The 57671-nt window shown below is 41.7% G+C and carries 60 protein-coding genes, 1 riboswitch and 1 other annotated feature (1 of these 62 running past the window's edge); of the genes, 48 read left to right on the plus strand and 12 right to left on the minus strand.

The window, feature by feature from the left end:
* Window positions 1-659: 659 nt before the first annotated feature.
* The 7 genes from spoIIID to C509_RS23690 all read left to right on the plus strand — a co-directional run bounded on the left by spoIIID (window position 660) and on the right by C509_RS23690 (window position 5417).
* On the plus strand, window positions 660-920 hold the full coding sequence (gene spoIIID, locus C509_RS0108745; RefSeq protein ID WP_018706548.1) for a sporulation transcriptional regulator SpoIIID: 261 nt from the start codon (window positions 660-662) through the stop codon (window positions 918-920).
* 230 nt (window positions 921-1150) lie between these two features.
* The gene (gene mreB, locus C509_RS0108750; RefSeq protein WP_018706549.1) at window positions 1151-2152 is read left to right on the plus strand and encodes a rod shape-determining protein; all 1002 of its coding nucleotides are present in this window, start codon (window positions 1151-1153) and stop codon (window positions 2150-2152) included.
* A 205-nt stretch (window positions 2153-2357) separates the two neighbouring features.
* Window positions 2358-3134, plus strand: a complete 777-nt coding sequence (locus C509_RS0108755; RefSeq protein WP_018706550.1) for a flagellar hook-basal body protein — start codon at window positions 2358-2360, stop codon at window positions 3132-3134.
* Window positions 3135-3148: 14 nt separating this feature from the next.
* Entirely contained in the window at window positions 3149-3979 is an 831-nt protein-coding gene (locus C509_RS0108760; RefSeq protein ID WP_018706551.1) for a flagellar hook-basal body protein, read from the plus strand.
* 49 nt (window positions 3980-4028) lie between these two features.
* Window positions 4029-4307 carry a DNA-directed RNA polymerase subunit beta gene (locus tag C509_RS0108765; RefSeq protein WP_018706552.1) on the plus strand — a complete coding sequence of 93 codons (279 nt, stop codon included), beginning with the start codon at window positions 4029-4031 and terminating at the stop codon, window positions 4305-4307.
* 224 nt (window positions 4308-4531) lie between these two features.
* The gene (fabZ, locus tag C509_RS0108770) at window positions 4532-4957 is read left to right on the plus strand and encodes a 3-hydroxyacyl-ACP dehydratase FabZ (RefSeq protein WP_026319779.1); all 426 of its coding nucleotides are present in this window, start codon (window positions 4532-4534) and stop codon (window positions 4955-4957) included.
* 175 nt (window positions 4958-5132) lie between these two features.
* Window positions 5133-5417, plus strand: a complete 285-nt coding sequence (locus tag C509_RS23690; protein WP_033369933.1) for a hypothetical protein — start codon at window positions 5133-5135, stop codon at window positions 5415-5417.
* A gap of 23 nt (window positions 5418-5440) precedes the next feature.
* Here the strand turns inward: C509_RS23690 and C509_RS0108780 are convergent, their stop codons facing one another.
* Entirely contained in the window at window positions 5441-5869 is a 429-nt protein-coding gene (locus C509_RS0108780; RefSeq protein ID WP_018706555.1) for a YwpF-like family protein, read from the minus strand.
* 286 nt (window positions 5870-6155) lie between these two features.
* On the opposite strand from C509_RS0108780, the gene C509_RS0108785 reads away from it, so the two are divergent.
* Both C509_RS0108785 and C509_RS26070 read left to right on the plus strand, forming a co-directional pair.
* On the plus strand, window positions 6156-6536 hold the full coding sequence (locus tag C509_RS0108785) for a single-stranded DNA-binding protein (protein WP_018706556.1): 381 nt from the start codon (window positions 6156-6158) through the stop codon (window positions 6534-6536).
* The gene (locus C509_RS26070) at window positions 6533-6709 is read left to right on the plus strand and encodes a hypothetical protein (protein WP_018706557.1); all 177 of its coding nucleotides are present in this window, start codon (window positions 6533-6535) and stop codon (window positions 6707-6709) included. The genes C509_RS0108785 and C509_RS26070 overlap by 4 nt, the downstream gene beginning before the upstream one ends.
* 279 nt (window positions 6710-6988) lie before the next feature.
* On the opposite strand, the gene C509_RS0108795 is transcribed toward C509_RS26070, so the two are convergent.
* Both C509_RS0108795 and C509_RS0108800 read right to left on the minus strand, forming a co-directional pair.
* Window positions 6989-8530, minus strand: a complete 1542-nt coding sequence (locus C509_RS0108795) for an alkaline phosphatase (RefSeq protein ID WP_018706558.1) — start codon at window positions 8528-8530, stop codon at window positions 6989-6991.
* Between the two features lie 122 nt (window positions 8531-8652).
* Window positions 8653-9732: a C40 family peptidase gene (locus C509_RS0108800; protein WP_018706559.1), complete on the minus strand. Its 1080-nt coding sequence runs from the start codon at window positions 9730-9732 to the stop codon at window positions 8653-8655.
* A gap of 194 nt (window positions 9733-9926) precedes the next feature.
* On the opposite strand from C509_RS0108800, the gene megL reads away from it, so the two are divergent.
* Together megL and nagB are read left to right on the plus strand one after the other, a co-directional pair.
* The gene (gene megL, locus C509_RS0108805; RefSeq protein WP_018706560.1) at window positions 9927-11111 is read left to right on the plus strand and encodes a methionine gamma-lyase; all 1185 of its coding nucleotides are present in this window, start codon (window positions 9927-9929) and stop codon (window positions 11109-11111) included.
* A 351-nt stretch (window positions 11112-11462) separates the two neighbouring features.
* Complete coding sequence (gene nagB / locus C509_RS0108815; RefSeq protein WP_018706562.1) at window positions 11463-12173, plus strand: glucosamine-6-phosphate deaminase; 711 nt, start codon at window positions 11463-11465, stop codon at window positions 12171-12173.
* Window positions 12174-12220: 47 nt separating this feature from the next.
* Here the strand turns inward: nagB and C509_RS0108820 are convergent, their stop codons facing one another.
* Window positions 12221-13489, minus strand: coding sequence for an efflux RND transporter periplasmic adaptor subunit (locus C509_RS0108820; RefSeq protein ID WP_018706563.1), 1269 nt, complete (start codon window positions 13487-13489; stop codon window positions 12221-12223).
* An 18-nt stretch (window positions 13490-13507) separates the two neighbouring features.
* A complete protein-coding gene (locus tag C509_RS0108825; RefSeq protein WP_154654379.1) occupies window positions 13508-14200 on the minus strand; it encodes a hypothetical protein in 693 nt (230 codons plus the stop codon).
* Window positions 14201-14517: 317 nt separating this feature from the next.
* Here C509_RS0108825 and ilvE point away from each other — a divergent pair, with 317 nt between their 5' ends.
* The 25 genes from ilvE (at window position 14518) to C509_RS23695 (ending at window position 39816) form a co-directional block, all read left to right on the plus strand.
* Complete coding sequence (ilvE, locus tag C509_RS0108830; protein WP_018706565.1) at window positions 14518-15417, plus strand: branched-chain-amino-acid transaminase; 900 nt, start codon at window positions 14518-14520, stop codon at window positions 15415-15417.
* An 18-nt stretch (window positions 15418-15435) separates the two neighbouring features.
* Window positions 15436-17100, plus strand: coding sequence for a dihydroxy-acid dehydratase (ilvD, locus tag C509_RS0108835; RefSeq protein WP_018706566.1), 1665 nt, complete (start codon window positions 15436-15438; stop codon window positions 17098-17100).
* A 2-nt stretch (window positions 17101-17102) separates the two neighbouring features.
* Window positions 17103-17350, plus strand: a binding site (T-box leader).
* Between the two features lie 112 nt (window positions 17351-17462).
* Window positions 17463-19202, plus strand: a complete 1740-nt coding sequence (gene ilvB, locus C509_RS0108845) for an acetolactate synthase large subunit (protein WP_018706567.1) — start codon at window positions 17463-17465, stop codon at window positions 19200-19202.
* A complete protein-coding gene (gene ilvN / locus C509_RS0108850; RefSeq protein ID WP_018706568.1) occupies window positions 19199-19714 on the plus strand; it encodes an acetolactate synthase small subunit in 516 nt (171 codons plus the stop codon). The genes ilvB and ilvN overlap by 4 nt, the downstream gene beginning before the upstream one ends.
* 19 nt (window positions 19715-19733) lie before the next feature.
* Window positions 19734-20768, plus strand: coding sequence for a ketol-acid reductoisomerase (gene ilvC, locus C509_RS0108855; RefSeq protein WP_018706569.1), 1035 nt, complete (start codon window positions 19734-19736; stop codon window positions 20766-20768).
* On the plus strand, window positions 20755-22299 hold the full coding sequence (locus C509_RS0108860) for a 2-isopropylmalate synthase (RefSeq protein WP_018706570.1): 1545 nt from the start codon (window positions 20755-20757) through the stop codon (window positions 22297-22299). Before ilvC ends, C509_RS0108860 begins: the two co-directional genes overlap by 14 nt.
* 344 nt (window positions 22300-22643) lie before the next feature.
* Entirely contained in the window at window positions 22644-23744 is a 1101-nt protein-coding gene (leuB, locus tag C509_RS0108865; RefSeq protein ID WP_018706571.1) for a 3-isopropylmalate dehydrogenase, read from the plus strand.
* A gap of 10 nt (window positions 23745-23754) precedes the next feature.
* A complete protein-coding gene (gene leuC, locus C509_RS0108870; protein WP_018706572.1) occupies window positions 23755-25170 on the plus strand; it encodes a 3-isopropylmalate dehydratase large subunit in 1416 nt (471 codons plus the stop codon).
* Window positions 25167-25754, plus strand: coding sequence for a 3-isopropylmalate dehydratase small subunit (gene leuD, locus C509_RS0108875; RefSeq protein WP_018706573.1), 588 nt, complete (start codon window positions 25167-25169; stop codon window positions 25752-25754). Before leuC ends, leuD begins: the two co-directional genes overlap by 4 nt.
* Window positions 25755-26142: 388 nt before the next feature.
* Window positions 26143-26583: a MarR family winged helix-turn-helix transcriptional regulator gene (locus tag C509_RS0108880; protein ID WP_018706574.1), complete on the plus strand. Its 441-nt coding sequence runs from the start codon at window positions 26143-26145 to the stop codon at window positions 26581-26583.
* A 17-nt stretch (window positions 26584-26600) separates the two neighbouring features.
* Window positions 26601-27767, plus strand: a complete 1167-nt coding sequence (locus C509_RS0108885) for a bis-aminopropyl spermidine synthase family protein (protein ID WP_018706575.1) — start codon at window positions 26601-26603, stop codon at window positions 27765-27767.
* A 48-nt stretch (window positions 27768-27815) separates the two neighbouring features.
* Window positions 27816-28238 (plus strand): adenosylmethionine decarboxylase, encoded by a 423-nt coding sequence (gene speD, locus C509_RS0108890; RefSeq protein ID WP_018706576.1) that lies wholly within the window; start codon window positions 27816-27818, stop codon window positions 28236-28238.
* Window positions 28239-28573: 335 nt separating this feature from the next.
* Window positions 28574-29269 carry a hypothetical protein gene (locus C509_RS0108895; protein WP_018706577.1) on the plus strand — a complete coding sequence of 232 codons (696 nt, stop codon included), beginning with the start codon at window positions 28574-28576 and terminating at the stop codon, window positions 29267-29269.
* 285 nt (window positions 29270-29554) lie between these two features.
* Window positions 29555-31153, plus strand: coding sequence for a BCCT family transporter (locus tag C509_RS0108900; protein WP_018706578.1), 1599 nt, complete (start codon window positions 29555-29557; stop codon window positions 31151-31153).
* A gap of 128 nt (window positions 31154-31281) precedes the next feature.
* The gene (locus C509_RS0108905; protein ID WP_154654380.1) at window positions 31282-31950 is read left to right on the plus strand and encodes a GntR family transcriptional regulator; all 669 of its coding nucleotides are present in this window, start codon (window positions 31282-31284) and stop codon (window positions 31948-31950) included.
* A gap of 18 nt (window positions 31951-31968) precedes the next feature.
* On the plus strand, window positions 31969-33132 hold the full coding sequence (locus C509_RS0108910) for an LLM class flavin-dependent oxidoreductase (RefSeq protein WP_018706580.1): 1164 nt from the start codon (window positions 31969-31971) through the stop codon (window positions 33130-33132).
* On the plus strand, window positions 33116-33694 hold the full coding sequence (locus C509_RS0108915; protein ID WP_018706581.1) for an amino acid synthesis family protein: 579 nt from the start codon (window positions 33116-33118) through the stop codon (window positions 33692-33694). The genes C509_RS0108910 and C509_RS0108915 overlap by 17 nt, the downstream gene beginning before the upstream one ends.
* On the plus strand, window positions 33694-34494 hold the full coding sequence (locus tag C509_RS0108920; protein ID WP_018706582.1) for an alpha/beta fold hydrolase: 801 nt from the start codon (window positions 33694-33696) through the stop codon (window positions 34492-34494). Before C509_RS0108915 ends, C509_RS0108920 begins: the two co-directional genes overlap by 1 nt.
* 18 nt (window positions 34495-34512) lie before the next feature.
* Window positions 34513-35997: an aldehyde dehydrogenase gene (locus C509_RS0108925; RefSeq protein ID WP_018706583.1), complete on the plus strand. Its 1485-nt coding sequence runs from the start codon at window positions 34513-34515 to the stop codon at window positions 35995-35997.
* Between the two features lie 29 nt (window positions 35998-36026).
* Window positions 36027-36593 carry an NADPH-dependent FMN reductase gene (locus tag C509_RS0108930; RefSeq protein WP_018706584.1) on the plus strand — a complete coding sequence of 189 codons (567 nt, stop codon included), beginning with the start codon at window positions 36027-36029 and terminating at the stop codon, window positions 36591-36593.
* Between the two features lie 52 nt (window positions 36594-36645).
* A complete protein-coding gene (locus C509_RS0108935; RefSeq protein WP_018706585.1) occupies window positions 36646-36924 on the plus strand; it encodes a hypothetical protein in 279 nt (92 codons plus the stop codon).
* Window positions 36925-36948: 24 nt separating this feature from the next.
* Window positions 36949-37221 (plus strand): YciI family protein, encoded by a 273-nt coding sequence (locus C509_RS0108940; protein WP_018706586.1) that lies wholly within the window; start codon window positions 36949-36951, stop codon window positions 37219-37221.
* Between the two features lie 50 nt (window positions 37222-37271).
* The gene (locus C509_RS0108945; protein ID WP_018706587.1) at window positions 37272-37781 is read left to right on the plus strand and encodes a flavin reductase family protein; all 510 of its coding nucleotides are present in this window, start codon (window positions 37272-37274) and stop codon (window positions 37779-37781) included.
* Between the two features lie 161 nt (window positions 37782-37942).
* Window positions 37943-38506: a TetR/AcrR family transcriptional regulator gene (locus C509_RS0108950; protein ID WP_018706588.1), complete on the plus strand. Its 564-nt coding sequence runs from the start codon at window positions 37943-37945 to the stop codon at window positions 38504-38506.
* 83 nt (window positions 38507-38589) lie between these two features.
* Window positions 38590-39816, plus strand: a complete 1227-nt coding sequence (locus C509_RS23695) for an MFS transporter (protein WP_018706589.1) — start codon at window positions 38590-38592, stop codon at window positions 39814-39816.
* Between the two features lie 47 nt (window positions 39817-39863).
* Here C509_RS23695 and C509_RS0108960 read toward each other — a convergent pair whose 3' ends face one another.
* The 3 genes from C509_RS0108960 to C509_RS0108970 are packed head-to-tail and all read right to left on the minus strand — an operon-like array spanning window position 39864 to window position 41811.
* Window positions 39864-40550: a hypothetical protein gene (locus C509_RS0108960; protein ID WP_018706590.1), complete on the minus strand. Its 687-nt coding sequence runs from the start codon at window positions 40548-40550 to the stop codon at window positions 39864-39866.
* Window positions 40547-41443, minus strand: a complete 897-nt coding sequence (locus C509_RS0108965) for an ABC transporter ATP-binding protein (protein ID WP_018706591.1) — start codon at window positions 41441-41443, stop codon at window positions 40547-40549. Before C509_RS0108965 ends, C509_RS0108960 begins: the two co-directional genes overlap by 4 nt.
* Window positions 41443-41811, minus strand: coding sequence for a GntR family transcriptional regulator (locus tag C509_RS0108970; protein ID WP_018706592.1), 369 nt, complete (start codon window positions 41809-41811; stop codon window positions 41443-41445). Before C509_RS0108970 ends, C509_RS0108965 begins: the two co-directional genes overlap by 1 nt.
* A gap of 170 nt (window positions 41812-41981) precedes the next feature.
* On the opposite strand from C509_RS0108970, the gene C509_RS23700 reads away from it, so the two are divergent.
* Window positions 41982-42764 carry a cytochrome c oxidase assembly protein gene (locus C509_RS23700; RefSeq protein WP_018706593.1) on the plus strand — a complete coding sequence of 261 codons (783 nt, stop codon included), beginning with the start codon at window positions 41982-41984 and terminating at the stop codon, window positions 42762-42764.
* A gap of 15 nt (window positions 42765-42779) precedes the next feature.
* Here C509_RS23700 and C509_RS0108980 read toward each other — a convergent pair whose 3' ends face one another.
* A complete protein-coding gene (locus C509_RS0108980; protein WP_018706594.1) occupies window positions 42780-44912 on the minus strand; it encodes an MMPL family transporter in 2133 nt (710 codons plus the stop codon).
* On the minus strand, window positions 44912-45313 hold the full coding sequence (locus tag C509_RS0108985) for a hypothetical protein (protein ID WP_018706595.1): 402 nt from the start codon (window positions 45311-45313) through the stop codon (window positions 44912-44914). The genes C509_RS0108980 and C509_RS0108985 overlap by 1 nt, the downstream gene beginning before the upstream one ends.
* 237 nt (window positions 45314-45550) lie before the next feature.
* Between C509_RS0108985 and C509_RS27475 the strand changes: the two genes are divergently transcribed.
* Both C509_RS27475 and C509_RS27340 read left to right on the plus strand, forming a co-directional pair.
* Complete coding sequence (locus tag C509_RS27475) at window positions 45551-45652, plus strand: VOC family protein (RefSeq protein WP_018706596.1); 102 nt, start codon at window positions 45551-45553, stop codon at window positions 45650-45652.
* A 159-nt stretch (window positions 45653-45811) separates the two neighbouring features.
* Window positions 45812-45949, plus strand: a complete 138-nt coding sequence (locus C509_RS27340; RefSeq protein WP_342664517.1) for a hypothetical protein — start codon at window positions 45812-45814, stop codon at window positions 45947-45949.
* A 3-nt stretch (window positions 45950-45952) separates the two neighbouring features.
* Here C509_RS27340 and C509_RS0109000 read toward each other — a convergent pair whose 3' ends face one another.
* Both C509_RS0109000 and C509_RS0109005 read right to left on the minus strand, forming a co-directional pair.
* The gene (locus C509_RS0109000) at window positions 45953-47332 is read right to left on the minus strand and encodes a sensor histidine kinase (protein ID WP_018706598.1); all 1380 of its coding nucleotides are present in this window, start codon (window positions 47330-47332) and stop codon (window positions 45953-45955) included.
* Complete coding sequence (locus tag C509_RS0109005; protein ID WP_018706599.1) at window positions 47329-48003, minus strand: response regulator transcription factor; 675 nt, start codon at window positions 48001-48003, stop codon at window positions 47329-47331. The genes C509_RS0109000 and C509_RS0109005 overlap by 4 nt, the downstream gene beginning before the upstream one ends.
* A gap of 146 nt (window positions 48004-48149) precedes the next feature.
* Here C509_RS0109005 and C509_RS0109010 point away from each other — a divergent pair, with 146 nt between their 5' ends.
* From C509_RS0109010 to C509_RS0109055, 9 genes are all read left to right on the plus strand, one after another.
* Window positions 48150-49715, plus strand: a complete 1566-nt coding sequence (locus C509_RS0109010) for a long-chain-fatty-acid--CoA ligase (RefSeq protein ID WP_018706600.1) — start codon at window positions 48150-48152, stop codon at window positions 49713-49715.
* A gap of 74 nt (window positions 49716-49789) precedes the next feature.
* Window positions 49790-50602 carry a hypothetical protein gene (locus tag C509_RS0109015; RefSeq protein WP_018706601.1) on the plus strand — a complete coding sequence of 271 codons (813 nt, stop codon included), beginning with the start codon at window positions 49790-49792 and terminating at the stop codon, window positions 50600-50602.
* A 360-nt stretch (window positions 50603-50962) separates the two neighbouring features.
* Window positions 50963-51072, plus strand: a riboswitch (SAM riboswitch).
* 329 nt (window positions 51073-51401) lie between these two features.
* Complete coding sequence (locus C509_RS0109025; protein ID WP_018706603.1) at window positions 51402-53168, plus strand: SLC13 family permease; 1767 nt, start codon at window positions 51402-51404, stop codon at window positions 53166-53168.
* 13 nt (window positions 53169-53181) lie between these two features.
* Window positions 53182-53781 carry an adenylyl-sulfate kinase gene (gene cysC / locus C509_RS0109030; protein WP_018706604.1) on the plus strand — a complete coding sequence of 200 codons (600 nt, stop codon included), beginning with the start codon at window positions 53182-53184 and terminating at the stop codon, window positions 53779-53781.
* 85 nt (window positions 53782-53866) lie between these two features.
* Window positions 53867-54589 (plus strand): phosphoadenylyl-sulfate reductase, encoded by a 723-nt coding sequence (locus tag C509_RS0109035; protein ID WP_018706605.1) that lies wholly within the window; start codon window positions 53867-53869, stop codon window positions 54587-54589.
* A 19-nt stretch (window positions 54590-54608) separates the two neighbouring features.
* A complete protein-coding gene (sat, locus tag C509_RS0109040; RefSeq protein WP_018706606.1) occupies window positions 54609-55754 on the plus strand; it encodes a sulfate adenylyltransferase in 1146 nt (381 codons plus the stop codon).
* Window positions 55755-55777: 23 nt separating this feature from the next.
* Window positions 55778-56548, plus strand: a complete 771-nt coding sequence (gene cobA, locus C509_RS0109045; protein ID WP_018706607.1) for a uroporphyrinogen-III C-methyltransferase — start codon at window positions 55778-55780, stop codon at window positions 56546-56548.
* Between the two features lie 14 nt (window positions 56549-56562).
* Complete coding sequence (locus C509_RS0109050) at window positions 56563-57309, plus strand: sirohydrochlorin chelatase (protein WP_018706608.1); 747 nt, start codon at window positions 56563-56565, stop codon at window positions 57307-57309.
* A gap of 3 nt (window positions 57310-57312) precedes the next feature.
* Window positions 57313-57671, plus strand: partial view of an NAD(P)-binding protein gene (locus tag C509_RS0109055; RefSeq protein ID WP_018706609.1) — the 5' portion only. Its footprint extends 268 nt past the window's final position; only the first 359 of its 627 coding nucleotides appear in the window; its start codon is at window positions 57313-57315; its stop codon lies beyond the right edge, outside the window.

A 57671-nucleotide genomic window follows, 5' to 3' on the forward strand; every position in this document is an offset into this window, starting at 1 on the left:
AGCCCGTTTCACGCAGAAAACCGGCGAAAGCTTCGTCCGGAATTCTTTCCACCACATCGTTGACGGCATAGGCAATATCATTCTCCTGAAGTTTTATTTCCAAGTCCAACGGCAAAACGATCTGATTCATGTTATAATGTTTAAACATAAGGATACCTCCGATTAATTTATTGTTGTGGTGACTTTAATTTTATCAGAAGGTATCCTTTTTTACTTTCTAAAACAAATAAAAAGTGGCATCTGCACCAACTTATGTTGGTGGATGCCACTCTTTTTTTTACTGGGTTTTGTCCCAGCCTCTTTTTTTGAATTAAAAAAGACTGCATTTCCAATACCAGCTTTTACTGAAAATATTTTGTCCACCGCCTTGTCCTTATTGCCTTTTTCGAGCATATATCTTCAACTGGACAAATAAGATGATAGCAACACGATAAAAACAGAGAGTGCTTGAGGTGAGCAATCGTTTAAATAGAGCCTACATTCAATTCGATATTTGTTTAATTCCTGTAAAATAGCTTGATTTGTAAAAGATGATTTCCTATCCGTACAGTATGCTGTGGAACAGAAGGAAAGTTCCAAAAAAGCAGATCCAGCATGTATATACAAAAGACGAGTCTCATTTCACACTCCTCACATCCAATTCAGGGAGGGCGAGTGGTGTGCACGATTACATCAAAGAGCGAACGATCAAGATTGGAAAGTATATCGTGGAGACGAGAAAAACGGTTCGCATGATTGCGAAGGAGTTTGGCGTATCCAAAAGTACTGTCCACAAAGATTTGACTGAAAGACTTCCGGAACTTAATCCGGAGCTTGCAAACCAGGTGAAAGGCATTTTGGAATATCATAAATCAATCAGACATCTCAGGGGAGGAGAAGCGACCAAGCAGAAATATAAGAAAGCCGAGCTTCAAAAATAATTCTCGAGAGGAAGGCAGGAAGTTGTAGGCCTTCTTCTTTTACTTTTTAACTTTAAAAAGGCATCGCTAAAAGTCACACTTTGCTTTCCTCTATGTCAAAAAACCTATAATTTTGTCAATCCTTCATTCCTTTTTAGGGCTAGGGTATGATAAAATATATAATTAGGGATATGTGTGTTCATCGGAAATGTACATAATGAAGTTTGAATATATGAAGGTAGGGATAAAAAATGTTTGCAAAAGATATCGGCATTGACTTGGGAACGGCTAATGTTCTGATTCATGTAAAGGGGCAGGGAATCGTCTTGAATGAGCCATCGGTTGTGGCTATAGATAAGAATACGAGTAAAGTCCTTGCGGTTGGCGAAGAGGCCAGACGCATGGTTGGACGGACGCCGGGAAATATTGTAGCCATTCGTCCTTTAAGGGATGGGGTCATTGCCGATTTTGATGTTACGGAATCAATGTTGAAGCATTTTATCAATAAATTGAATGTGAAGGGATTTTTATCAAAGCCCCGCATTCTTATTTGTTGCCCGACAAATATTACAAGCGTTGAACAGAAAGCGATCAAAGAAGCGGCGGAAAAAAGCGGCGGGAAGAAAATCTACCTTGAGGAAGAACCTAAAGTTGCAGCAATCGGTGCGGGAATGGATATTTTTCAGCCGAGTGGAAACATGGTCATCGATATCGGTGGAGGCACTACGGATGTGGCTGTGCTTTCGATGGGCGACATTGTGACGTCCGCTTCTATAAAGATGGCAGGCGACAACTTTGACAACGATATCTTAAATTACGTTAAAAAAGAGTACAAGCTGCTGATCGGAGAAAGGACAGCTGAAAATATCAAAATCAATATTGGTACAGTTTTCCCAGGTGCTCGTGATGAGGAAATGGAAATACGCGGCCGTGATTTGGTAAATGGTCTTCCGCGGACTATCACTGTTACTTCTAAAGAAATAGAAGGCGCTTTAAGAGAGTCGGTCGATGTCATCGTTCAGGCTGCAAAAAATGTATTGGAAAAAACACCGCCGGAGCTTTCTGCAGATATTATTGACAGAGGTGTCATATTAACAGGCGGCGGAGCGCTCCTCCATGGAATTGACCAATTGCTTGCAGAGGAGTTGCGAGTTCCGGTTTTAGTGGCAGATGAGCCGATGGACGCCGTTGCGATTGGTACGGGAATCATGCTTGAAAATATCGATCGGATTGCCAGGCGCAGTATTGTTTAACTTCATTCAGCAAAAATCTCCCACTTCTATAAGTGGTGAGATGAATGCATAATGGTATTCCATTCAGCGGGGGTTCAAACCCCGGCTGAATAAAATTAAAGCCTCCGGCGGATGCCACAGATTTTCAGAGGAAATTTATCGAGTGAAGATCGATAAAATCTGGGCGCAAATAAGCCAAGGCGCATTTGATAAGGGGGCATGATCAATGCTAAGAGGCCTTTTTACAGCAGCATCAGGAATGTATGCTTCTCAGCGAAAAACGGAAATGTTGACGAACAATATGGCTAACGCCCAGACACCGGGATTCAAAGCGGACCATTCTAATGTACGTGCTTTTCCGGAAATGCTTATTGAACGTTTCAATGCAGGCAAAAGCCGGTCAGAACGGGTAGGAACACTGCATACCGGCGTATATGTCCAGGAGATGCTTCCACGTTTTGTGCAGGGGGATAGCATTCAGACGGAGCGGCCCACCGACTTCGCTCTATTTGATAGGGCAGAGGGAACCGCCTTTTTTTCAGTGGAACAAGACGGTCAGGTAAAATATACCCGAAATGGCAGATTTACAGTTGATCCATCGGGCACAATAACGACAGAAAACGGTTGGCCTGTTCTCGATATGAACGGAAATCAAATTCGGGTGACCAGCGATCGGTTTGAGGTAGATGAATCCGGATGGATTACAGAAAACGGGATACAAATCGCCCGTTTTGGAATTGTACGAGCGGATAACCCCGAAAATCTGGCAAAAGAGGGAGACGGACTATTCCGGACGGAAAATAACGCTGCTCTTCCAATTGCCGAAAATGTCGATTTTACAATTTCTCAGGGGTTTGTTGAAAAATCGAATGTCGATATGTCACGCTCAATGACTGACATGATCACTGCTTACAGGACTTTTGAAGCAAACCAGAAAGTGGTGCAGGCATATGACCGGAGCCTGGATAAAGCAGTCAATGAAGTTGGGCGGGTAAACGGATAAGAAGGTGAAGAAGAATGAATAGAACAATGGTAGCCGCAGTTAATACACTTGGACAATTACACAAACAAGTGGATTTGATCGGTCATAACATAGCAAATGCTGAAACTGCAGGGTATAAGAAAAGGGAAGCTTCTTTTGCGGATTTGATGGCTCAGCAAATCAACAACTATTCTTCTGCCGGTTCCGAGATTGGCAGACAATCCCCATTGGGTATTCGCCAAAGTCCCGGAATGATGATTTCACAGACAGCTATGCTTTCAAAGCAGGGATCATTGAAAACAACCGGACGTTCTCTCGATGTGGCTTTTACTAAAGAGAATCAATATTTAAAAGTAAGAGTCCAAGAAGGCGGAGTCCCACAAATCCGTTTTACCCGTAATGGTGAACTGGATATTGTTAACGCGGGAGACCAGTGGATGCTTGCGACGAAAGATGGTCATCCGGTTTTAGATGAAAACAACCAAGTCATCACCTTTTCCGGGAAAGTTGATGACGTTAAGATGATTCAGCCCGGAACCCTGGAAGCAACATTGGGCAATGGAGAGATTCTTACATATCAATTGGGAGTCATCGCTTTAAACAAACCCCAGTTCATGGAGCAAAAGGGAGAAACACTTATAGGGCTGCCGGACGGAACGAATAATAATCAAAATCTGATTTATGTTGATTTGACTGGAGCAGGAAGACAGGAGATTTCACTTCAGCAGGGTGTATTGGAAGCGTCAAATGTTGATATTGGACAGGAAATGACTGACTTGATGGCAGCACAACGGTCTATCCAGTTCCAATCCAGATCCATTACATTTGCCGATCAAATGATGGGTCTAATTAATGGAATACGTTAATTTTTTTCGTTCATTCATGTAACCGAACGGCCAAAAGGAGTTTTTTTCTATGTCGGCTAAATTTATCAGTAAAGATCAATCTAAGACACGTGAGAAAATCGATAAAAAGCGAAACAAAGAAAAAAATACGGGAGAGTCTTTAACAAAAATCAAAGTTCGGCTCATCCCCATTTGGCTGAGAGTGTTGATTGTCATTTTCTTAACCGTCATCAGTTTGATTGCCGGTATCATAACAGGGTATGCTGTGCTGGGTGATGGAAAACCGCAGGATGCTTTGAAAAAAGAAACATGGACCCACATTGTCGATTTAGTGAATAAGAAAAAGTGAAGGCTGTCAGCTATTTTAAAAGGAATGAAAGTATAAATTTAGCCTTATTTTCTTTTATTGAACTAGTATCTGTTATGTCTAGTTCCAGGGACCATCAGCGCAAGGGTCAAGTCGTTCCCTGTGGTGAAACGAGGGAACTTCTTCACAAGATTCGCCTTGTTCTTGTCACCCAAGGATGCGAGCCTTGCGCTTTTCTATACTTTTAATTTTGGGAGGAATGAATGATAATGGATATTCAGGAAATAAAAGAAATAATCCCACACCGATACCCATTTTTACTTGTTGACCGGATTCTCGAAATTGAGGAAGGCAAACGTGCTGTCGGAATAAAAAACGTCACAGCAAATGAGGAGTATTTCAATGGGCATTTTCCGGACTATCCAGTCATGCCTGGGGTTTTGATTGTGGAGGCACTTGCACAGGTGGGGGCAGTAGCCATGCTCAAAAGAGAGGAAAATCGCGGAAAGCTTGCGTTTTTCACTGGAATTGATAAATGCCGTTTTAAGCGTCAAGTGAAACCGGGCGACCAGCTTCATTTGGAAGTGGAAATCATTCGGGTAAAAGGACCAATCGGCAAAGGAAAAGGCGTCGCCCGTGTGGGTGAAGAGATTGTTTGCGAAACAGAAATTATGTTTGCCCTTGGGGAATAGTGGTAAAGAGACATTTAGGGTATTGATGGAAAAGTATTCGAAAAAAGATTGAAGAAATTTGGGGAATTTGGGAAAGCTAAAATCAGACCAATCAGGTCCTATAACAAACGGAAATTGGCATAAGCCAATCCACCCACTTGAAGTGGGCCTAAAAAATCTGAAAGGAGCTTACCAAATGAATCCAAAGTTTGGAAAAATCATGGGGGCAGTAGCCCTGTCATCATTGCTTTTTGCGGGATGTGCAAATAATGACCAAGAGCCACCCCCGCCAAATGACAATAATGGAGTCCAGAACAACAATGACGTCAATGATAACAATGGTGTCAATGATAACAATGGCGTCAACGACAATAATGACATGAATAACGGCGACAACCTGGACAATAATGACGGTCTTGATACAGACAATAATGATTTGGACAACAATAACAATCGTATGGATGAAGACGATAACAAATAAAAAGCGGGGCTACCCGCTTTTTTTTATTCCTTGGAAACAGGCTGCTTTATTCTTATTCTTGCTCTGAACTCTTTTAGCAATTCTTCTCCGCTCAATCCTTCTTTTATCAAATCGGCCAGTAGTAATTCCAAGTATTCGTTTCTGCGCTTGCTCAGACGCCCTATAAACAAAACACTGATATGGTCTTTCACCTGTTTGATGGAATGAATCGAGACAGTGAAAGGGGCTGGATCGTTAGCAGCATGGGTGATGATCACCCGAATTTCAAAAGGCTCTCCCTTTTCATGAATAGACTCGAAATAAGATTGAAACCGGTTGTCGACATAAGCCTCAATTATCCAGCTTCCTTCCTCATTCTCTTTGTTGATGATCAATCCATCTGTAAGTGGAATATTTTTGGTTTCAAGGTGATCATCGACTATTTGCAGGGCTACGATTTTAAAAGTTTTCAAATCGAGTCTCCTCCATATGTTCTTTTTTAAAGTATATCATTTTCCCATTTCCCCTTCATACCTATAAGAGACCTCTTTATTCGACATGGTCCTTCAAAGTTTGATGTTTTTTAAAAACATCCAATATTCTTATATAGGTACAGAAAAACGAATGAAACTCTAAATTTGATTATAGGGAACAGTTTATTTTGAGATGAATTCTTTGAGGAAAAGTGATTTTTGGGGATTTTACATTATAAAGGTTCGCTTATAAAATATGGGTACTAAAACATAAAGGAGTGATCAATTGATCAATCAGGTTACATTGGTCGGAAGGCTGACAAAAGATCCAGAGCTTCGGTATACGGTGGAAGGGAAAGCTGTTTTAAATATCACGCTGGCGCTTAACCGCCATTACCGAAATTCCCAAGGTGAAATTGATGCAGATTTTGTCCTTTGCACGCTCTGGAGCAAGATTGCTGAAAATACTGCCAAGTATTGCAGTAAGGGTTCCATAGTCGGAGTCATTGGGAAAATACAAACGAGAAATTACGAGAACCCTGATGGAAGAAAAATTTATGTTACAGAGGTCGTTGCAGATTCAGTAAAGTTCATGGGAGAAAGAACACCAGTAGAGAGGCCTGCTGTATCAAGCCAGTCTAATGACTTAAAGGAGGTGAACATTTGAGAAGAGCCGGTCAAGGTGATTCCCTGGAACTCCTTATTAGTGACCTCATTTTCAAGCTTGGAAAAGCCAACCAGCAAATCCATTCTTTATCCCAACGGATCCATCACCTTGAACTTCTATTAAAACAACGTACACCCGAACACTTCTCTTCAACAAACCGTAAAACCTCCTAGAGAGAGATCCATCGATTTTCATCCCCGATAGTCCGATTCAAATGTATCCTCGTTTGACCACCCCAAAATGGAAGACCAGCGGAAATGGCTGGTCTTTTTTAAAGAATAAAATATAAATAAAGTACATGTGTGTATGCTTAGTCCAACTGAAACAAAAAGGCTGTCCTTGGGCAAGAGGTATAGCCTAGCCCCACGTGTATCACTATTCTCCTGCAAACTCTTTCCTCGTGAATCCAATTATTTGCCCGCTATGGGCTAGGGCCCTTGTACTTGTCTTTATCACTGTATCGGTATCCAAAAATCTTTCCCATTATATACGGAAATCCCATTGAGAGTCTCTTTTCTGCCATTTACTATCCTGATATTTTGGTTGGCAGGATATTGGATGAATGTGCCGCTTTTTTTCGCTATAAAGATGGCTTGTTTGTTTTCCTTCACTTTTATTTCTGTCTTAAATCCCATATTGATGTAATGCTCTTTTGCAGGGACGAATCTTTTTTTTGTAAGCTCGGAAAGTGGGGGAAGTGCGAGATGCTTGATGACATATCCAGGCAGCTCCGTATTATTAATGAGACCCTGCGGCTTATGCAAGACGCCTTTACCCCCATAGGTGTAGAGAAAGACATCCTCACCTGAATGCCCGCGGGTGGTGAAACCTAAATGGGCACGTTGGGTCATCATTTGAACCATCGCTTTTTCTATATCTTTTTCTTTTTTTAACCGCTTAATTTCAGTTTTTGTAAGATTATCCAGGCCATAGCTTTTTAGGACATCTTCAATATTAGACTTGTTTTGCTTTAATTGGGATATAGCACCTGCCACAGTAAGGGAAGCTTTCTTTAAAGGTTCTGTAAACTCTTCTGATGGTGTTTCTGGATACGTTTGATCCGTTTGTCTGTTTCCCATTGTCAATCCGCTGTTTCCATGGTCTGCGACAGCGATTAGAAGGGTGTTTTGGTCTTCTTTGGCAAATTGCAGAGCTACTTTAACAGCTTCATCAAATGCCAGGACCTCGCTGATCATTCCAACAGGGTCGTTTTTGTGTCCGGCAAAATCAACCTTGCTCCCCTCTATAAAGAGAAGAAAACCACTAGGGTTTCGATCAAGTGTTTGAAGGGCTTTTTTAGTCATCTCAGCAAGGGAAGGCTGTTTCGGATGCAGCTTTTTCCTGTCAAAATCATAGGCCATGTCTTCTTCGGAAAAATAACCAATGAGCTGCCGGCTGTTAGAATCCATCAACTCATTCTTAGTGGAAACATGATCTAGCATCCCTTCCATTTTGGCAAATGAATATTTTTTTCCGCCGCCAAGCATGACATCGAAATTCTGATGGGCTTGCTGAATACCGATCTCTTTCATTTGATGGCGGCTGTTAGAGTGCGCTGAAAAAGCAGCAGGTGTGGCATGTTGAACAGGAGCTGTGGCAACGATGCCTGTTGCCAGCCCTTTTTCTTTTGCAGCTTCTAAAACGTTTGCCACTGGCCGTCCTCTGAACGTTCCGTCTTTTTCTTCAACGGGAACCATTCCAATAAAATCCACGATCGTTTTCTGACCAGTGGCCATGGCGGTTGCAGCAGCTGCTGAGTCGGTAATGGCCGATCGCAAAGAATAGGTACGGACTCCTCCTGACAGTATTTCATCCAATGCAAGTGCTTTGCCCTTATAATGCCTGGCCAATGTAATGACGTCCGAATTTGTTCCGTCCATCACCATGAAGATGACATTTTTTCGGCTATCCACGTTCAAAGAGGCATCGACGTTATGGGGGACAGCATAAGAAATAGAATATAAAAGAACTGCAATGACCATTTTCTTAAACATCATTTACCTCCAGTCTATGCTAGTGAATGGTCTTATTATTGGAAGCAAAAATGAAATTATTCGATATTAAAAGCAAGTTAAAATAAAAAACCGTAACGCTTTTCCGCGTTACGGTTTTCGTATTAATAAAACTTCTTGAATCCGTCGAATTTGCTTTTCCAATAGGAATTATTCAAGCTGGATACCTCAACTCCATTGTTTCCCGCATGGATAAATTGGTTGCTTCCCAGGTAGATTCCCATATGTGAAATACCACTTCGATATGTATTTTTAAAGAAGACCAGGTCACCGGCCTGTGGGCTTTTTACATAATACGAGCGATTGTAGTATCCGTCTGTTCCCATTCTGCTGATGTTGTGGCCAGCTTGTTTAAATGCATAGTAAATGAATCCGCTGCAGTCAAATCCGGAAGGAGATGTTCCACCCCAAGCATATTTAGTTCCAATATGCTGTTTGGCCACTTGGACTACATTACCGACTTTTGATGGGGCTGGTTTCGAAGGAGCAGCCGGTTGTTTGACATTGTTCCCGGTAGGAGCTTGGCCGCTCAGACGCAGGACTTGTCCAACATAAATCAAGTCAGATCTTAATCCGTTTGCCTGTTTCAACTTTGCAACAGTTGTACCGTATTTTGCTGCTATGCGACCGAGTGTATCGCCAGCGACAACCTTATATGTAGTTGCATTTGCAGTGTTGTTGTTGCTACTGTTTGCTGCCGGCCTTGAATTTGAAGGAGATCCAGCGGTCGGTGCAGATGAACTGCTGCCGCCTCTCTTTGATACTTTTAAAACCTGTCCTGGTCTGATAAGATCAGATGTCAGTCCGTTCCATTGCTTTAATTGGGAAAGGGAAATGCCGTGAGAATTCGCAATCTTAATCAGATAGTCTCCTGATTTAACAACGTATGTATCTTTCGAGTTAGAGGCAGTGGCCGAACTGTTTGTTGAGGTTTTGGCAGTCGGAGCAGTTGACGTACTGCCTGTTTTTTTGTTTCCATCTATTTTGAGTACTTGCCTTGGGTAGATGATATCACTGTTTAATTTATTCAAATTTTTTATATTAGTGACAGTGGTTTTGTATTGGTTTGCTATCTTCCAAAGAGTGTCCCCAGGCTTTACTTCGTGGCTTGCAGCAGAAGCTTCTCCAGAAAAAGTTGCTACTAATGCTACTGTAGCCACGCCGCCCACTAACTTTTTCTTCACTATTTATTCCCCCTAAATATGTAGCTTTTAAGCAAGTCTAGCATAAAAATTTCACAATTCATGTTAATAATACAAAATGTTACATTTTTTTAATAATGTAACCATATTTTTCCAATCAAGATAAATGATTTTCTTTTCATCTGTGGGTCAATATCATAGAATATGAATAATAAGTATTTCAGGAGGTTATTGACTTGGAAAAAATAAATAGATTTGAAACGGATGTCATACATGCCGGGTATAAACCATCCGATCACCATGGAAGCCTCGTCCCGCCCATTTTTCAAACTTCGACATATACATTTCCTTCCGCCGAAGAAGGGGAGAGACGATTTGCGGGGGAATCTGAAGGGCACATTTATTCAAGGCTGGGAAACCCAACTGTAAAAGCTCTTGAGGAGAGAATGACAGTACTTGAACAGGGGGAGGCGGCTCTTGCATTTGCTTCAGGAATGGCGGCTGTAAGTGCAACACTTTTCCATTTGACGAATACAGGCGACCATATTCTATGCTCTGATGGTATTTATGGATGTACATTCGGCCTTTTACAATTGATGGAGAAGAAATATAAGATCAATCACAATTTGATTAGTATGGATAGTGAGGAAACGGTCAGGTCAGCTATTCGTGAGAACACGAAAGTGATTTATGTTGAGACCCCAATCAATCCGACAATGAAGCTGGTCGACCTTGAAATGATTGTAAGCATAGCAAAGGAACACGATATACGTGTTGTCGTTGATAATACATTTTGTTCACCGTATTTGCAAAGGCCGCTTGCCTTGGGATGCGACTATGTTGTACACAGCGCCACCAAATATATTGGGGGTCATGGTGATGTAGTTGCGGGTCTTGTAGTTGGTGCAGATAAAGATGAGATAGCTGAAATGGGCGTCACTATGAGAAAAGATATCGGTGGAATTATGTCTCCTTTTGATGCCTGGCTGCTGTTGCGCGGGTTGAAGACACTAGCAGTACGACTTGACCGCCACTGCGAAAATGCCGAAAAAATTGCCGGCAATTTAAAAGCGCATCCGAAGGTTGGGCGAATGTTCTACCCTGGGGATTCCGAGTTCCCGCAATATGACCTTGCCAAGCGGCAGATGAAACTGCCGGGAGGGATGATCAGCTTTGAAGTAAAGGGAAGCAAAGAGGATGCACAAGCAATTTTAAACCGAGTAAAGCTCATTCGCCTTGCGGTAAGTCTGGGTGACACCGAAACATTGATTCAGCATCCGGCTACGATGACCCATGCTGTCGTACCTGAGGAAGAACGGAAAAAAATGGGAATAACTGATACATTAATCAGAATGTCTGTTGGTCTTGAAGCATGGGAAGATATTTGGGAGGACCTGAAACAGGCTCTGGATGGAATCTGATAGAGAAAAAACCTTGCCATTTTCATTGAAAATAAGGCAAGGTTTTTTGGGTCGGGATGTAGTGAAATCGAAATTTAACATATACATGAAGAAGCTTGAGTCCATAATCAAAAGGTCTTGAACTGGTGCTAAAAAAATTTTGGGTATCGGCTTTTTTTTATTGTAACCGAAAAAAATGACATTTATAATTAATAGATGTTCGATGTATGGTTAAGAATGCCCCATTGAAGTATAGAACAGGGTGTATTTTATACTGATTAAGGGTTGCTGTATGAATAGCAGTGACCGGCCAATGAGAAAACAGATAAAAGAATAATTGTTTTGCGCCGATACTTGTTAGGAGGAAAAAGTATGAATGTGTTAATATTCGAAAGCCCCGAAGAAGCCACACAAGCAGCTTTTGAGATTGTAATGAAACGCCTTGAAAGTGGGTTGAGAACAATCGGCCTTGCTACAGGAAGCACCCCTTTGAAGCTTTATGAAAAACTCCGTAATACGAATACTGATGTATCTCATGTGACAACTGTTAATTTGGATGAGTATGTTGGGTTGGAACCGACTGATCCCCAAAGCTACAATTATTATATGAACGAAGAATTATTCAAATATATGAATTTCGCTGCAACTTATGTCCCTAATGGTGTGGCTGAGGATCCTGAACAAGAGTGTGAACGCTATGAGGGAATTCTCAAAAAACATCCCGTTGACCTACAAATATTAGGTATGGGGCCAAACGGCCATATCGGCTTCAATGAACCGGGCACCTCCTTTGATTCAGTAACGCATATTGCCGAGTTGACTCCATCCACGAGAGAGGCCAATAAACGATTTTTTGAAAAAGAGGAAGACGTTCCGACGAAAGCTATTACAATGGGGATTTCTTCCATTATGTCTGCAAAAGAGGTTTTGATGCTGGCATTTGGGGAAGGTAAAGCGGAAGCGGTAAGAAGTATGATTGAGGGGGCTGTTACGGTGGATTGCCCCGCCTCTGTACTGCAAAAACATTCAAATGCTATCATCATCCTAGATACAGAGGCAGCAAGTAAATTAAAGTCTGAGTAAACACAAATAAGGCCGGAGCATCAAGTTATGGTGCCCGGCATTTATTTTTAATGCTGCAATATCCCCATAAGAATATATTTGATGACTTGCTTTCGTGTAATGTCTTTTAATGCAGTTCTGTTTAATTGATAAACGTCCAACGGGGTTATGAATGGAGCCTGCTTCACTGCGTCACGCTGATCCGTAACGTACAATTCCCCCTCCTGTGCTCCTTTTGTAATTGAATAAAGGTTTCCCACATTCAATCCCGTGGCAATTTCCCTCTCTTCAGTCAATCCTTTTTCGTTTAAAATCCAAATATAAGACTTTTCATCTTCATCCCTAATGCTTTTTCCGAAAATGGCCGGAACGTTGTTTGCCTCTTCTAAAATGATATCCGCAGTAACATGGTAACCGATGTGTACATCCTTGTTTTCTTTTTCAAAGGTAACCATAAAGGGATAAAGACTTTTGTTTTTATGATCGGGATTGTCCGACGGCAGTTTGACGATTTGACTAATTTCCCCGGTTAAGCGACCTTCGAACAAGTGAGAAAGGACTTTCACTTTCATCCCTTCATTTACTTTGCCCAACTGCTCCTCGTTTAGTTCCCCTTTCAGCACTGTCTCATTGGAAGCGATTGTCATGATTTTGTTTGAGTCTGGATTAATTTCTTTGATAATCCCTGCGATGGGACTTGTAATTGACAGCTTTTCCTTGTCAATTAGAAACGTGTCTCTTTGTTTCTCCAGTTTCTTAATATCCGCTTCAATCTTTTCCATCTCCAATGTTTTTTCACCGATTTCTTTATCAATGGTCTGCTGCCATTCAGCCTGATTAAAATCCTGATAAGTTTCAGGAAGAGGCTGTGGATCGTTGTAATCAGTATCGGAATCGATATTGTAATATGAATCTGTGTAAGTTGGTCTCGATGAAACGGGAGGAGGCATGGACTTTAAGTTGTTGATAAGAATCTGGATACTGTTTTTCTTTGAATGCAGGCTTTCTATCTCCGCATTCAGTTGAGCGGCAAGGTTGTCAATTTTTTCACCCTGGTAAGCGAACAGAGGGGTTCCCGCTTCAACAGAATCGCCTTCATTGACATAGAATTCCTTTATGGTTTCATCCTTATCGGCCATTACATAGTGTCTCTCGGCTTCTGTAATCACTCCATCGACGGGCATTGAATGAACAATGTCCGTTTTCCGTATCAGGGACCAGTCTGTAATATGATTAACCCGGCTGACTTTGCTGTTCTCCCTGCCGATTAGCACAATGTTTGCTGTTAGAAAAACTGTTATTCCTATTACAACTAGTAAGCGAAGCCACTTATTCATTGCCACAGCACACTTTCATTATAAGATCTTATTAAAATCAAGTAGAGCCAGAATTGCGGTACCGAGCCAAAAAATGACATGCATACCAAGAGTGATAAAAAATGATGTCACTGGGCTCCGGCTGCTTAAGATACGCAGGCCATAAAGCTGGATCGAAATAGCCCAAATTTTAAATAAAGAGATACATCCAAGAAAATAAATCAAAAATGGTTTTTCAGTCATGTGCTGAGCAGCCGGACCCATAGAAAATGGGGAAGAGAACCAGGGCAAATTCATTTGCGCGGCAAGCACAATATTTACTACCTGCTCAAATAGAAAAATGGGAAATACAAAAGCCTGTAATGCAACAAGTTTGGTATAGGGGACGTCGGTAAGTGTCCAGAACCAAAGTGCTTGGAAGAAAATAATTAAGGCTGCATAGAGAAATCCAAGAATCAACCGTCCCGAAACAAAGTAGATTTTCAGCCATTCAAACTCTTCATTGGGAACTTCCGTTAATTTTGAGGAAAATACATGAGACCCTATGCCTACAAAACCCGATATGCCAAAAACAAGAGCGCTTATTAAAAAGAGCAGCCATATTTTCGGGTGTAGACCATAAACGGTTTCTGCTTTTTCCAGTTGGAAAAAACTTCTTTTAGGGTAAATCAAGCCTTTTAATATCCTAAACTGATAAATCAACTTCAGATCACCTGTCTCTGAAACCTTCAATTTCCTTCATTTTACCTTATATTTTATATTTTTGTAATCTTCAATATAAAAATAAGATATTATTCGAATTATTTACTGAAAAACCACGTTAATATAGCCCTGAAAACAATATAACTCTTTTCTAACAAAGCTTTCAAAAAAAGTTTAAAATAGGAAAGGTTGATATAATCAATATGTAAACGGATACAGGTTTTGCAGCTGCTTATGAGCAGCTATAAGATTCTGAAAAATGGTTGACGAAACATGTAATCAGCGTTATGATTAGGAACAATATAATACATCCACAAACGACAAATGTGCGAGAGGGGCGAACAAAGGTGAGTGAGCAGTGGATATTCCTCAACGGCAGCTATGTGAAAAAGGAAGAAGCCGTTATTTCGGTATATGACCATGGATTTTTGTATGGGGATGGTGTTTTTGAAGGAATCCGTTCATACGGCGGCAATATATTCCGCCTGAATGAGCATCTCATACGCCTGTATGAATCCGCCAAATCCATTATGATTGATATACCGTATACACAGGAGGAAATGACACAAATTCTTGTGGAAACTCTCCGAAGAAATAATCTGAAAGATGGGTATATTCGCCTGGTCGTTTCTCGTGGAGTCGGAGATCTTGGGCTTGACCCGGCAAACTGCAGGAAGCCTTCTGTGATAGTGATTGCCGAGCCTCTTCGAATTTTCCCTGAAGAGCTGTATGATTCAGGAATCGAGATTGCTACAGTAGCCAGCCGGCGCAACCGTTCGGATGTACTCGATCCGATGATCAAATCATTAAACTATTTAAATAATATTCTTGTAAAAATAGAAGCAAACCTTGCTGGCGTACAAGAAGCGTTAATGCTGAACGACCAAGGATATGTTGCTGAAGGTTCTGCTGATAATATATTTATTGTGAAAGGTAACAAACTGTTGACTCCTCCGGGGCATGTAGGAGCGCTCGTGGGAGTTACGAGAAATACCATCATCGAAATTGCAAGAGAGAAAGGCTATGAAGTTGAAGAAGCCATGTTCACCAGACATGAGGTTTATACAGCTGACGAGGTATTCCTGACAGGAACTGCAGCGGAAGTCATTGCTGTTGTAAAAGTGGACGGACGTGTCATCGGTGAAGGCAAGCCAGGTCCTGTAACAAATGATCTGCTTTCAAGCTTCAGAGAGATAACCTTGACAGATGGAGTAAAAGTTTACAGCGAATCATTACATGTCAGCTAAGATTAGAGGGGGATGACGATGCGCAGTGATATGATAAAAAAGGGGATCGATCGTGCCCCTCACCGAAGTTTGCTTTATGCTACCGGTATTAAAACAAAGGATCTGGACAAACCATTTATTGGTGTCTGTAATTCATATATCGATATTATTCCCGGACATAAACATTTGAATGTATTTGCGGAAGTTGTCAAAGAAGCGATTTGGGAAGCGGGCGGAGTACCGTTTGAATTTAACACAATCGGAGTAGACGATGGAATTGCGATGGGACACATCGGAATGCGCTATTCACTCCCAAGCCGCGAATTGATTGCTGATGCCGCAGAAACAGTCATCAACGCACACTGGTTTGATGGAGTATTCTATATTCCGAATTGCGATAAAATCACTCCCGGCATGCTGATGGCTGCATTCAGAACGAATGTCCCTTCCATATTTGTATCAGGTGGACCGATGGAAGGCGGTACGTCATCCGAAGGAGAACCACTAACATTGACATCGGTCTTTGAAGGTGTCGGTGCGTACCATGCCGGAAAAATGACTGCCGAAAAACTTCTAGACATTGAACAAAATGCATGTCCGACATGCGGTTCCTGTTCCGGAATGTTTACAGCCAACTCCATGAACTCCTTGATGGAAATGCTTGGTATGACAATTCCAGGAAACGGGACAATCGTTGCCACTTCTGATGAGCGGCACCGTTTGATCAAAGAGGCGGCCCGCCATTTGATCCGAATGGTAAAAGAGGACATAAAACCTAGAGACCTTGTGACTGAACGAACCATTGACGATGCATTTGCGCTTGATATGGCAATGGGCGGATCAACAAATACAGTTTTGCACACATTGGCTATTGCACATGAGGCTGAAATAGATTACGATTTATCTAGAATCAATAAAGTGGCTGAAAGAGTCCCATATTTGGCGAAAATCGCTCCGGCTTCAGACTACACGATGCAAGATATCCATGATGCCGGCGGAATCAGTGCCATCATCCGCGAACTATGTGAGATGGGCGCGGTTGAAGCAGATCGCCTGACAGTCACAGGCAAAACAGTTTACGAAAATGTAAAAGACAGCGTAATTAAAAATTCTGAAGTCATAAGACCAAGGGAAAATGCATATAGTCCAGTTGGAGGGTTATCTATCCTTTACGGGAATATCGCTCCAAACGGCGGGGTCATCAAAGTGGGAGCAGTCGATCCATCCATTAAAACTTTCCGTGGAAAAGCGATTGTTTTCGATTCCCAGGAAGATGCCCAAAAAGGCATCAATGACGGGACTGTCCAGGCGGGCCATGTAGTGGTTATCCGGTACGAAGGACCGAAAGGCGGACCAGGAATGCCGGAAATGCTCGCTCCTACATCGGCTATTGCTGGGAGAGGCCTTGGCAAAGAGGTTGCTTTAATTACTGATGGACGCTTCTCCGGAGCTTCCCGCGGAATTTCAATTGGCCACATTTCACCAGAGGCTGCTGAAGGCGGACCGATTGCATTGGTTGAAAACGGCGATGAAATTTTCATAGATTTAGTGAACCGTACAATTCAATTGCTTGTAGATGATGAGATACTAGCCGAACGTAAAGATCAATTAAAACCATTTGAGCCGAAAATCAAAAAAGGCTATTTGGCAAGATATTCGAAATTGGTTACATCCGCAAGTACAGGCGGAGTCATGAAAATATAAAATTGAAGGCAATGATGAGGAAAAAGTGGATGAATCCCTGCATTCACAGAGAGCCGGTAATGCTGGAAGCCGGCAATGCAGTCATTCGCGACATCGCCTTGGAGCCGGAATCCTGAAAGCGGAAGTGATTAGGGATTCACGGGGATACTTAGGAGTTCCCGTTATCAATGAACAGCTGTGTAGTTGTTCTTAAGTCAGTGATTGACACTGTAAAGTAGGGTGGTACCATGAAAGTTTTTTCATCCCTGCATAAAAGGTTCTCCTTTTGTGTGGGCTGAAAAAACTTTTTTATTTGCAATAAAAACAGTCCTCATACCGTCAGTACAAGCAAAAAAATAAAAATTGAAAGGAAGGCGCTAGTGGTGAGTATAGGTTTCCCGATAAAAGCAGGCAGCCAACAGTCAGACACGGCCGCGAAGGAACAAGTGAAGACAGGGGCAGACTTGTTTATTGAAGCATTACAAAAAGAGAACGTAGAATTAATATTCGGCTACCCGGGAGGCGCCGTACTTCCGATTTACGATGCATTATATAAAAACCCCATCAAACATATTCTGACAAGACATGAACAGGGGGCCATCCATGCAGCGGAAGGATATGCACGGGTAACCGGTAAACCTGGTGTTGTAATAGCAACTTCAGGACCGGGTGCCACAAACCTTGTTACAGGTATTGCAGATGCGATGATGGATTCTATTCCGCTTGTTATATTCACAGGTCAGGTAGCGAGCGCAGTCCTTGGAACAGATGCTTTCCAGGAATCCGATATCATCGGAATTACAATGCCGATCACAAAACATAATTATCAAGTGAAGAACCTTGAAGATCTCGGCCGAATCATCAAAGAGGCGTTCTACATCGCCAACAGTGGAAGACCGGGGCCTGTATTGATTGACATTCCTAAAAACATCGCGACTGAAACGGCCGGAGAATACCCGGATAATCCGCTTCATTTGCCGGGCTACCAGCCAACTACAAAGCCTAACTATTTACAACTTCAAAAGCTTGCCAATGTCATGTCGACAGCTAAAAAGCCGCTTATTTTGGCCGGTGCGGGCGTCATCTTTTCAAAAGGAGCTGACGAGTTAAAGGCATTCGTTGAAAAGACAGGATTTCCGATTACAAATACTCTCTTGGGGCTTGGAAGCATTCCCGGAGACCATCACCAGTTTTTGGGAATGGCTGGTATGCACGGAACTTATGCATCCAACATGGCTATCACGGAATGCGACTTGCTAATCAACTTTGGAGCGCGTTTCGATGACCGGTTAACTGGGAATTTGAAATATTTTGCACCGAATGCAACAGTTGCCCACATCGATATCGATCCGGCAGAAATCGGTAAAAATGTCCCTACTGAAATCCCGATTGTTGCGGATGCAAAGACGGTTTTGAAAGAACTTGTTGAGATGGACTTTGAATTGTCTGATATCTCTGCCTGGACAGAGCATATCCAAGAGTATAAGGAAAAATATCCATTTAAAAAACCGGTGTCCAACGGTAACAAGCTTTCCTCACCGCATGTTGTCAAAATGATCCATGAGATAACCGGCGGCGATGCCATTGTTACAACGGACGTAGGGCAACACCAAATGTGGACCGCCCAATATTACGAATTCAGCAGGCCGAACCATTGGGTTACATCTGGGGGACTTGGCACCATGGGCTTTGGTTTCCCATCGGCGATCGGCGCTCAGTTAGCTGATCTCGACAAAACTGTCGTATCCATTTCGGGAGATGGAGGATTCCAAATGTGTCTGCAAGAATTATCTGTTGTCAGAGAATTTAATCTTCCAATCAAGATTGTCATCTTAAATAACAAGGCCCTAGGAATGGTACGCCAATGGCAAGAGAGTTTTTACGATGAAAGATATTCCCAGTCCCTCATTCCTGATCAGCCTGACTTCATTAAATTGGCTGAAGCATATGGAATCAAAGGATACAAAGTCGAGAATGAGCAAGAGGCCAAAGATGTATTTGAAAAAACGCTGAACAGCAAAGAGCCGGTTTTAATCGACTGCCGCGTCGTACAGGAAGAGAATGTATATCCAATGGTTGCACCAGGCACAGGACTACATGAAATGATCGGGGTGGGAGAATGAAACGCGTTGTAACATTAACAGTCAACAATAATAGCGGCGTGTTAAACAGAATTACCGGACTAATCTCAAAAAGACAGTTCAATATTGAGAGCATCACAGTCGGCCCTACAGAAAACCCGGGCATTTCCAAAATGACTCTGATTGTTCCAATTGATGATCCAGCCAAAATGGAACAGCTCTCAAAACAATTGCAAAAGCAGATTGATGTGCTTAAGGTGACGGATATCACCGATAAGGCGGTGACCCGTGAGCTGGCACTTATCAAGGTATCTTGCCCACCGTCGGCTCGAAGCGAAGTATACAGCATCATCGAACCGTTCAGGGCAACAGTCATTGACATTGGCAAAAATATCATCACAGTCCAAGTCACTGGCGAACCTTCAAAAGTCGAAGCATTTATCGAACTATTGAAGCCTTATGGCATCAAAGATATTTCAAGGACAGGGTCAACCGCCTTCGTCCGGGAGCAGCAAAAGCAAGATACACCACAACTATCAATATTACAATTATAAAAAGGGAGATGTATTACAAATGGCAAAAGTTTACTACAATAACGAAATCAATGAGGCAGCAATCCAAGGAAAGAAAATCGCAATCATGGGTTACGGTTCCCAAGGACATGCACATGCAAGCAACTTGAAAGAAAGCGGATTTGACGTAATCGTCGGTATCAGACCAGGAAAATCTGCTGAGGCGGCTAAAGAAGACGGACATGAAGTTTACACTGTTAGAGAAGCAGCATCCCAAGCGGACATCATCATGATCCTTCTTCCGGACGAAAGGCAAACAGCAGTATATGAAAATGAAATCAAACCAGAATTGACTGAAGGAAAAGCATTGGCATTTGCTCACGGATTCAACGTACACTTCAGCCAAATCGTTCCTCCGTCCAACGTTGACGTATTCTTGGCTGCACCTAAAGGACCTGGTCACTTAGTAAGACGTACATTCCAGGAAGGTGCTGGCGTACCGGCTCTATTCGCTATCTACCAAGACGCTACAGGCAACGCTAGAGACATCGCTTTAGCATATGCAAAAGGAATCGGAAGTGCCCGCGCCGGCGTATTGGAAACAACTTTCCAAGAAGAAACAGAAACAGACCTATTCGGAGAGCAAGCAGTACTTTGCGGAGGAACTACAGCTCTTGTAAAAGCTGGGTTCGAAACACTTGTAGAAGCTGGATATCAGCCAGAAGTTGCATACTTCGAGTGCTTGCATGAATTGAAATTGATCGTTGACCTTATGTATGAAGACGGATTGGCTGGTATGCGCTACTCCATCTCCGATACAGCACAATGGGGAGATTTCGTATCTGGTCCACGTGTAGTTAATGCTGATACAAAAGAGCGCATGAAAGACATCTTGGATGACATCCAGACTGGAAAATTCGCTAAAGGCTGGTTGCTTGAGAACCAATTGAACAGACCTGAATTTAACGCAATCAACCAGCGTGAAAGCGAGCACTTAATCGAAAAAGTCGGTCAAGAACTTCGCGAAATGATGCCGTTTGTCAAAGCCGGCAAAAAGAAAGCCGGCAAGGAAGTGGTAACTAGTGAGAAAAATTGACATCTTTGATACGACACTTCGTGACGGAGAGCAGTCGGCAGGAGTTAACTTAAACACAGCCGAAAAGCTTGAAATAGCGAAGCAGTTGGAGCGCTTTGGAGTGGATGTAATGGAGGCGGGTTTCCCCGCCGCCTCTCCTGGCGATTTGGATGCAGTAAGACAAATTGCTTCCACAATTAGAAATTCTTCTGTCACCGGATTGGCTCGCTCCGTCAAATCAGACATCGATGCAGCTTGGGAAGCCCTTAAAGTGGCTGAATGCCCAAGACTTCATGTATTCATAGCAACATCACCCATTCACATGACTTATAAATTGAAACAGACACCGGAACAAGTCGTGGAAACAGCAGTTGAGTCAATTAAATATGCTAAACAGTTTTTCCCGATTGTCCAATGGTCTGCTGAAGATGCATTCCGTTCCGACCCCGCATTCCTTGCGCATATCGTGGAACAAGCGATAAAAGCAGGTGCTTCTGTCATCAACCTTCCTGATACAGTCGGATATGCAACACCTCATGAATATGGGGCAATGTTCAAATACATGAAAGACAATGTACCGAACGTCGATCAAGTGAAATTGTCTTCCCATTGTCATAATGACTTGGGAATGGCTGTAGCCAATACACTTGCAGCTATTGAAAATGGCGCGGATCAAGTGGAAGGAACAATCAACGGGTTGGGCGAAAGAGCCGGAAATGCCGCACTTGAAGAAGTAGGCGTTGCTCTATATACAAGAAAAGACGCTTACAAGGTCCAAACCAATTTAACATTGAATGAAATTAAACGTACAAGTCAGCTTGTCAGCCAGTTGACTGGTATGGCAATCCAGGCGAACAAAGCTATTGTCGGTAAAAATGCGTTTGCACATGAATCGGGAATTCACCAGGACGGCGTATTGAAAGAGCCGACAACATACGAAATCATTACCCCAGAGTTGATCGGGGAAGAATCGAACAATTTGGTTCTTGGCAAACATTCAGGCCGCCATGCCTTTAATGACCGAGCAAAGTCCATGGGGTTCCAGCTTGACAAGGAAGCACTCAACCAGGCATTTAAGGAATTCAAGCAATTGGCTGATCGTAAAAAAGAAATCACATCTGAAGATTTATGGACCATATTGACACAACAGCAGTTGAAGGATGAAGATGCTGTTGTCTACGAACTTGAATCCGTTCAAGTCCATTATGGAACAGAGGACAGCCCAATGGCCACAGCCCGTGTCAAAGTGCCTGATGGAACAATTCAGGAAGATGCCTGCAACGGGGCTGGAAGCGTCGAAGCGATCTTCAATACACTTGAACGTATTATTGACGGAAAAGTCCATGTATTGGACTACAGGGTTTCTTCCATCGGAAAAGGCCGGGATGCTTTAGGTGAAGCAGTCATCAACCTTACTTTCAATGGTGATGAATTTACAGGGCGAGGGGCAGCACAGGACGTATTGGAAGCATCTGCAAAAGCATATTTGAATGCAATTAACAGAAGCTTGCTTCAATCAAGGATGAAACAGCTTATTTCCACAACAGTTTAAACAGAAGAAGCGTAAGGCGCGCAGCCTTAGGCGACAAACACAAGACGAATTCTGATGAGGGAGCTCTTCGGCCACCACAGCAAAGCTGCTGATTCTAAACACGCCATGAGAAACATCTCTGAATTTATTTCATGCAGCTTTGCGACGAGGGAAACATACGCTTCCTCGAATTCGCTATGCCGCAGGAGCATATTCTTCCTGAATATGCTTCCTCGCTGCTTGTGACCTCGAGCCAATGGCGCTGAAGGCAGGCTCAGTCAGCGACGTCCTGTCGCTTCGCCTGCACTAGCACATCCTATGCGTCACTGGACATAGAATAATATTACAATTGGGAGGAAAACGGGATGAAGAAACGGGTAGCTGTACTCGCTGGAGACGGTATTGGCAAAGAAGTAACGAATGCGGCAACGGCTGTTTTGGATACAATCGGCCGCCGCTTCCATCACGAATTTGAGTGGGTGCATGGCTTACTCGGCGGGGATGCTCTTGATCAGGCCGGTCACCCGATTCCTGAAGAGACCATCAGGAAATGCGAAGAAAGTGATGCCATATTACTCGGAGCGATCGGAGGGCCGAAGTGGGATCATTATCCAAAGGAACTACGGCCGGAAAAAGGGCTTCTTCAGCTTCGCAAGCACTTTGAATTAAGTGTGAATTTAAGACCCGTGCAAGCATACAAAACGTTGCTTTCCTCCTCTCCTTTAAAGGAGGAAGTTGCAGAAGGCGTCGACTTGGTGTTCGTCAGGGAGTTGACAGGCGGTCTTTATTTCGGAGAACCGAGTTATCACACGGATGAAGAAGCAGTGGACACATTAATATACAAACGTGAGGAAATTGAGCGAGTTGTCAGATTTGCTTTTGAATTGGCTAAACAGCGTAATAAGAAAGTATCATCAGTAGATAAAGCCAATGTGTTGGAGTCAAGCAGGCTGTGGCGCAAAATTGTGGAAGAAATTGCGGCTGACTATCCTGACGTAGAGTATGAGCATATGCTTGTAGATTCCACATCCATGAAGTTGATTACTTCTCCAGCTTCTTTCGACGTGATTGTAACTGAAAATATGTTCGGTGATATTTTAAGCGACGAAGCTTCCGTTATTTGCGGATCCCTTGGAATGTTGCCTTCAGCAAGTCTTCGTGCGGACGGATTCGGTCTGTATGAACCGGTACATGGTTCTGCACCAGATATTGCAGGGCAGAACAAAGCGAATCCGCTGGGAGCCATTTTATCGGGTGCCATGATGCTTAGAACAGCATTTGGAATGAATCAGGAAGCAAATGCTATCGAAGAAGCGGTCAAAAAAGTATTGGAAGCCGGGTTTAGCACGGGAGAATTTAAAACCCACGGTGGAAAAGTATTGACTACTACGGAAATGACAGAAAAAGTCATTAACGAAATTGAAAGTGAATTAGTTTCTGACCATATTTTAGCAGCGTATAAGTGAGGTGTGGAAAATGGGCAAAACAATCATTGAAAAAATATGGGATAAACATGTTGTTCATAGTGAAGATTCAAAGCCGGATCTCATCTATATCGATCTGCACCTTGTCCATGAAGTAACTTCACCGCAGGCGTTTGAGGGATTGCGCTTAAACGGCCGTAAAGTGAGAAGGCCTGATCTTACATTTGCCACAATGGACCATAACATTCCAACAAGAACGAATGAAGAGGTAAAAGATCCAATTGCGAAGAAACAGATGACTACGTTGGAGAAAAACTGTGCTGAATTTGGAGTTCCTTTAGCAGGAATGGGTCATCCTGATCAAGGGATTGTCCATGTTATCGGACCAGAACTTGGATTGACGCAGCCAGGTAAAACGATCGTTTGCGGAGACAGCCACACCTCCACACATGGTGCTTTTGGTGCCCTTGCTTTCGGAATTGGAACAAGTGAAGTGGAGCATGTACTTTCCACACAGACATTATGGCAGCAAAAGCCGAAAACGATGAAAGTTCAGGTGAACGGAGAGCTCGGAGCCGGAGTTACTGCCAAAGACTTGATTTTGGCGATCATTGCCAAGTATGGGGTAGACGTTGGAACAGGTCATGTCATTGAATACACGGGTGAAGCCATCCGCAAATTGACGATGGAAGAACGGATGACTGTTTGCAATATGTCCATCGAGGCTGGAGCAAGAGCAGGTCTCATCAGCCCTGATGAGACAACTTTTGAATACTTGAAAGGGCGCGAACATGTTCCATCCGGAGATGAGTTTGATAAGTTAGTAGAAGAGTGGAAGCAGCTTGCATCCGATCCGGATGCTGAATATGATTCAGTCATCGAGATAGATGCTCCTGAAATTGAGCCATTCGTAACATGGGGAACAAATCCTTCTATGGGTGTCAGGATTTCAGAAAGCATACCTAAACCTGAAAATGCGGCAAGTGAATCCGAAAAAGAATCCATCGAGCAGGCTCTGCACTATATGGGCTTGGAAGGCGGCATGAAAATGACCGATGTGGATATTCAATATGTGTTCATCGGTTCATGCACAAATTCTCGTATCGAAGACTTGAGAGCGGCGGCTAAAGTACTGAAAGGAAGAAAAGTGAGTGAAGGGGTAACAGCCATCGTTGTTCCCGGTTCCCGTACTGTAAAGGCACAAGCCGAAGAAGAGGGCTTGGACCAGATTTTCCGTGAATCAGGCTTTGAATGGCGGGAGACAGGGTGCAGCATGTGTCTTGCGATGAATGCTGATCAGGTTCCCGCAGGCAAACGATGTGCTTCTACATCCAACCGGAACTTCGAGGGGCGCCAAGGTAACGGATCCCGTACACATCTTGTAAGCCCGGCAATGGCTGCAGCTGCAGCTGTAGAAGGCCGCTTTGTGGATGTAAGGAACATGATGAAGGAGGAGGTTCACGCATGAAGCCGATAAAAGAAGTAACAAGTGTCATCACACCATTGGACCGCGTGAACGTCGATACTGACCAAATCATTCCAAAGCAATTTTTAAAAAGAATTGAACGGACCGGGTTCGGAAAATTTTTATTTTATCATTGGCGTTTCAATGACGATGGCTCTGAAAAAGCCGGTTTTGTCCTAAACAAACCGGAATATAAAGGCAGCGAAATCCTTGTTTCCCGCGAAAACTTCGGGTGCGGCTCTTCACGTGAGCATGCTCCTTGGGCTTTGGGCGACTATGGTTTCCGTGTTGTTATTGCTACGAGTTTTGCTGATATTTTCCATAGCAACTGCTTTAAAAATGGCATTCTGCCAATACAATTGAAAGAATCAGAGATCGAAGAACTTCTTCAGGCAGGGAAAGAGAATCCTCTGAAGATTACCGTCAATCTCGAAACCGAAACAATTGTGGCGGAGAACGGAAAAACGTATTCCTTCTCCATTGATCCTTACCGCCGTCAAATGCTTTTGAACGGTTGGGATGAAATTGCATTAACGCTGCAATTGGAGGATGAAATTACTGCATATGAAAATTCTATAGCCAGATAAAGAAATGTCCACAGGCATCGTGCCTGCGGACATATTTTTTTTGCAAAGCTTGTAATAATGATTTATTGTTATTCGATATAGGAAGATGGTCAAAATGTTTTAAAATGTGTTACTACTTCAGAACGGAACTGAAAAAGAAAACAGTTTTATCGGGAAGGTAGTCTGCAAAGGAAAGACTTTAGAGAACAAAGTGGTTTTACTTAGCTCCCGCAATCCTCAAGTGAACTGAACGAAATTCGATGTTTATATATAGAAAATCTAACCGCCCTTTATAAAAAACAGTCGTCTTTTCGAAGTTTTCCCCAACATCATGTGTTGACTTATCATTAAAAGACTATATAATTAAGCTTACTAAATAATTAATCTTTATAACTGGAGTTTTGGCAAAATGTTGACTGAATATATCAAACACGTTAAAGAGCTTCATCAAGCAGAAGAGAATTGTAACATGCTAATCGTTGATGAATATAAACCGTTAATGAAATACGATTTAACATCAAAGCAGGAATTTCTATTGAAAATTGTTAGGAAATATAATGACTTAACAGTTAAGGAACTCGCTGAGAATATGAAAGTAACTTCCAGTGCCGTCAGCCAAATTGCTTCGAAGCTTGAAAAAGAAAAGTATATTAAAAGATCAATCAACCCTGCTAACAGAAGAGAGATCATCGTGTCTCTTGATGAGAAAGGGAAAGATTATTTTAGAGAGATGGATAATATCGAACTCAAGATCATTAAAGAATATTATTCAAAGCTTAGTTTAGAAGAGATCATAACACTGAAAAACATCACCGTTAAACTTGAGAAGGTGATGACCGGTAATTTATAAAGATGGTGGGTCATTCGATGAACTATGTTGATATTGCATGTAGAAACGTTCAATTAGAAGAAGGCAGGCAAGTAGTGGAACAATTGCTGATTGAGTCCTATTTAAAACCAGGTATTTCAACAAAAGAACTTTCCCGCTCCTTGAAAATACCTGTCCCTATCACGGTTGCAATTAGGAATGAACTGGCAAAAGCGGGTGCCCTGATATCTAGTCGGGGCACAAGATGTACTTTACATGGCAAAAGATTTGTAGAGTTTGAACTGGGGTATCAAAGTTTTAAAAAAGAGTTGTGGAATGAAATAAAGAACAGTGGGCACTCTTTCAAACTGGAGGAGCTGTTGGAAAGATATCAAGATATTTATAATCTAAGGCCCCAAATAAACGCTGCCATTGATCAGTCAAAGTGTACCTCTCAAACCAGCTTTAAACGTGCCATCCATGCCCTCCAATCCAATTTTGTTATCGGTAAAAAAATACTCTGCTTAGGAGATGATGATTTAGTCAGTGTTTCACTTGCAATCATTCTAAAAGAGCTATTACCGAACAGGAATGTTCATACAAAGATACAGGTAATAGATATGGATAATAATGTCTTGGAATATATTGGGGACATCTCTCAACAATACAACTTGGGGATTGACTGCTTGCAGGGGGATTTGAGAGAACCGCTGCCAACAGAAATGATGGGGAAATTTGACTGTATTTTTACAGATCCGCCATATACACTGACTGGTCTTTCACTGTTTCTTTCTAGGGGGATTGAAGCACTGAAAAACGAAATTGGATTGAAAATATATTTATCCTATTCGCATAAACATCCTAATTTCATGTTAAATATTCAAGAAGAACTTACCAACTTGGGTTTGTCCGCAACTGAAATTATTCCAAATTTTAATGAATACGAAGGAGCACAAATACTGGGTGGGAGCGGGCAACTTATCACGTTGTCTACAACAAATAAAACAACTTCGTTGCACACCGATAAATTTGAAGTACCGTTGTATACAGGTGAGATAAAACAGACGCTGCGCAAGTATATTTGTAAGAGATGCAGTAGAATTTATCATGTCGGTTTGGAACAAAACTTTACAACAATCGAACAATTGAAAGAGGAAGGGTGTAGTGCCTGTCAACATAATACCTTCAACTTAATAAAAAGACAGGTAAAAAAATTTGAAAAATAGTTTAGATAAATTAATAATTAAGTTAATTAAAGGATGAAGATTAGCCGTATGGAATATACAACGGAAGGGATTCATATAACAGCAGATTTATGGGGCATTGAGTCATCAATAATCAAAAATAATTTATTGCTGATAGATTTAGCCAAGATTGCAGCCAAGATTTCCGGAGCAACTATAGTATCCGTTCAATTTAAAGAATTTCAACCGATGGGAATGACCGTTGTTATTCTGTTATCGGAAAGTCATTTATCCATTCATAGTTACCCGGAAAAGTCTTTCATTGCTGTTGATTGCTATACTTGTGGAGGCAAAGTGGATCCGGAAGCAGCTATTAATAATCTAATCTCCAGATTGAACCCGATAAAAGTATATGTACGAAAGCTTAAAAGAGGGACAGGAAGTATTTGTGATATGCCAATTAAGTCAAATAATTTCAATGGTAGCACACTGAAAAGACATACTTATGACTGAATCTAGAAACAGTTTTTAAAGAGAGTACAATTAGTTCTAAGTTCATAATATGTGATGATCGGAAGCCGCTTTTGTACAGAAAAGTTGCCTTCAACGTTCAATTTTTCTTTTACATTTTCATACCGTACCGGTTAAAATTTCCTGCAACTAGCACCCATTTTTCTTTCAAAAGACATAATAGAAAATGGACATTTTAACGATACGAAAGCGAGAAGCGGTGGGAGCAGCAGTTTCATTATTGAACGATGCCAAATGTCTCCTTTGGGTAATGATTCGGGCTTTTCCACATACAAATAGTGAAAAAGACGTATGAAAAACAAGGAGACTGGCCCTAAATGATCCAAGATTTTCTGCAAGTGTTTTTTATGACCCTTGTAAGTGATATTGACAACATGTTGATCCTTGGAGCAGTTTTACGAAGGCAATCTTACTTTGAAGTTACCTTTTTAGCCGCTGTTCTGTTGACCCTTACTCGAACTGTATATGTTTGTATCGTGGAGGGGTTGTCAGGTGTCCCGATGTTTCACTTGTTAACTGGATTCATTTTGCTTTTCATATCCTATAAGCTTGTTACAAAGCTTATTTATGGCGTAGAAACACAAAGATTTTCGCGCCGTCCGCGTTCGCTGTTTCACAACATGAAGATATTGGCAACCTTTGCTGCTACTGACTTTCTGATTTGTTGGGATGGTGTTCTCATCGTTTCAAATATTTCTGATCATATCCTAATCATTTCATTGGGAATTTTTTGCAGTCTTTTAATCTCTCTCTATTTTTTGAGGCTGATTATAAAATTGGCTATTGCTGTTCCTTGGATGAATGTTGTTGCAGGGGGCTTTATTGCTCAAAATGCCATTATGGCATTAGCAAAGGATCCATGGATGGAAAGTTGGATCAATTATGCAGACACGCTTTTTCCGGAGGTTAACATCGTAAATACGGCTGCCAATGGTGCTGTCATTATTATTGCAGTCATTGGCCTTGTGACATATATTAAACATCACCGGATCATCATACACCGGAAGTTTTAATGTAATAAAGATGAACTAAAGTGCCCGTCCCCCAAATAAAAAAGAATCATACTCTTTCCTTTTTAAGCCCAACGTATTTTTAATGAGAGGGCTTTTTTTATTTATTGAGATAATAAATGGGTGTTCTCAACTATGAATATTTAAAAAAACATTGACATTCACAAATTATTCTAATAGTATTTTTACTAAACTACCATGTTACATGGCAGAAAAAGAAAGGAAAGGTGAAAGCGATTGCCAACAGAACCTCTGTAAATCAACTAAATTTAGAAATGGGGGGATAAAATGTTTGAAAGTTGGAGTTCCATAAGGGAAAAAGTAGATTGGAAGGTATTTATTATCAGTGGTGGTACTCTGGTGTTTTTTGTCCTGATGTCACTTTTTAAAGTGGATCTTGTTAGTAAATACGTGAATATCGGTTTTGACTTGTCCATACGATTCTTTGGTGCATATTGGCAAATCTTAATGCTTGCGACGTTTGCAGTTGGAGCGTTTATCGCTTTATCGAAAAGTGGACAGGCAACTCTTGGGCAAAGTAAGCCTGATATGAGTTTTTTCAAATGGGTAGCTATAATTGTGACTGCTGGACTTGGAGCAGGAGGAGTCTTTTGGGCGGCAGCTGAGCCGATGTACTATTTTCTTGAAGTACCACCAATGCATACAGGCATAGCAGCAAGCACAGAAGAAGCAATTGGACCGGCGCTTGCGCAGAGTTATATGTCTTGGGGATTCACCGCGTGGTCTGTATATGGTGCAATCAGCACCCTTGTGATCATGTATGCACACCATAATAAAGGAATGCCGCTTAAGCCCAGAACCTTGTTGTATCCTATTTTTGGAGAAAAAATTAAAGACAGCAAGTGGGGTACCTTCGCAGATGTTTTTTGCATCATTGGAGCTGCAGCAGGAACGATAGGACCAATTGGATTTTTGGGGCTTCAGGTAAGCTACGGTGTAAACGCTATCTTTGGCTGGTCAGATTCTTTCTCTACGCAGGTTATGATCATCATTGGGCTCACAGCGGTTGTTTTGGTATCCACCATTACCGGTATAGATAAAGGAATCCAATGGCTCAGTAGGTTAAATGTTAATGTGGCTGTTCTTATCGCCATATTCCTTCTTTTCTTTGGGCCGGGTGAATTTATTATTAACTCGTTTATTTCATCCATGGGAACGTATGCGACTGAATTCATTAACATCAGCACTTACCGTGGGGATCAAGAGTGGCTGGGTTACTGGATGTTATTCTTCTTTGGATGGTTTATCGGCTTCGGTCCATTGGTTGCACTTCTTGTTGCAAGGATTTCGAGGGGACGTAAAATCAGAGAAGTCTTTCTAGTAGTGGCAATTATTGCTCCACTGACTACAAATTTCTGGTTTACTGTCTTAGGTGGAACAGGAATATTTTATGAATTACAAGAAAAAGGTACCATCAGCGTTGCACTGACAGAAGGCGGTTTGCCTGCTGCAATCATTGCAATAGCTCAAAGTATGCCATTGGGGACAATCATGCCCAGTATATTCTTACTATTAACAATTTTATTCGTAGTCACAACCGTTGATTCCATGTCATATTCCATCTCAATGAGCGTGACGGGGATAGGAGATCCTCCTAAGGCGATTCGGGTATTTTGGTCCATCATTATGGCAGCCATCGCTGTCATTTTAATAAAAATCGGCGGTGGAGGAATTAGTGCTTTGCAATCCTTTGTTGTCATTGCGGCTGTACCAGTATCGTTGATTATGCTGCCTCTTTTATGGCATGCTCCGAGGATAGCTAAGAAATTGGCGATTGAACAGGGAATTGTTGCAGAGCAAAAGCCCAGATCGATAGATAATCAATTATTAGCACCCAATCAGTATTCTAAATCAGAAGCGAAATAATTCCCAAAATTTTAATTCCTGCTTGACTTTCAAAAATGATTCCTTTAACATTTGAGGTAACTTGTATGGTACATGGTAGAGACATCATAATTCTGCCATGGTACATGGAAGAAGAGAGGAATGGGTACATGATTTCGACTATCAGCATTACTGCTCAAGTAACCAATGCTATCAGGGATGCCATCGTTACTGGTGAATATGAGCCTGGAAAAAAGCTATCTGAATCTGCTTTATCACAATATTACAAAGTAAGCCGGACGCCAATTCGGGAGGCATTCAAACAACTCGAAAGGGAAGGATTGGTAGAAATCATTCCGCGAGTGGGGACTTGTGTGACAAAGCCTACTGAAAAAGAATTGATTGAATTATTTAGAGTCAAAGAAGTATTGGAAGGGCTTGCGGCCGGACTCTTAGCGGAAGTTGGCGATGCCGAGACAATTAAAGAATTGGCAGAATCAGTTGACATGATGAGGGAAGCTGTTAGCACAAATAATCACAAACTTTATGTAGAGGCGAATAATATTTTCCATAGAGTGATCTTGGATGGTTCTGACAACTCTAAGCTAGTTTACTTACTAAACATCTTGTTAAATCAAATTCCTTATAACCGATATGTGTTTTTAAGCATTGAAGTTCCTAATCGCTTAGAGAAGTCCTTAGAGGAACATGAAAAGATTCTAAAAGCAATACAAGCTGGGGATAAAGAATTAGCTGAAAAAAGAATGCGTGAGCATGTAAGTGCGAGCGGTCAGCAGCTGCAAAAAGGAATAGCGCAAAAACTTTTAAAAAACAAATAGAGATAGGGGAAATGTGATATGAAATTTGGAATATTTGCTAACCTCTCTGGTCAGGGGAGGCATGAGGAATATCACAAGGTTTTAGATGAAGCGCGCGAGCAGGCGATTTATTGCGATGAAAATGGATATGACTCCATATGGTATACAGAACATCATTTTGGACATGAAGGCAATGAATTAATTTCAAATCCTTTAATGATCGGTGCTGATATTGCCGCACATACAAAACGAATCAGAATCGGACAGGCCGCAAATGTCATTACATTTTGGCATCCTCTCCGTTTGGCGGAAGATATTGCGATGCTGGATCAACTTAGCAAGGGGCGCGTGGAAGTAGGACTAGCTCGAGGTCTTTACGGCCGGGAAGCAGCGAATTTAAATGCAAAAGCAGATCCTAAAAACCAAGCGCAAAACCGAGCGTTGTTTGACGAGACACTTGAAATTCTGAAGAAAGCTTGGTCAAACCGATTCTTTTCACATAAAGGTGAATTTTATGAGTTTCCACCGGAAGGACTTAAGTGGAATCATCCAATGAGCCCTTCTTCTCCAGAATTTATGGATATGGAGAAAAATGAAATCAATAAAATTTCTATTATGCCTGGGCCATATCAAAAACCATTTCCGCCTTTATGGCAAACAATTGACTCACCTCGCTCTATAGAACTTGCCGCACAGAACAATATTAAGGGAATCTTCTGGATGCCGACTGTAAAAGAGTTGAAAGGTCGCTTTAAGCTCTATCAAGAAAAGGCATCTGAGGCTCGTGGCTATGAGGTTCCGATGGGAGAAGGCATTGCGCTTGTCCGAGACGTTTATGTTGCTGAAACTATGGAACAGGCTCGAGAGGATGCGGCTGAGGCAGTGCTCAATAACTATCGCTGGATCTGCCATTGGAGAGGTCTTGGGAACTTAATGGATCCAGGGGAAGAAGTGAAGCCGGGCCAAGAGCTTTCTTATGATTTTTTACATCCACGTAACCTGCTCTTTGGAACACCGGAATATGTAACTGAAAAAATTAAGGAGCTAAAAGAAGAACTAAATCTTCAATACTTATTGCTCTGGGTAAATCATAATGGTTTACCTCATGAAAAGATGATGAAGAGCTTAAAATTATTCACAGAAGAAGTAATGCCGAATTTTTCAGAGACAACAGGAGGTAAAGTTCATGTTAGAAATTCGTAAAGTTTACACAGCAATAGAGGAGACGAGAATTGAAGGCGGGAAAGAATTAGATAATCCCATAAGAATGATCACCACAATGCTTGTGATGAAAAATCCTTGGGCAGGGCAAGGATTTGTAGAGGATTTGATGCCTAAAATTAATGAATACGCTCCCGAAATCGGTGAAGTATTGGTAAATGAACTCTTTAAACATATTGAATCTGCAGATGATGTGGAGGCATTCGGAAAAGCGGCAGTCGTAGGTGTAGATGGAGAAGTTGAACATGCTTCAGCTTTTATACATACATTGAAATTTGGAAACAAATTCCGAGATGCCGTTAAAGGGAAAAGCATACTGAGCTTTACCAATAAAAGAGGTGGATCAGGTTCGCCTGTAACCATCCCAATGGTCCATAAAAATGATGAATCACAGCGCTCTCATTACATTACTTTTGAAGCTTCAATTCCTGATGCGCCGAGAGCGGATGAGATTGTAGTAGCAATTGGAGCTTCAACTGGAGGCAGACCGCATCCAAGGACTGGTAACCGCCATTCAGATATGGTTGAAATGGGGCTCGTTTAATGCCAGAAGCTAAGTATGGTCATAGACATATTTTTTATGAGGAAAAGGGAGAAGGAGAGCCTATAGTCTTCATTCATGGAGTAGGTTTGGATCATACAATGTGGCATGGACAACTTGATGAACTGGCTAAATATTATAGAGTAATTGTCTACGATATGATAGGGCATGGGAGGTCTGAACAACTCCCAGGCCCCTATTCCCTTTCCCAATTTGTTGAGCAGTTATCAATCCTGCTAGACTACTTAAATATTAAAGAATGCCATCTTGTCGGATTTTCAATGGGTGGAATGGTGGCCCAGTCTTTTGCAATAAAAAACAAAACAAAATTGAAAACACTTACGATTATGAGTGCGGTGGCCAACAGAACAGACGAACAAAGAAGTGCCATCTTAAAAAGAGTTAATGAAGTAAAAATCAATGGAGCGGCCAGTACTATAGAACCTGCAATCCAGCGTTGGTTCAATCATGGGTTTCTCGGAGCAAATGAAGAAGCTGTCAATGAGATCAGAACAAGGCTTCAGAAAAATAATTCAGCTTCTTATTTAGCGGCCTACACTTTATTTGCGACTGCGGATAAAGAATTATGGCCGCAGTTGGATCAGATCGATGTTCCCACTTTAATTGTAACCGGTGAATATGATGTAGGATCTACTCCGGATATGTCCCGACAGATGCATGAAAAAATCAAAGGCTCAGAGCTTCGAATTGTTCCAGATATGAGGCATATGCTTCCAATGGAGGGAGCAGAAATAATAAATGAAATGATACTCTCGTTTATAAAGAAAAGTTCTTCTAGTTAAAGAAGGGAGTAAACGGTTATGACAGAGCTTAAAAAATATAACATGTATATAAATGGCGAGTGGACTCCTTCCTCTGATGGAAAGTATTTTAAAAGCTATAATCCGGCAACCGGGGAAGCATGGTGTGAGGTTGCAGAGGCAACTGCTGAAGACGTGGATAGGGCGGTAAAGGCAGCACAGGATGCTTTCGAAAATTCAGAATGGACCAACATGACATATACACAAAGGGGCCGCCTTGTATCAAAACTGGGAGATCTTATTGCCGATAATGTCGAAGAACTGGCAACATTTGAAACAACTGATAACGGTAAGCTTATTCGGGAGATGCGGGGTCAATTAAGCTATCTGCCGGAGTTCTATTACTATTTCGGCGGTTTGGCAGACAAAATTCAAGGTAGTACACTGCCCATTGATAAACGGGATATGTTCGCTTTTACAACACGGGAGCCATTAGGAGTTGTAGCTGCCATAACTCCCTGGAATTCACCACTCTATTTGACAACTTTAAAATTGGCACCTGCCCTCGTAGCAGGAAATACAATTGTTATTAAACCTTCTGAAGTAACCTCTGCTTCTCTTTTGGAACTGGTTCGGCTGGTGGAAGAAGCTGGTTTTCCGCCGGGAGTTGTCAATGTTGTCACGGGATTCGGCAAACCAGCCGGGGAAGCACTGACGACACATCCGTTAGTAAGGAAAATTGCCTTTACAGGCGGGGAAGAATCAGCCCGTCATGTCGTGCGCAATTCGGCAGAAAACTTCGCACAACTTTCCCTTGAACTTGGTGGAAAGTCACCAAATATCGTTTTTGAAGACGCTGATCCGGATAACGCGGCTATGGGGATTATCGCAGGTATTTTTGGTGCTTCGGGTCAGAGTTGTGTTGCAGGCTCACGGGCATTTTTGCACACTAATATATATGACAGAGTGATTGAGCGATTAATAGATCGGGTGCAAAGCATAAAAATCGGTGATCCTCTTCAGGATGAAACCGAGATGGGTCCTCTTGCAACAGAAGCGCAGCTAAAACGTGTTGAGAAATATGTGGAACTTGGAAAGCAAGAAGGTGGACATCTCATATATGGCGGAAAAAAACCTGCGCGACTTGAAAAAGGATGGTATTTTGAGCCAACAATTTTTGAGCATACCGATAATCAATCTAAAATTACAAGGGAAGAAATCTTCGGGCCCGTCCTAAGTGTAATCCCTTTCAGAGATGAAGCGGAGGCAATTCAACTCGCAAACAGTACGGATTATGGGCTGGCGGCAGGAATTTGGGCAAGAGACATCGGTAAGGCACATCGGGTTGCGAAGGCAGTCCGTGCTGGCATTGTTTGGGTTAATACATATAGAAGCATATCACCTATCGCACCCATTGGAGGTTCAGGTCTCAGCGGTTATGGCCGGGAAGGCGGTTATGAAGCAATATATGATTATACACAAAGTAAAGTCGTTTGGGTGAACACATCCTCAGAGCCAATTCCGGATCCGTTTATTATGAGATAATCCAAGATTACGAATGTGGAGGGATATCAGTGAGACTATTGGGTATCTCAGGAACGATCACGGGATCAAAAACTGGGATTGTAATTAGAAAAATCCTGAAAGAAATAAAGCAAAATCATCCTGATATTATGACCGAACTATTGGATTTGAAAGACTATCAAATTCAATTTTGTGACGGCCGGGATCCTTCAACATATGAGGAGGAAACAAAAAGAGTAATAGAGATCGTCGCATCCGCAGATTTTTATCTGGTTGGAACACCAATATTTCAAGGGTCAATTACAGGGGCATTAAAAAATTTATTCGATTTGATTCCGCCACCTGTTTTTCGGAACAAAGTAATGGGTTTTATCGCAACAGGCGGTACGTATCAACATTATTTGGTTATTGAAAATCAATTAAAGCCCATTGCCGGTTATTTCCGCTCTTATGTGGCTCCAGGCTTCGTTTATGCACACAATGATCACTTTGACAGCAATAATCAAATTGTAGATCTCGATCTATTAGAGCGGATGTCGAATTTGGGGGAAGAAATGGTGAGGATGAGCCGTGCTCTTACACATCAAATGCTGGAAACATCTAACTTCTATGGTTAAGAATCTATTCCTGATGCCACAGGCAGCTATTTGAAAGTCAGGAGGTAATCTAATGAATATAGAAGAAGCGATTCATTATTCAGATCTATATTTTGTCAATTACTGTTTTGAGAAATATGGCATTAATCGCGGAGTATATAATACCATTGATCGTTGGTTCTATGAACAAGGCATGGATAACATCCTTGAACGCCGGAAAAATATTATTTTATTCCTAGAATATATTCAAAAAGACAGATATGAAAATAAGCCGCGAATTAAATTCGGAAACGGCGGTTTGAAAATTAAATTAAATAACTATTTATATCCAAAAGATGAAATGGCCATTTAACTATTATGTGTGGGAGGCGTAATGATGGGGTATTATGCCGCAATGCTTTATATGTTGGATCCTGAAAAGAATAAGGTAGTCCTCCCTCGACATATTGAATACCTGGACAGGCTTGATAAAGAAGGAAAGGTATTCGCGAGGGGGCCCTTTGCAGATGGGTCAGGCGGCTTAGTAATATATTTAGCTGAATCATTGGAAGAAGCTGCTGCTCTTGCAGAAAATGATCCGCATGTTGTGGAGAAAGTTCGTCGCTTGGAATTAAAAAAATGGAATGTACTAGAACAGACTGGTCGGTAATTCGGGGACAGTCTTTATACATACATGGTAAAGCGAAGAGGAGAGAGGAAATGACTGTAACAAAAGAAGCTAAACAACAATTGTTCAAAGAAGCACTCGGCAACTATCCTACAGGAGTAACAATCGTGACTACTACGAATGACGAGGGAGTGCCGTTCGGTCTGACGGTAAACTCGTTTGCATCGGTATCTCTGGATCCGCTGCTTGTCCTCTGGTCAATTGATCACCGCTCATCATCCCTTGAGGCATTCACTAAAGGGAATAAATTTGCCGTTCATATTTTGGCTGCGGATCAGGTTGAGACATGCAAAGCTTTCGCTTCATCAAAGGGCGGAAAGTTCAGTCAATGTGAATGGAATACATCCGAATACGGCCTTCCGATTATTGAAGGGGCTTTTTCTGTTCTGCAATGTGAAGTCCATCAAACCATTGAAGCCGGAGACCATACTATTTTGATTGGAAAAGTCGTTGATATTAATGTTGAGAAGCGGGATCCAATGTTATATCATAGAAGAAAATTTGGGTCTATTCCGGCTGAGTTTTATATAGATCACAACTAATATATGAAAAGTGATAAGCTCCCAGGTAATGGATAAGTTCCAGTTACCAGGGGCTTTTTTATTTTGCTAAAATAACCCTTGCCGTTCATAGTTTTTGCCTGTATAATTTTAAAAAACGGATAAAACTTATTTTGTTTATTTGGTTTTGAAGGGGTAATCTAATGAAAGATCGAATTATGCAGGCTTTTGTTGATGAAGTCAAAGATAAAGGAATTAAGTTTACAATGGATGATCTAGCAGGCAGGCTAGGCATCAGCAAACGCACTTTATATGAGAATTTTTCTTCAAAAGTTGAAATTCTGGAAGCTATTATCGAATTAACGATTACAGAATTTGATGAAAAAACAGAGGCGATTGTTGAGGATAGCAGTTTATCACTTTTAGAAAAGATAAAAGCGGCCATTATGGTTGTTCCGAAATATGATGAGTTTTATGATTTACAAATACTGGAACAGATGAAAAAGTATTATCCCAAACAATGGGAAAGAATGAACCATTCTCTTTCCGAATGGGAAGCCTTAAAAAACTTGCTTGAACAGGGGATTGAGGAAGGTCTTATAAAAGAACAAAATGTAGAGTTGTTAATGCGGTTAGTCATCGATGCTACGAACCTTACATTGGACCGGCGTTTCATTTGGGAGAACAGAATAACCGTGGAAGAGGCAATGAATGGTATCGTGAATGTTCTATTATTTGGAATGGTTGAAAGAAATGCCGAGCCTTAGTTTTTGTCTCGGCAATCAATCATATTTTTTTGAAAAAAACTTAAAAAACCTAAATAGTTTCCGTGTTTTATGGAGGTGCGAAAATGAACTTTATGAAGCAAATGAGCATGAAAAAAAGACTCGGATTAACGTTCGCGATCACCATTTTATTTCTAGATATGTTGCTATACAGCGTTATTATTCCGCTGACACCATATTATGAAGAAAACTTCAAAGCTTCGCCAACTTTGATCGGCATTTTGTTTAGCAGCTATTCCATAACTTTATTGCTATGCACAACATACTTTGGAAAATTGACAGATAAGATCGGCAGGAAAAAACCGATCGTCATTGGATTGATCGGAATGACTCTTTCGACTATTGTATTTGCGCATCCCGTAAATTTCGAAATCCTTATTCTCGCAAGAGCGTTGCAAGGCGTTGCTTCGGCAGCAACCTGGACGGCTTCGCTTGCCCTCCTTGCTGATATGTTCGTCAAAAAGGAACGGGCGATTGCTATGGGGCTTGCCATGACCAGTATGTCAGCAGGAACATTGCTAGGGGCGCCGATAGGGGGCTTTCTAATTGAATTTGGCGGGTATGCGACTCCGTTTTATACAATTTCAGTGCTGATGATCGCTGTTATGATCCTGGCGGCTATCTATTTACAGGATGAACAGCGGCCGATTCTTCAGGAACCAAAGAAGGTTGTAGACTTGTTAAGGCAGCGCGAGGTCATTTGGATCTTGACCATTATGGTGGTAAGTGAAGGAACGTTGACAATGCTGGAACCTATATTGCCGATTTATTTATCCGGTACCTTCACCGGAAATTCATTTTTCATTGGCCTGATGTTTGGAGTCATCACATTGGCTTATGGAATAATGGCCCCGGTATCGGGGTTTTTAATAGGTAAATATACTCCGAGCCGGGTTGTGCTGCTCGGTTTACTTCTTTCAGGGATCATCCTGCCATTCGTTGTTATCGCTAAATCTACCTTGCAAATGGTGCTTGCCCTATTGTTCTTAGGGGCAAGTATGGGACTCGCCGTTTCACCTACATTAACAATGCTCGGCAATACACAGGGAGACGGAGAAGAAAACTCCTATGGTGCGTTATATGGTTTATTCAACATATTTTTTGCTGTTGCAGCAATTATCGGGCCTTTTATGGGAGGGGTCCTGACGGATGCATTTACTTCGAAAGTCACCATTCTTATTGCGAGCGGGGCTATCCTGCTGTGCACATTCGGCCTATCTCTAACTAGAAAACAAAGTATGGGAAAAATGGAGTGCGCACCATCAGTAAATGCTGTTCATCGAATGGATTAAGCCTTAAAAGAGATTTGGACGGATTGATCGTCCAAATCTCTTTTCTGTTATATTGATGCCTTTTTAAGCAATAAAAAGGAGGCAGCCATATTAATGAGAATGAGCGGCAGCAACCAATAGGAAAGCTCGGCTGCTGTTTGGGATAATAGCCACTGGAAAATGTCCGACCAAACGTGATAATGATGAAACAACAGGACAACAATACTCCCTGCTAGCAAAGTAGACAACGATAATATCAGTATACCTTTTCCGCCATAACGTCGAGCAAAGCTTGAAATGAAAAATCCAAGAAAGAACAAAAAGGCTGCTAAAATCATAAACATGGGCAACTTTTCAAGGAAATTGGTTCCATCATTTAAATAAGGAAAGTAGAAAAAGTGGAATCTGTTTCCCCAACCATTGCTGATATATTCGATATAAGAAAAAACACCTAGTAAAGCACCGATAGTAAAGCTTGTTGCCAGGCCCATCAAAACTGTACCGAAAAAATAATCTTTTCGCGTGATAGACATCCCGATGGCAAATGGAAAGGACTGTGCGACCACAATGATTCCAAGCACAAGCGCGTATACAAGAATGGATGTTACCCCACCTGAATAGAATTTTTCATCATTATTGATTAGTAAACTGACAAGCAGGTTGACCAAAAAGCTTGAAGATAGAATGAGTGAAGGGATATAGAACCAGCCCCATTTATCCTTTATATGAATGTTTACAACACTTTGGATATTCATTTGGCCATCACTCCTTTTTGGTTGCGTTTCCCAGTCGTCAAATGTACGATTAACTGCTGTAATGAAACCGGCGTTACTTCAAGACCATATGTTTCGGCTTGCTTTTGTCCGGAATCATGTTCAGCCCGAATGACAGTAGCTGAAAGCAATCCTCCGAAGGGTTCCTGATGGACAACCTCTTTTCCAGCCAGGAATGTTTCTACTTGGGCCGCTTTGCCAGTAACCGTGTAAGCCATTCCCCTAAGCTCTTCAGCGTCTTGGTCAATTATAAGCTTACCGTCACCAATCACTAACACATGCTCAAGCAAGTTACTGACCTCATCAATAAGATGGGATGAAAGGATCACCGTTCGCGGATTTTCTACATAATCCTCCATTAACCGATCGTAAAAAACACCTCGGGAAACCGCATCAAGCCCTAAATAAGGTTCATCGAATACGGTCAGAGGCGAACGGCTTGCAAGGCCGACAACAATGCCGACTGCAGAGAGCATTCCGCGTGACAGCTTTTTAATCCTCTTCTTTAAGGGCAGGTTGAAATCGTTTATAAGCGAGTGGGCAAAATCAGCATCCCAATTTGGAAAAAGGGATTTGGACACATCCAATACATCTTTGACTGTAAAATTAACCGGGTATTGCTGGCTTTCTTTTATAAAGCAGATTTGCCTGAGTACATTTCTATTTTCATAAGGTTTTTCACCGAAAACCTTTATGTCACCGCTTGTGGGGAAAATTTGTGCTGTAATCATTTTCATCAATGTGGTTTTACCGGCGCCATTCCTTCCGAGAAGACCATATATTTTATTTTTTTGAATTGAAACATTAATGTTTTGTACAGCTTTAAAGCTACCGTATGATTTCTCCAATTGTTTTATCTCGATTACTTGCTCCATTATTCTTCATCTCCTCTCCGAATCATTTCGGTCAATTGATCAGTTGTGATTCCAAGTTTTTTCGCTTCATGGATCATCGTAACAACATATTGCTCAAAAAAATGCTCTTTTCTTTTTTCAATCACTTTTGCTCTTGCTCCTTCCGCTACAAACATGCCAATCCCTCGTTTTTTATAGAGAATTCCTTCGTCCACCAACAAATTGACTCCTTTAGCGGCAGTAGCAGGATTGATTTTATAAAATGCTGCAAACTGATTTGTAGAGGGTACTTGAGATTCTTCAGCTAATCCGCCCGAAATAATATCATCTTCGATTCTCTCGGCAATTTGAATAAAAATAGGGCGCCCATCATCAATTAAATTACTCACTGCTTCACCACCATATTGGTTAGTTACTTATGTAACTAACCATATAACGATTGTAATGAAAAGTCAATGCAAACCAGCAAAATATTTGAAAATAGGCGAAGTCATAAGTGGGAAAGCTCCGTAATAAAATGAATAGATGCAGGGGTTTTCGAACAAAGGGGGAGAACATCATGATGGTACTGGGCGGCATGGCTGCCTGGAATATGCCGCTTCTGATCATCCTTGCGTGCATATCGGCAATGTATTGCTTTTGGGCAAAAAAACATCCAGACGTAAGGTTCAGTCATTTTTATTTGTTTCATGCGGGGATTGGATTGTTCTACTTGTTAATTGGCAGCCCACTGTATGTAATCAGTCATTTCTCATTTAGTACACATATGCTGCAAATGAGTATTCTTTATTTTTTTGTATCACCTCTCCTTTTGCTCGGGATGCCCGGAAGGATAGGACAAAGATGGAAAAAGCGAAACATATCATCATTTTCAGCCCTCATCATTTTCTCAACATTATTCTTTCTGTATCATTTACCGCAAGTTCTTCCATTTCTTTATAAAAATCCGGTTATCCATACAAGCTTCATACTTTTCCTGTTTGCTCTGTCTTTCCTGATGTGGCTTCCTGTCATTACACCCGGTTCAGGACCAAAGCGATATTCTTGGTGGAGCAGTATTTTATTAATGCCAGCTTGTCTGTTGCTTATATTGAATGGATTAATAGATGGGCAGAATACCAGTCCATTGTTCACTCAGCTTATGCTAAAATTATGTATTCCTGCCGATCAGGGAGGAGCTTTGCTTCCTTTTCAAATCAATGCAAAAGTCGATCAAGTTTTTGGCGGCCTTTTGATGCTCGCACTTCATAAACTCAGTTTGCTGGCGGCAATACGTCTTGGGAGCCAAAGGACGAGTCCGGAAAACCTAAAATTAAAACCGTCACTCCACAGGATGGAATGACGGTTTTTTCATACTTTAAGTAGCTTCTTTACTTTTGACTGTTCGTTTCGGCCAAAAGCTCCATTTGCCAAGGAGCATCAAAATAGCTGGTATGAGGAGCGGACGAACAATAAATGTATCGATCAAAATCCCCAAAGCCATGATGAAACCGAACAATTTTAATTCATAGATAGGCATCGTTGCCAGGACAAGGAAGGTTGCAGCCAAAATCAATCCTGCGGAACTGATGACACCGCCTGTTCGATCGACGCCTCTTCTGACAGCATCAGCAAACGGTATTAATCTCATTTCTTCGCGTATCCTTGCAATTAGCATGATCGAATAATCCACGCCAAGTGCGATGAGGAACACTAAAGCGTACAGCGGAATTCGATAGCTGATGGAATCCAGGCCCAGGAAGATTTTAAACAGCAATAGTGATAGGCCAATTGTTGCTGCGTAAGAGAGCAGGATGGTCCCCATCATATAGATAGGTGCGACAACGGAACGGGTTTGCAGTCCCAACATGATGGAGATCAGGACGATCATCAATACCATGACCACGAGGGTGTCACGTTTATTGATGTCTCTGAGATCAGCATTTTTTGCACTTTCACCTGCAACGAACAGCTCAGTGTCCGTCAAACCAGCGTCTTTTAAAATTTCATTGCTTTTTCCGCGAATAGTGTTAACAGTATCCAGCGCTTCAGATTCATATGGATTTCCTTTGAAAATCAATGAAAGTTTGGCGCTTTTTCCGTCTTCAGACAACGGGTGGCCTTGCGCAGTCACCTGGTCAACACCTTTGATGTTCTCAAGATTCTTAATCGCAGACTGCAAACCCTGCATGTCAAGCTTTTGATCAGATACAAAAAGCAGAGTTCCCGGTGCCAAACTTCCCTCAGAAAAATCTTTCCCGAGTTGCTCATAGCCAATCCGTGAAGACAAGTCTTCAGGGAAGGAGGCAATTAAATCATATGACTCTTCTATTTTCGTCATATTCCATGCCGCAAGTGCCAAAAGAAGAGTGATCGGGATGAGAAACGCAACCGGACGTTTGGTCACCTTGTTGGCAATTTTCCCCCAAATTGTTTTCTTCTCAGCTTTTTCATCCCCATACTTTGGAATGACCGGCCAAAAGGCTTTTCTGCCTGTCAATGCGAATAAGGCCGGCAAGAGAGTCAACCCTGCGATCAGCATGAAGGCTGCTGCAATCGCAAACGCGGGAGCAAAATTCCGATAAGGCTCATATAAAGCGAAAAACAAAGTGGCTACCCCAAGAACAATCGTACTTCCGCTGAAAAAGATAGGCTCTTTTACATGGCGCATTGTTTCGCGCATAGCCGAATCTTTTTGTTCATGGGTACGGAGTTCCTCGCGATAACGGGAGAATATGAGCAGCGAATAATCGGTTACTACCGCAAATAAAAGGATAGTCATGATTGAAACAGCCTGACTGTCAATAGTAAACAATTCAGCCTTCGTAGCTAGCCCGATCACTTTGTCTACAACCGTGTAAACAATGGCGGCACCAATAAGCGGAATTAGAGTCAACAGCGGCGAACGGTAGATGAATAGCAGCAATACCAAAATCAATCCGACAGTTGACAGCAATAGGACAATATCTGCACGGCTGAACAGTTCAACTGCGTCTGCTGCAATGCCAGCCGGTCCTGTCCAAGATACCTTTACATCATCATCTACGGTAATCTGCTTTTTGATTTGATCTACTGCTCCATGTAAATCCTTGCTCTCAAGGTTCTCAGGCAGCGTGATGGGAAGGAAGAATGTCCTCTTATTTTCAGAGAGAAACGAATTTCTGACTTCCGGGGGCATGTTGGATAATGGAATTATCTCGATGTCTCCGTATTTTTTATCCACCTTCAGATCCTCGGCCTGCTGGGCAAACATTAATATCTCATCATCCGACAGGCCGCTTTCTTTGGAAAAAACAGCAAACAGCGGCAGTCCACCGTCATCAGGGAAATACTTTTCCAACTGGTGGTCGGCGATGATAGATTCGGCATCCGGGGGGAGACCTGCATTTTTATTCCCAGACACAAAATCCTTGGCACCGGGTGCAAAGCTTGACAATATGCCAGCCAAAGCCACCCATATAATAAGTGAAAACCACCAGAGACGATTTCCTTTTAATAATCCATCAGACATTATTGTTTCCCCTCTTTCTCAATAAGGAAGGTCACAAAAATAAATAGGGCAAAGCTGATCAGAAGAATGGACCCGCCGACGATATAAAAAATCAGAGAAAAACTTTTATTCACTCCGAACGGCTGGATGAATTGAAACCACATACCAGCTGTCAAACCGATCGAACCGGTTATGGCCGTCCAACCGTGGAATGTGACCAATTTTTTTGCCCGCACTTTGAATATCCTGTAAAAAGCTCCCCATGCAAACATCGATAACCAGCCTACCAAGAGAATATGCGCGTGAACCGGGCGGAATGCATAAGATCCTGCACCCGCCATATGCGAACCCAAGACTGTTCCTATTAAACCGAAAATCGATGCAATTCGAATGAAACGGATACTCCATCTTTCTTGTGACATCGTAGATTCCTCCTGCTTTGTTCATGTTATATGCCTATCTTAATAATGCAACATGAACGCAAGATGAACGGAAGGTTACAAACTGTTTTTTGCTATCTTCTTAATGAAAGCAGGGATCAGGACAGTTGATAAAAATCATCCCTGGTAAGATGTCAAACTCAATATACAGGATTTTATAGGAAATAGAGAATGATTTCATAAGGAATATTTTAGCTGTTTAAAAGAGGAGGGGAAAAAGTGGGAAAGGTTGTCGGGTTTGAATTAAACAGTCAGGAACCGGAAAAAGCTGCAAAATTTTATTCAACTGTCTTTGGATGGGAAGTTTCTGAGCCAAAATAGGATTATTGGACAGTTACAGCGGGCGGTGGTAATAGAGAGACCGGAATCGTAGGCGGGATAAGTAAAGGGCCCCATGATTATCCACATGGGACACGCATTCAAATAGAGGTTGATTTAATAGAGGCTGCCATCTCCAAAGCAATAGACAATGGTCCAACGGTGGTTAGAGATAAAATGGAATTTGATAATTTTTTTCTTGCCTATTTAGTTGACCCTACGGGGATTGGTTTTGGTCTTATGCAAAAAAATAAAGTCAAAGTTGCAGGGAAATCTTTTCCCTGCAAGCTTTTAGATTAATCATCATGCCTTGGGCAAATTCACTGCAAATGTCATGCCTTGATCCAAATTTCTTTGGGCATGAATGGTACCGCCGTGCAGTTGGACGATTTGCTGTACGATAGGAAGTCCAAGTCCTGTTCCAGGAATTTCTTTAGTCCTTGATTCATCCACCCGGTAAAAGCGGTCAAAGATCCGCTCCAAATGTTCCTCATCTATTCCAATGCCGCTGTCACAAAAGGAAACGGCCAGTTGATCTTTCCGGTTAGTCAGTGAAATGTCTATAGTGCCGCCTGCCTCGGTATATTTTAAAGCATTGGATAAAAGGTTTTCCCACACTTTTTCAAGGAAAGACGGATCACCAAGGAATTTTGCTTCGTCTAAATACATGGACAAAGAAATTCCTTTTTCCTCCATAAGCCATCTGTACCTCAAGGTAACTTCCTTGATTTGCTTATCAAGCCTAAAGGCTTCCTTTCGGAGCGGGGAGGCAAGCTGATCCAGCGAAGTGAGAAGCATGAGCTGTTTTGTCAACGAAGAAAGCCGTTCCGTTTCCGACTGGATCACTTTAGCATAATTTTTCCTCTCCACCTCTGGAACGCTACTGTCCATTAACAGCTCAGCATATCCTTTTATATTTAAAAGCGGAGACTGGAAGTCATGTGATACATCGCTGATGAATTCTTTGCGGATTCGGTCGTTCTCACTCAATCGCACCGTCATGTGTTGAAAACTTTTGGCGAGTTGCCCGATTTCATCCCGCCGATTAATATCCAACTCAGGGGAAAATTGCTCCTCACCCACTTTTTTGGCAGCTTCGGTTAATTTTGTAATCGGATCTATGAGCTTTTTGGCTACGATTAACATGACCAGTACACTGATGATTGCCATGACGATGACCATTCCGCCCAGCAAATAATGTACCTCTGTAAAAAGAAATTTGATGTCGGGACGAAGGAAAAGGGCATAGTCAGCTCCATTATAGCTGAAAGGCACTCCAACCGTATTTGCCAGCTCGTCCGAGAAGAAACCAGTGACAAATGTTTCGGTCGGAAAATCCCTCATTCCGTGATATACACGCCCATTCAAGACCTGGCTGACGGCTTCCTGAGAAAGGTTGTTAACGCGAAAAGGCGCTCCATATTGAATCGTTTCTTTCTTCTTGTTTACAACATAAATTTTATAACCTGTTGCAGATTGGGTTTGGAGAAATTCGTTCAAATCCAGATTTTTTTCAGACTCAATGAAGGAAGCCAATGATAAAGCAATTTCCATATTTTTTTCATCATTTTTTCCTTTTAAAAGCTGGTGATAAAATGTGTTGACAGCTAGAAAAGCGACGAGAGCGCTCATGATCATCGTTCCGAGTGTAAAGACAACGAATTTGCCATAAAGAGATTTCATTTTTGCAGTACCTCTAGTTTATATCCGACTCCCCGTACTGTAGTAATCACGACATTATCCGCCAATTTTCTCAGTTTATCGCGAAGTCTTTTGATATGTACATTCAAAGTTTGCTCGTCACCTTCATAATCATAGCCCCAGACACGTTCAAGCAATATTTCGCGCGTAAATACCTGGTTTGGACGAGAGGCAAGAAGAGACAGCAATTCAAATTCTTTCAAGGGCAGCAGGACCACTTTTTTTCCGGAAGACACTTCGTAGCTCTGCCTGTTAATAGTGAGGGGGCCCACCTCGATCAAAATATCGACCGTTTTGTCATATCTTCTCAAAATGGCGTTGATTCTAAAAAGCAGTTCTTTCGGTTGAAATGGCTTGACAAGATAATCATCCGACCCTGCCAGAAAGCCTTTCTCCTTGTCCTCCAGTTCTCCTTTTGCAGTCAGGAGAAGGACAGGAATATCCTCTTCCGCCCTTAATTTTTTCGTCAGTGTATAGCCGTCGATTCCTGGCATCATGACATCAACAACTGCTAGGTCTGGAATCTCATCTTTTAAAAATTCAAGGGCTTCATAACCATTCGCTGCTTTTCGGACCCTATATCCTGATCGCGTCAATTGAATGTTCACAAGCTCCAAAATATGAGGATCATCGTCGACAACAAGGATTTTCAAGTCGCCAGCTCCTTTGTGATTACAATTTTTTCTTATTATAAAGCATTTGTAAAAAAGAGGAAGCATAGAGATGCAATTCTCACAATTTGTACAATTTGTGGTATAATTTTGATTATTCACAAATTTGCAGGAAGGGGGATTTAAAGATGTCTCTTTTATTGACGCAATTTTTGGATCGGGCAGTCCATTTATATGGGAGAAAACCAGCTATTATTGATGAACTTGGCAAGCATTACACCTATGAAGATGTAAATAGGCGGGTTAACAGCCTTTCTTTTGGACTGGCTTCGCTTGGGGTGGAGAAAGGAGAACGTATCGCTTATTTAGCTCCAAATACGCTGGAAATGTACGAAGGGTTTTATGGAGTTTTTCAGGTTGGGGGCATCATGGTTTCATTGAATACGCGACTGAAACCGAAGGATTACGTTTATATTTTAAACCACAGTGAAAGCAAGGTGATTTTTGTGGACCAAGAACTGTTGCATCTAATTGAACCCATCCGCAATCAGCTTGAAACTGTTGAGACAATCATTGTTCATGGTTTACAAAAGGACAAGGGCAGGCTCATTGCATATGATCGCTGGCATTCTTCCTTTCCGGAGACTGACTTCCCACGTGTGGACTTGCATGAAGAAGATGTCAGCACATTATTGTATACAAGTGGTACAACCGGAAATCCAAAAGGGGTCATGTTGACACATCGCAACAATTATTTGCACGCTTTATCCACCATGCATCATTTGCGGGTTAATGACCGTGATGTTTTAATGCATATTTTACCAATGTTCCATGTGAACGGTTGGGGATCGCCTTTTTATTATACGGCGAATGGCGCGACCCAGATTATGCAAAAAACGATTAATCCGAAGGAGATCCTAGAAAAGGTTGAAAAATATGGTGTAACGGTGATGCATATGGCGCCAACTGTACTACAATCCATCATGGACCAATATAAGAATGTAAATCCGCAAATCAATCAAAATGTCCGGATCGTTGTAGCAGGTTCTGCACCGCCTAAGGCATTCATAAGGAAGTTGGAAGAAGAAATCGGCTGGGAATTCTATCAGGTATATGGAATGACGGAAACGTCGCCATTGAGTCTTGCGTCCTATATTTCATCTGAAAATGAATGCGCTTCCAATGGTGAGTATTATGAACTTAAAGTCAAAGCTGGCTTGGAGATGATTGGAACTCAAGTTCGAGTGGTAGATGGATGTGGAAATGATGTTGCAAAAAACGGCAAAGAAATCGGAGAAGTGATTGTAAGGGGCCCCGGTGTCATGAAAGGATATTGGAAAGATGAAGCAGCGACAAATGCAACGATCATCAATGGCTGGCTTCATACGGGAGACATGGGGACGATGGATGAACATCACCGTATCCAAATTGTTGATCGTAAAAAAGATATCATCATCAGCGGGGGAGAAAATATTTCTACCATCGAAGTGGAAAATGTCATATACGACCATCCAGCAGTGAAAGAAGTGGCGGTTATCGCTGCACCACATGAAAAATGGGGAGAGACTCCACATGCCATCGTTGTGGTGCGAGATGGACATGAGGTAACTGGACAGGAAATCATAGACTTTACCAGAGAAGGCTTGGCGCATTTCAAATGTCCTACAATCGTGACTTTTATGGAAGAACTTCCTAAAACGGCTAGTGGCAAGATCATGAAGGTCAAACTGCGGGAGCTTGTATCACAACGATAGTTGTACGGGATAGAATAAAAGCTGATATAATGATGGCAGCCATAAAGAAATTTTGACAGAAAGAGGGCTGCACAATGACATCAACCATTGATATTCGCGTTCTGAACAGTAATGAAGAAATGAGACAAATGTATCAGCTTGAAGAATTCATTTGGCAGGGGGAAGGCGGAATCCCTGTCCACCAGACAATTACGGCCATTCGGAACGGAGGCCTTGCGATTGGTGCATATTGTGATGATCAGCTTGTTGGGTTTAGCTATAGTTTTGCAGGATTCAAGGATGGTAAGGTCTATCTATGTTCACACAATATGGGAATCCATCCCGAATACCGTGACAGAGGGATCGGTGCTTCTTTAAAAAACAGACAAAAGACGGAAGCGGTCCGAATAGGGTACGATATGCTGACATGGACATATGATCCGCTGGAGACACGAAATGGTTATTTGAATCTGTCGAAACTCCGTGCGGTATGCAGTACATATATTGAAAATTGCTACGGAGAATTCGATGACGGACTGAATGCAGGCTTACCGACGGACCGCTTTAAAGTGGAGTGGTGGGTAAAAAGCAGGCATGTGAATGAACAGCTTCAAACTCCTATTGAGGACGATATCTTTTATATCCCATGGAAAGAGGCTGCAAGCGGTCCGACCCTTGATATTAATGGTAAAATCCCTAATGTGAAACAAATAATGGTCCCAGTTCCTGCAGCATTCCAAACAATTAAGCAGGATGATATGGAACTTGCACTGGATTGGAGATTGAAAACCAGAGCTGTATTTCAGGAGCTGTTCCAAAAGGGTTATGCGGCAGTTTCTCTTGAAAGAAGTGAAGAGGGGCCTGTGCATCATTATATGCTTATAAAAAAATCGGAGCTTTTTCTATAGCAAATTCAAATAAACTGGATAAAAAGAAGAATGAAGTGTTGTCCATTCTCATACCTCCCAAAAATAGAAGAGATGTTTCTCTTCCAGCGGGAAATTTCAACTGGGGGCTCGCTTTTCAAAAAGCCAATTGTCTGCTTTTTCTTGTAACTAAACCCATGATATTGAAGTGGGTTATTGAAGGAAAATTTTTAAAAGTAAGAGTTGACAGTTATAAAGTGAGTACGTATAATACTGTATAACTTAACAAAGCGGAATAATCAGTATTGACCGGTTAACCGGAGATACAACCTTTTAAAAGGGATTGTGTCTCCGGTTTTTATTTGCTTTGGACAGTCTTTATTAAATTGCATATGCAGTTTTTTCTTATCAAGAGAGGTTGAGGGAATGGCCCTATGACACCTCAGCAACCACCGTATCAAAGCGGAAAGGTGCTAAATCCTACAAGTTGTACCCAACTTGAAAGATGAGAAGAATCCTGAGCTTTATGGGGTCTTCTCCTTGTGGGAAGTCCTTTTTATTTTGTAAGTAAGGAAGGATTCTTAGCTATTTTTTGGGCGTGGACGCGCAACTCTTGTTGCACGGGACGTATGATGATTTGGGAAGAATGAACCATTTTATAAAAATCGCCTGTGAGGTGATAACAGTTAATTCCCATGCATCACTGCATAAACCCCGGAAGCTTTGGGTTATTTGGATTTGTTGGCACCGGGCAGTGGTTTTTTTCCTTCTTCAAGATCTGGTTTTCATCATTTCTTGTAACTGAAGACTTTATCTGGAGGTGATCATAATCAATCTGGAAATGATCATTGTTTTGGTACTGATTGTGATGATGCTATTGGGGTTGCTTTTAGAAATAGCAAAACCGGGATTAATTATTTTTCTGGTACTTGCGATTTTAATGCTACTTGGAATTATTACACCTGAGGAAGCGCTAAGCGGTTTTTCCAATGAGGGTATGCTGATTGTCGCACTCTTATTTATTGTAGCGGGCGCTGTACAGGAGAGCGGGATGATAGATGGGGTCATTGAGAAGTGGCTTGAGAAAAGCAAGACAGAGCAAGAATCAAAAATACGCTTTTTCGTACCGATCGCCGGATTATCCGCTTTTCTCAATAACACTCCGATCGTCGTTGCATTTACTCCTATCATAAAAAACTGGTGTGAAAAGCGCGGTATTGCACCGTCCAAATTCTTAATTCCATTATCTTATGTGACCATTTTGGGCGGAACGATTACATTGATGGGAACTTCAACGAATATAGTCGTCCATGGTATGCTGCTGGATTATGGCTTTGAAGGTTTTTCTTTATTTACGATCACCGTTGTTGGGGTACCTGTAACGGTTGTAGGAATACTTTACTTATTAACAATTGGAAATAGACTATTGCCGGATCATAAAGGTTTCAGTCAGCGAGTAAAAGAGGATGTCAAAGAGTACATCGCTGAATTGCAAGTGGAGAAATCTTTTCAATATATCAATCATAGTGTTGAAAAAGCTGGATTACGAGATCTGAACGGTTTGTACTTAATTGAAATTATCAGGAGGAATGGCAGGGTCTCTCCTGTGCGAAACTCGACCATTATCCAGGCTGGCGACAGATTAATTTTTACAGGACAGATCTCAACGATAGCCGAATTACAAAATATTGTTGGACTAACATTAGAAACAGGAACAAATGTAGAGCTGGATGATCTGAAAAATGGCAATACATTTTTAGTTGAAGCTGTTGTTTCCCATCACTCTTCTTTATTATCAAAATCCATCAAGCAGTCACAATTTCGTTCCCGTTACGATGCCGGTGTGATTGCTGTTCATAGAAAAAATGAAAAAATACAAAGTAAGGTGGGCGACATTGTTTTAAAACCCGGAGATACACTTTTATTGCTGGCGGGAGAAGATTTTATTCAAAAATATAAACAATCCGATGATTTCTACGTCGTTTCCCGACTGGAAACTCCAAAGCTTTTAAATAAAAACAATTTCCAAGGTTTATGTTCTATTGCCATTCTATTGGTGATGATTATTCTTGTAGCGGTTGGCGTATTGTCAATGCTGAAGGCAATGGCCCTGGCGGTTATTATACTCCTGATATCAGGAATGATTTCCGCAGAGGAGATCAAGGGATATGTACAATTTCATGTTCTGCTTATTATCGCGTGTTCCCTCGGTATAGGCACAGCCATGACAAAAACAGGCCTTGCACAATGGATAGCTGATGCTTTAATGGCAGTATCCGCACCCATCGGATTTATAGCCGTTTTGGTCATTATGTATATACTGACAAATATTTTCACCGAGTTAATTACAAATAGTGCCGCAGCAGCGTTAATGCTGCCGATTGGTCTCGAGGTTGCGGATTCTTTGCATCTAGATCCAATTGGTTTTGCGGTTCTGGTTGCAATTGCCGCTTCAGCAAGTTTTATTACGCCAATAGGTTACCAGACAAACTTAATTGTCTACGGGCCGGGCGGATATAAATTTAAAGATTATATTAAAATAGGAGTCCCTTTAAGTTTTCTTGTAATGATAACATCCATAACTGTTATTTATTTTGTATGGTTTTAGGAGGGTTTTGAAGATGACAAAAGCTACTAATCTAGTGTGGCATGAATCTGAAGTTTCAAAGCAGGATAGACGAGAATTAAAACAGCATAAAAGTGCCGTTCTCTGGTTTACAGGATTATCAGGATCCGGAAAGTCTACTCTATCATCGGCTTTGGAAAAAGAATTATATATCAATGGTGTTCATACGTATAGATTGGATGGAGACAATATTCGGCATGGGCTAAATAAAGATTTGGGATTTAGTCCGGAGGATCGGACGGAAAACATCCGGAGAATAGGTGAGGTATCCAAATTAATGGTAGATGCCGGATTGTTTGTACTAACAGCTTTTATTTCTCCATATCGCAACGACCGCGCGCTTGTCCGTGAGCTTGTAGAAACAGAAGAGTTTATAGAGATTTATGTAAAAGCCAGTCTGGAAACCTGTGAAAAACGCGATCCGAAAGGACTGTACAGAAAAGCGCGTACTGGTGAAATTAAAGGGTTTACAGGGGTTGATGCACCGTATGATGCTCCGCTTCAGCCAGAGGTCACAATCGATACAGATGTGTTGAGCATAGAAGAATCAGTTGAGACAATAGTTGATTATCTTAAGCAAAACGATTATCTATAAAGACCAGAAAAAACGGATCCTTCCAGCATAAAATCATAGTTAATGTATATGTATTATCAAATTAATGTGTAAAGGGGGAAAAGTAATGAAGATAACATATGAATCATGGGCGGACCCCAGTCCTAATTTTATTGTTGATGATGCATACAAGGGTGCTCTGGATGTATTGGAATGGGCTTTTGAAATGTATGAAGAAGAGCTGGTATATGCCTGTAGCTTTGGTGTAGAAGGTGTAGTCCTGATTGATTTAATATCCAGCGTCAACCCGACGGCAAAGATAATATTTCTTGATACAGGGCTGCATTTTCAAGAAACTTATGACTTAATTAGTTCGGTGAAAAAGATGTATCCCTTATTAGATATTGAAATGAAAAATCCAGAAATGACATTGGAAGAACAAGCTGACAAATATGGTGAAAAACTCTGGGAGACACGACCAGACCAATGCTGTCATATTAGGAAGGTATTGCCGCTGCAAGAAACATTGTCTGATGCAACTGCGTGGATTTCGGGATTAAGGCGGGAACAATCGGTAACAAGGCAAAACACGAACTTCATTAATAAAGATGAAAATTTTCGTTCTGTAAAAGTTTGTCCCCTTATTCATTGGACCTGGAAGGACATCTGGGATTACGTTGAAAAACATCAGCTAAAGTACAATCTGCTTCATGACCAAGGCTATCCAAGTATCGGCTGCCAACCCTGTACATTACGAGGGGATATGTCGACAGGTTCCAGGTCCGGGCGTTGGGCAAACAAAGAGAAGACAGAATGTGGTTTGCATCAAAGGACACAAATGAATAAATAGTGATGAGGAGGAGATACAGATGGGACTAAGTCAACCGCATGGAGGGGCATTAGTTAATCGCTGGAATCCAGATTATCAAGGGGAATCCTTTCAAAAAGAGATTGAATTAGATGAAATATCCTTAAGTGATTTAGAACTGATTGGTACAGGTGCCTACAGTCCTTTAACAGGATTTTTAACTGAAGAGGATTATAATTCCGTATTGGAAAATATGAGGTTATCTACAGGAGAGCCATGGACAATTCCAATTACTTTGCCGGTTACAGAGGAAAAGGCACGAATTCTTTCTATAGGGGAGACAGTGAAGCTTGTCAAAGACCACTTGGTTTATGGTGTGTTGGAGATTGCAGATATTTTTACACCAAGCAAGGAAAGAGAGGCAAGGCTTGTATATTTGACAGATGATCTTGAACATCCAGGAGTAAAAAAGCTGTTTGAACGGCCAAATGTGTATGTCGGTGGAAGAATAACTTTGATCCGCCGTACACCGCCCAGCCAATTTTCAGCATATATATTCGACCCTCTTGAGACACGAGAGGAATTCAAAAAATTGGGTTGGAATACTGTTGTCGGTTTTCAAACGAGAAACCCTGTGCATCGGGCGCATGAGTACATTCAAAAATCTGCGTTGGAAATTGTGGATGGACTGTTTTTAAATCCATTGGTCGGTGAAACAAAGCAGGACGATATTCCAGCAGATGTACGATTGAAAAGCTATGAAATTCTATTAAATAAATATTATTCAAAAGATCATGTATTCTTAGGCGTTTTTACAGCGGCCATGAGATATGCAGGGCCCCGAGAGGCTGTTTTTCACGCCATGGTTAGGAAAAATTTCGGGTGTACCCATTTTATTGTTGGACGCGATCATGCGGGGGTGGGAAATTACTACGGGACTTATGATGCCCAAAAGATTTTCAGCAATTTTACGTCAGAGGAACTGGGTATTACTTTATTATTCTTTGAACATAGCTTTTATTGCCATAAGTGCAGCGGCATGGCGACACATAAAACATGTCCGCATGATTCAAAGCATCATGAAATATTATCAGGAACAAAAGTAAGGGAAAAACTTAGAAACGGTGAGTCATTACCGGAAACATTCAGTCGACCGGAAGTGGTCGAGGTATTGATTGCTGGATTGCAAGAAGAAGTAAAAGTATAACCCTAAATAAAGAGGTGGAACATTTGGGAAAGGTTTATATAGTAGGAGCGGGTCCCGGTGATGTGGACCTAATAACAGTAAAAGGCTTGAAATGTATTCAATCAGCGGATGTGATCCTGTACGACCGTTTAATTAATAAGGAACTGCTGCACTATGCGAAAACAGGGGCAGAATTGATTTTCTGCGGTAAAATGCCAGGTTTTCATCAAAATAAACAAGAAATCATTCATGATTTATTAATAAAGTACGCCCAAAAAGGAAAAGTCATTACGAGGCTAAAAGGAGGAGATCCCTTCGTATTTGGGAGAGGAGCCGAAGAAGCACAAGTACTCGCGGCAAATGGCATACCATTTGAAATTGTTCCGGGTATTACATCAGGCATAGCCGCTCCTGCTTATGCAGGAATTCCTGTGACACATCGGGAGCTGGGCTCAAGTTTTGCGATTGTGACTGGTCATGTGAAAGCAGGGAAAGATGATTCCATTCAATGGAAAAATTTATCTGAAGGTGTAGATACACTAGCCATATATATGGGAGTCGGGAATCTGCCTTATATTTGTGAGCAGCTTACGAAATATGGAAAGTCGAGCGATACTCCGGTCGCTCTGGTTTATTGGGGTACCACAAAAGAGCAGCGTACGGTTACAGGAACCCTTGCAACGATTGTTGACGTTGCCAAGGCCGCCAGAATTCAAAATCCCAGTATGATTATCGTCGGTGAAGTTGTTACATTGCGTAATGAAATCCAATGGTTTGAACAAACTCAGGAGTATCGTCATATGACGGTAATTTGAACAGGTGGTCTCTTATGCAGGCAGTCTTATATGTAGCACATGGGAGCCGGTTAAAAGCAGGTGTTGCAGAAGCGATTGAGTTTATTGAAAAGGTCAAATTCAATGTCGATGCCCCTATCCAAGAAATTTGTTTTTTGGAGCTTGCTGAGCCCGGTATCTCAGAAGGTATATCAAAGTGTGTAGAACGGGGAGCTTCACACATTGCCATTATTCCTATTTTGTTGTTAACTGCAGTTCACGCTAAGAAAGATATTCCTGAAAAAATTGAAGTGGGAAAGCAGATATATCCCCATGTCCGATTTACATACGGTACAACAATTGGAGTTCACCCAAAAATAATTGAAAGCCTGTATGACCGTATAATCGAAAAAAAGACAGCGTTAGATGCAGATGCCGTTGTTTTACTAGTTGGACGGGGCAGCAGCGACCCTTTAGTCAAGCAGGATTTAACCCGAATTGGAAACCTATTAAAAAAGAATTACAGCTTTCAACAAGTTGAAGTTTCCTTTCTCTACGGGGCAAGTCCTCATGTTGATGAGGCCCTCAACCTATTATTGAACTCTGCAAAGAAGCAAATATTTGTGATTCCATACTTATTATTTTCTGGTCTGTTAAAGAATGGGGTGGAAAAAAAGATAAAGAGACTGTCTGATCCAAACCATTCCATTATTCTGTGTGACAGTATAGGGGATCATCCGAATATTCAAGAGGTCATTGCAGAACGTGTTAAAGAAGCAATCGAAACGGAAAGAGTGGGTTGAGGCATGGAAGCATATCCTGTCATGCTTAATTTACACGGAAAGAAAGCTTTGATAGTCGGTGGAGGGAAAATAGCCTATAGGAAAGCAATAGGACTTTTAAAAGCAGGCGCAGAGATCACGATGATCAGCCCCGATATTTATTCCGAGTTTCATATTTTATTGGAAAAAGGCCAAATTAGGTGGAAACAGAAGGAGTTTGAGGAGAGTGACTTAAGGGACGCCTTGATTGTGATTGCAGCAACCAATAAAAAATCAATTAATAGGGAAATAGCCCAGCTCGCTTCTGACCATCAGCTGATAAATGTTGTGGATGACTCAAGAATCAGTAATTTTCACGTCCCTGCAAAAATCACCAGGGGTAA

The sequence above is a fragment of the Siminovitchia fordii DSM 16014 = CIP 108821 genome (assembly GCF_000374565.1).
Classification (GTDB): Bacteria; Bacillota; Bacilli; order Bacillales; family Bacillaceae_C; genus Siminovitchia; species Siminovitchia fordii.

Excerpts from the sequence above, each read along its gene's own strand:
- mreB (WP_018706549.1), top strand. The coding sequence starts at position 1,151 with ATGTTTGCAAAAGATATCGGCATTGACTTGGGAACGGCTAATGTTCTG.
- C509_RS0108755 (WP_018706550.1), top strand. The coding sequence starts at position 2,358 with ATGCTAAGAGGCCTTTTTACAGCAGCATCAGGAATGTATGCTTCTCAG.
- C509_RS0108760 (WP_018706551.1), top strand. The coding sequence starts at position 3,149 with ATGAATAGAACAATGGTAGCCGCAGTTAATACACTTGGACAATTACAC.
- C509_RS0108765 (WP_018706552.1), top strand. The coding sequence starts at position 4,029 with ATGTCGGCTAAATTTATCAGTAAAGATCAATCTAAGACACGTGAGAAA.
- C509_RS23690 (WP_033369933.1), top strand. The coding sequence starts at position 5,133 with ATGAATCCAAAGTTTGGAAAAATCATGGGGGCAGTAGCCCTGTCATCA.
- C509_RS0108795 (WP_018706558.1), bottom strand. The coding sequence starts at position 8,530 with ATGTTTAAGAAAATGGTCATTGCAGTTCTTTTATATTCTATTTCTTAT.
- nagB (WP_018706562.1), top strand. The coding sequence starts at position 11,463 with ATGAATGTGTTAATATTCGAAAGCCCCGAAGAAGCCACACAAGCAGCT.
- C509_RS0108820 (WP_018706563.1), bottom strand. The coding sequence starts at position 13,489 with ATGAATAAGTGGCTTCGCTTACTAGTTGTAATAGGAATAACAGTTTTT.
- ilvD (WP_018706566.1), top strand. The coding sequence starts at position 15,436 with ATGCGCAGTGATATGATAAAAAAGGGGATCGATCGTGCCCCTCACCGA.
- ilvN (WP_018706568.1), top strand. The coding sequence starts at position 19,199 with ATGAAACGCGTTGTAACATTAACAGTCAACAATAATAGCGGCGTGTTA.
- ilvC (WP_018706569.1), top strand. The coding sequence starts at position 19,734 with ATGGCAAAAGTTTACTACAATAACGAAATCAATGAGGCAGCAATCCAA.
- leuB (WP_018706571.1), top strand. The coding sequence starts at position 22,644 with ATGAAGAAACGGGTAGCTGTACTCGCTGGAGACGGTATTGGCAAAGAA.
- leuC (WP_018706572.1), top strand. The coding sequence starts at position 23,755 with ATGGGCAAAACAATCATTGAAAAAATATGGGATAAACATGTTGTTCAT.
- leuD (WP_018706573.1), top strand. The coding sequence starts at position 25,167 with ATGAAGCCGATAAAAGAAGTAACAAGTGTCATCACACCATTGGACCGC.
- C509_RS0108880 (WP_018706574.1), top strand. The coding sequence starts at position 26,143 with ATGTTGACTGAATATATCAAACACGTTAAAGAGCTTCATCAAGCAGAA.
- C509_RS0108885 (WP_018706575.1), top strand. The coding sequence starts at position 26,601 with ATGAACTATGTTGATATTGCATGTAGAAACGTTCAATTAGAAGAAGGC.
- speD (WP_018706576.1), top strand. The coding sequence starts at position 27,816 with ATGGAATATACAACGGAAGGGATTCATATAACAGCAGATTTATGGGGC.
- C509_RS0108895 (WP_018706577.1), top strand. The coding sequence starts at position 28,574 with ATGATCCAAGATTTTCTGCAAGTGTTTTTTATGACCCTTGTAAGTGAT.
- C509_RS0108900 (WP_018706578.1), top strand. The coding sequence starts at position 29,555 with ATGTTTGAAAGTTGGAGTTCCATAAGGGAAAAAGTAGATTGGAAGGTA.
- C509_RS0108905 (WP_154654380.1), top strand. The coding sequence starts at position 31,282 with ATGATTTCGACTATCAGCATTACTGCTCAAGTAACCAATGCTATCAGG.
- C509_RS0108910 (WP_018706580.1), top strand. The coding sequence starts at position 31,969 with ATGAAATTTGGAATATTTGCTAACCTCTCTGGTCAGGGGAGGCATGAG.
- C509_RS0108915 (WP_018706581.1), top strand. The coding sequence starts at position 33,116 with ATGTTAGAAATTCGTAAAGTTTACACAGCAATAGAGGAGACGAGAATT.
- C509_RS0108920 (WP_018706582.1), top strand. The coding sequence starts at position 33,694 with ATGCCAGAAGCTAAGTATGGTCATAGACATATTTTTTATGAGGAAAAG.
- C509_RS0108925 (WP_018706583.1), top strand. The coding sequence starts at position 34,513 with ATGACAGAGCTTAAAAAATATAACATGTATATAAATGGCGAGTGGACT.
- C509_RS0108935 (WP_018706585.1), top strand. The coding sequence starts at position 36,646 with ATGAATATAGAAGAAGCGATTCATTATTCAGATCTATATTTTGTCAAT.
- C509_RS0108940 (WP_018706586.1), top strand. The coding sequence starts at position 36,949 with ATGGGGTATTATGCCGCAATGCTTTATATGTTGGATCCTGAAAAGAAT.
- C509_RS0108945 (WP_018706587.1), top strand. The coding sequence starts at position 37,272 with ATGACTGTAACAAAAGAAGCTAAACAACAATTGTTCAAAGAAGCACTC.
- C509_RS0108950 (WP_018706588.1), top strand. The coding sequence starts at position 37,943 with ATGAAAGATCGAATTATGCAGGCTTTTGTTGATGAAGTCAAAGATAAA.
- C509_RS23695 (WP_018706589.1), top strand. The coding sequence starts at position 38,590 with ATGAACTTTATGAAGCAAATGAGCATGAAAAAAAGACTCGGATTAACG.
- C509_RS0108960 (WP_018706590.1), bottom strand. The coding sequence starts at position 40,550 with ATGAATATCCAAAGTGTTGTAAACATTCATATAAAGGATAAATGGGGC.
- C509_RS0108965 (WP_018706591.1), bottom strand. The coding sequence starts at position 41,443 with ATGGAGCAAGTAATCGAGATAAAACAATTGGAGAAATCATACGGTAGC.
- C509_RS23700 (WP_018706593.1), top strand. The coding sequence starts at position 41,982 with ATGATGGTACTGGGCGGCATGGCTGCCTGGAATATGCCGCTTCTGATC.
- C509_RS0108980 (WP_018706594.1), bottom strand. The coding sequence starts at position 44,912 with ATGTCTGATGGATTATTAAAAGGAAATCGTCTCTGGTGGTTTTCACTT.
- C509_RS0108985 (WP_018706595.1), bottom strand. The coding sequence starts at position 45,313 with ATGTCACAAGAAAGATGGAGTATCCGTTTCATTCGAATTGCATCGATT.
- C509_RS0109000 (WP_018706598.1), bottom strand. The coding sequence starts at position 47,332 with ATGAAATCTCTTTATGGCAAATTCGTTGTCTTTACACTCGGAACGATG.
- C509_RS0109010 (WP_018706600.1), top strand. The coding sequence starts at position 48,150 with ATGTCTCTTTTATTGACGCAATTTTTGGATCGGGCAGTCCATTTATAT.
- C509_RS0109015 (WP_018706601.1), top strand. The coding sequence starts at position 49,790 with ATGACATCAACCATTGATATTCGCGTTCTGAACAGTAATGAAGAAATG.
- C509_RS0109025 (WP_018706603.1), top strand. The coding sequence starts at position 51,402 with ATGATCATTGTTTTGGTACTGATTGTGATGATGCTATTGGGGTTGCTT.
- cysC (WP_018706604.1), top strand. The coding sequence starts at position 53,182 with ATGACAAAAGCTACTAATCTAGTGTGGCATGAATCTGAAGTTTCAAAG.
- C509_RS0109035 (WP_018706605.1), top strand. The coding sequence starts at position 53,867 with ATGAAGATAACATATGAATCATGGGCGGACCCCAGTCCTAATTTTATT.
- sat (WP_018706606.1), top strand. The coding sequence starts at position 54,609 with ATGGGACTAAGTCAACCGCATGGAGGGGCATTAGTTAATCGCTGGAAT.
- C509_RS0109050 (WP_018706608.1), top strand. The coding sequence starts at position 56,563 with ATGCAGGCAGTCTTATATGTAGCACATGGGAGCCGGTTAAAAGCAGGT.